Annotated in this window: 39 protein-coding genes; 4 read left to right on the top strand and 35 right to left on the bottom strand. The window is 71.9% G+C overall.

From position 1 onward, the window contains the following. Positions 1 to 36: 36 nt before the first annotated feature. The 28 genes from ACFWEP_RS04685 to ACFWEP_RS04550 form a co-directional block, all read right to left on the bottom strand. Positions 37 to 423 (bottom strand): TIGR03618 family F420-dependent PPOX class oxidoreductase, encoded by a 387-nt coding sequence (locus ACFWEP_RS04685; protein WP_328718532.1) that lies wholly within the window; start codon positions 421 to 423, stop codon positions 37 to 39. Then, positions 416 to 1,468, bottom strand: coding sequence for an LLM class flavin-dependent oxidoreductase (locus ACFWEP_RS04680; RefSeq protein WP_387365525.1), 1,053 nt, complete (start codon positions 1,466 to 1,468; stop codon positions 416 to 418). Before ACFWEP_RS04680 ends, ACFWEP_RS04685 begins: the two co-directional genes overlap by 8 nt. Continuing rightward, positions 1,459 to 3,264 (bottom strand): dipeptide ABC transporter ATP-binding protein, encoded by a 1,806-nt coding sequence (locus ACFWEP_RS04675; RefSeq protein ID WP_387365522.1) that lies wholly within the window; start codon positions 3,262 to 3,264, stop codon positions 1,459 to 1,461. The genes ACFWEP_RS04680 and ACFWEP_RS04675 overlap by 10 nt, the downstream gene beginning before the upstream one ends. Then, positions 3,261 to 4,184 carry an ABC transporter permease gene (locus ACFWEP_RS04670; RefSeq protein WP_387365519.1) on the bottom strand — a complete coding sequence of 308 codons (924 nt, stop codon included), beginning with the start codon at positions 4,182 to 4,184 and terminating at the stop codon, positions 3,261 to 3,263. Before ACFWEP_RS04670 ends, ACFWEP_RS04675 begins: the two co-directional genes overlap by 4 nt. Further along, complete coding sequence (locus tag ACFWEP_RS04665) at positions 4,181 to 5,140, bottom strand: ABC transporter permease (protein ID WP_328718536.1); 960 nt, start codon at positions 5,138 to 5,140, stop codon at positions 4,181 to 4,183. The genes ACFWEP_RS04670 and ACFWEP_RS04665 overlap by 4 nt, the downstream gene beginning before the upstream one ends. Before the next feature lie 14 nt (positions 5,141 to 5,154). Further along, positions 5,155 to 6,765: an ABC transporter substrate-binding protein gene (locus ACFWEP_RS04660; RefSeq protein WP_387365516.1), complete on the bottom strand. Its 1,611-nt coding sequence runs from the start codon at positions 6,763 to 6,765 to the stop codon at positions 5,155 to 5,157. Positions 6,766 to 6,906: 141 nt separating this feature from the next. Continuing rightward, positions 6,907 to 8,997 (bottom strand): xanthine dehydrogenase family protein molybdopterin-binding subunit, encoded by a 2,091-nt coding sequence (locus tag ACFWEP_RS04655; protein ID WP_387365513.1) that lies wholly within the window; start codon positions 8,995 to 8,997, stop codon positions 6,907 to 6,909. Further along, on the bottom strand, positions 8,994 to 9,974 hold the full coding sequence (locus tag ACFWEP_RS04650) for an FAD binding domain-containing protein (RefSeq protein WP_387365510.1): 981 nt from the start codon (positions 9,972 to 9,974) through the stop codon (positions 8,994 to 8,996). The genes ACFWEP_RS04655 and ACFWEP_RS04650 overlap by 4 nt, the downstream gene beginning before the upstream one ends. Further along, the gene (locus ACFWEP_RS04645) at positions 9,967 to 10,461 is read right to left on the bottom strand and encodes a (2Fe-2S)-binding protein (protein WP_387365507.1); all 495 of its coding nucleotides are present in this window, start codon (positions 10,459 to 10,461) and stop codon (positions 9,967 to 9,969) included. The genes ACFWEP_RS04650 and ACFWEP_RS04645 overlap by 8 nt, the downstream gene beginning before the upstream one ends. Before the next feature lie 51 nt (positions 10,462 to 10,512). After that, complete coding sequence (locus ACFWEP_RS04640; RefSeq protein ID WP_387365504.1) at positions 10,513 to 11,427, bottom strand: LLM class flavin-dependent oxidoreductase; 915 nt, start codon at positions 11,425 to 11,427, stop codon at positions 10,513 to 10,515. Between the two features lie 83 nt (positions 11,428 to 11,510). Continuing rightward, the gene (locus tag ACFWEP_RS04635) at positions 11,511 to 12,533 is read right to left on the bottom strand and encodes a methyltransferase (RefSeq protein ID WP_387365501.1); all 1,023 of its coding nucleotides are present in this window, start codon (positions 12,531 to 12,533) and stop codon (positions 11,511 to 11,513) included. A gap of 156 nt (positions 12,534 to 12,689) precedes the next feature. Next, positions 12,690 to 13,235: a nuclear transport factor 2 family protein gene (locus tag ACFWEP_RS04630; protein ID WP_387365498.1), complete on the bottom strand. Its 546-nt coding sequence runs from the start codon at positions 13,233 to 13,235 to the stop codon at positions 12,690 to 12,692. Between the two features lie 143 nt (positions 13,236 to 13,378). Then, complete coding sequence (locus ACFWEP_RS04625; protein WP_387365495.1) at positions 13,379 to 14,278, bottom strand: alpha/beta fold hydrolase; 900 nt, start codon at positions 14,276 to 14,278, stop codon at positions 13,379 to 13,381. After that, positions 14,275 to 15,492: a methionine adenosyltransferase gene (gene metK / locus ACFWEP_RS04620; protein ID WP_387365492.1), complete on the bottom strand. Its 1,218-nt coding sequence runs from the start codon at positions 15,490 to 15,492 to the stop codon at positions 14,275 to 14,277. The genes ACFWEP_RS04625 and metK overlap by 4 nt, the downstream gene beginning before the upstream one ends. Beyond that, on the bottom strand, positions 15,492 to 17,030 hold the full coding sequence (locus ACFWEP_RS04615) for an FAD-dependent monooxygenase (protein ID WP_387365529.1): 1,539 nt from the start codon (positions 17,028 to 17,030) through the stop codon (positions 15,492 to 15,494). The genes metK and ACFWEP_RS04615 overlap by 1 nt, the downstream gene beginning before the upstream one ends. 164 nt (positions 17,031 to 17,194) lie before the next feature. After that, the gene (locus tag ACFWEP_RS04610) at positions 17,195 to 17,878 is read right to left on the bottom strand and encodes an antibiotic biosynthesis monooxygenase family protein (RefSeq protein WP_387365489.1); all 684 of its coding nucleotides are present in this window, start codon (positions 17,876 to 17,878) and stop codon (positions 17,195 to 17,197) included. Positions 17,879 to 18,002: 124 nt separating this feature from the next. Then, positions 18,003 to 19,457 (bottom strand): FAD-dependent monooxygenase, encoded by a 1,455-nt coding sequence (locus tag ACFWEP_RS04605; RefSeq protein WP_387365485.1) that lies wholly within the window; start codon positions 19,455 to 19,457, stop codon positions 18,003 to 18,005. Position 19,458: 1 nt separating this feature from the next. Next, positions 19,459 to 20,412 carry an aromatase/cyclase gene (locus ACFWEP_RS04600; RefSeq protein ID WP_387365482.1) on the bottom strand — a complete coding sequence of 318 codons (954 nt, stop codon included), beginning with the start codon at positions 20,410 to 20,412 and terminating at the stop codon, positions 19,459 to 19,461. 150 nt (positions 20,413 to 20,562) lie between these two features. Further along, positions 20,563 to 21,357, bottom strand: coding sequence for a 3-oxoacyl-ACP reductase FabG (gene fabG / locus ACFWEP_RS04595; RefSeq protein ID WP_387365479.1), 795 nt, complete (start codon positions 21,355 to 21,357; stop codon positions 20,563 to 20,565). A gap of 79 nt (positions 21,358 to 21,436) precedes the next feature. Next, complete coding sequence (locus ACFWEP_RS04590) at positions 21,437 to 21,706, bottom strand: phosphopantetheine-binding protein (protein ID WP_387365476.1); 270 nt, start codon at positions 21,704 to 21,706, stop codon at positions 21,437 to 21,439. A 22-nt stretch (positions 21,707 to 21,728) separates the two neighbouring features. Then, a complete protein-coding gene (locus ACFWEP_RS04585) occupies positions 21,729 to 22,967 on the bottom strand; it encodes a ketosynthase chain-length factor (RefSeq protein WP_387365473.1) in 1,239 nt (412 codons plus the stop codon). After that, positions 22,964 to 24,235, bottom strand: coding sequence for a beta-ketoacyl-[acyl-carrier-protein] synthase family protein (locus ACFWEP_RS04580; RefSeq protein ID WP_387365470.1), 1,272 nt, complete (start codon positions 24,233 to 24,235; stop codon positions 22,964 to 22,966). The genes ACFWEP_RS04585 and ACFWEP_RS04580 overlap by 4 nt, the downstream gene beginning before the upstream one ends. Further along, on the bottom strand, positions 24,232 to 24,561 hold the full coding sequence (locus ACFWEP_RS04575) for a TcmI family type II polyketide cyclase (RefSeq protein WP_387365467.1): 330 nt from the start codon (positions 24,559 to 24,561) through the stop codon (positions 24,232 to 24,234). Before ACFWEP_RS04575 ends, ACFWEP_RS04580 begins: the two co-directional genes overlap by 4 nt. Positions 24,562 to 25,572: 1,011 nt before the next feature. Continuing rightward, on the bottom strand, positions 25,573 to 26,436 hold the full coding sequence (locus tag ACFWEP_RS04570) for an amino acid ABC transporter permease (RefSeq protein ID WP_387365464.1): 864 nt from the start codon (positions 26,434 to 26,436) through the stop codon (positions 25,573 to 25,575). After that, entirely contained in the window at positions 26,433 to 27,077 is a 645-nt protein-coding gene (locus ACFWEP_RS04565; protein ID WP_387365461.1) for an amino acid ABC transporter permease, read from the bottom strand. The genes ACFWEP_RS04570 and ACFWEP_RS04565 overlap by 4 nt, the downstream gene beginning before the upstream one ends. 13 nt (positions 27,078 to 27,090) lie before the next feature. After that, complete coding sequence (locus tag ACFWEP_RS04560; protein WP_387365458.1) at positions 27,091 to 28,002, bottom strand: glutamate ABC transporter substrate-binding protein; 912 nt, start codon at positions 28,000 to 28,002, stop codon at positions 27,091 to 27,093. 14 nt (positions 28,003 to 28,016) lie between these two features. Continuing rightward, on the bottom strand, positions 28,017 to 28,760 hold the full coding sequence (locus tag ACFWEP_RS04555) for an amino acid ABC transporter ATP-binding protein (RefSeq protein WP_387365455.1): 744 nt from the start codon (positions 28,758 to 28,760) through the stop codon (positions 28,017 to 28,019). Between the two features lie 166 nt (positions 28,761 to 28,926). Then, entirely contained in the window at positions 28,927 to 29,367 is a 441-nt protein-coding gene (locus ACFWEP_RS04550) for a DUF6278 family protein (RefSeq protein ID WP_387365452.1), read from the bottom strand. 109 nt (positions 29,368 to 29,476) lie between these two features. Here ACFWEP_RS04550 and ACFWEP_RS04545 point away from each other — a divergent pair, with 109 nt between their 5' ends. Beyond that, the gene (locus ACFWEP_RS04545; RefSeq protein WP_387365449.1) at positions 29,477 to 30,256 is read left to right on the top strand and encodes an SDR family NAD(P)-dependent oxidoreductase; all 780 of its coding nucleotides are present in this window, start codon (positions 29,477 to 29,479) and stop codon (positions 30,254 to 30,256) included. Between the two features lie 57 nt (positions 30,257 to 30,313). On the opposite strand, the gene ACFWEP_RS04540 is transcribed toward ACFWEP_RS04545, so the two are convergent. The 4 genes from ACFWEP_RS04540 to ACFWEP_RS04525 form a co-directional block, all read right to left on the bottom strand. Further along, entirely contained in the window at positions 30,314 to 31,063 is a 750-nt protein-coding gene (locus tag ACFWEP_RS04540) for a Clp protease N-terminal domain-containing protein (RefSeq protein WP_387365446.1), read from the bottom strand. Between the two features lie 114 nt (positions 31,064 to 31,177). Next, positions 31,178 to 31,957: an exodeoxyribonuclease III gene (locus ACFWEP_RS04535; protein ID WP_387365443.1), complete on the bottom strand. Its 780-nt coding sequence runs from the start codon at positions 31,955 to 31,957 to the stop codon at positions 31,178 to 31,180. Positions 31,958 to 32,050: 93 nt separating this feature from the next. Beyond that, positions 32,051 to 32,698 carry an MBL fold metallo-hydrolase gene (locus ACFWEP_RS04530; RefSeq protein WP_387365440.1) on the bottom strand — a complete coding sequence of 216 codons (648 nt, stop codon included), beginning with the start codon at positions 32,696 to 32,698 and terminating at the stop codon, positions 32,051 to 32,053. Positions 32,699 to 32,711: 13 nt separating this feature from the next. Beyond that, positions 32,712 to 34,001 (bottom strand): alpha/beta fold hydrolase, encoded by a 1,290-nt coding sequence (locus ACFWEP_RS04525; protein ID WP_387365438.1) that lies wholly within the window; start codon positions 33,999 to 34,001, stop codon positions 32,712 to 32,714. Positions 34,002 to 34,071: 70 nt separating this feature from the next. On the opposite strand from ACFWEP_RS04525, the gene ACFWEP_RS04520 reads away from it, so the two are divergent. Further along, positions 34,072 to 34,584 carry a hypothetical protein gene (locus ACFWEP_RS04520; RefSeq protein WP_387365435.1) on the top strand — a complete coding sequence of 171 codons (513 nt, stop codon included), beginning with the start codon at positions 34,072 to 34,074 and terminating at the stop codon, positions 34,582 to 34,584. Positions 34,585 to 34,675: 91 nt separating this feature from the next. Here the strand turns inward: ACFWEP_RS04520 and ACFWEP_RS04515 are convergent, their stop codons facing one another. Both ACFWEP_RS04515 and ACFWEP_RS04510 read right to left on the bottom strand, forming a co-directional pair. After that, entirely contained in the window at positions 34,676 to 35,689 is a 1,014-nt protein-coding gene (locus ACFWEP_RS04515; protein ID WP_387365432.1) for a 3-oxoacyl-ACP synthase III family protein, read from the bottom strand. Next, entirely contained in the window at positions 35,686 to 36,447 is a 762-nt protein-coding gene (locus ACFWEP_RS04510; RefSeq protein ID WP_387365429.1) for a thioesterase II family protein, read from the bottom strand. Before ACFWEP_RS04510 ends, ACFWEP_RS04515 begins: the two co-directional genes overlap by 4 nt. A gap of 241 nt (positions 36,448 to 36,688) precedes the next feature. Between ACFWEP_RS04510 and ccrA the strand changes: the two genes are divergently transcribed. Beyond that, positions 36,689 to 38,032 carry a crotonyl-CoA carboxylase/reductase gene (gene ccrA, locus ACFWEP_RS04505; RefSeq protein WP_387365426.1) on the top strand — a complete coding sequence of 448 codons (1,344 nt, stop codon included), beginning with the start codon at positions 36,689 to 36,691 and terminating at the stop codon, positions 38,030 to 38,032. Between the two features lie 32 nt (positions 38,033 to 38,064). Continuing rightward, positions 38,065 to 39,807 carry a 3-hydroxyacyl-CoA dehydrogenase family protein gene (locus ACFWEP_RS04500; RefSeq protein WP_387365423.1) on the top strand — a complete coding sequence of 581 codons (1,743 nt, stop codon included), beginning with the start codon at positions 38,065 to 38,067 and terminating at the stop codon, positions 39,805 to 39,807. Positions 39,808 to 39,835: 28 nt separating this feature from the next. On the opposite strand, the gene ACFWEP_RS04495 is transcribed toward ACFWEP_RS04500, so the two are convergent. Beyond that, positions 39,836 to 41,950, bottom strand: a 2,115-nt coding sequence (locus tag ACFWEP_RS04495) for a LuxR C-terminal-related transcriptional regulator (protein WP_387365420.1), incomplete at its 5' end; no start/stop codon positions are given.

Genomic DNA, 41,950 nt, shown 5'->3' with positions numbered 1-41,950 from the left:
CCCGGGCGGCGCTGCCCGGGACCGGCCCCCGGTCGGTCATTCCTTGCGGTGGACGCGGTCGGGGAGGATCCGCAGCAGGACCCGCTCCCCCTCGGCGACCCTGAGCCGGTCGCTGCCGGTCCACTTGGTGAAGGTGGTGCGGGCCAGGGCGAGGGCGGCCTCGCCGGGCTCGACGGCCACGACCCGGCCGCGGATCTCGATGTAGCGGCGGCTGTTGACCGAGTCCATCAGCAGGATGTTCACGCGCGGATCGGCCACCACGTTGCGGTACTTCTGCCGGGAGTCGTTGGTGCCGACGAGAACGTGCTCGTCGTCGGCGTGCGGCCAGACGAGGCTGGTCTGCGGGGTGCCGTCGGGCATCAGGGTGGTGAACGCCCCGAGGGTGCGGGCGGCGGCCAGCTCGCGGACGTCGGCGTCAAGCACCGGCGGTCACCGTCCCGGTGCCGAGGCCGGCGACCTGCGGCAGCACCTGGGACGCCGTCAGTTCGGTGGCGGCCCGGACCTCGGCGTACGGGATGCCGCCCACGTCGATGGCGAGCAGGTGCAGATCGTGGCCCCACGCCTCGTGCAGCCTGCCGAGCTTGTCGACGACTTCGGCGGGGCTGCCGCAGATCGCCGGTCCCTGGTCGCCGATGTAGGTGTCGAAGTCGGGCGGGGTGGTGTGGTGGGTGGTGCCGGGCTTCCTCACGGTGAGGTAGTTGTTCATGTACTGCTCCCAGACGGTCCGGGCGCGCTGGGAGGACTCGGCGACGAACACATGGCTGGCGGCGCCGAGCCGGCCGGGCGGACCGGCGTGCCCGCGCTCGCGCCACAGGTTCCGGTAGGCGTCGAAGACCGGGACGAACAGGCCGGGTTCGCGGGCGGTGGTACCGACCACCAGGGGGAGCTGGTGGTCGACGGCGAGGTGGACCGAGTCGAGGCCGATGCCACCGCTGATCCACAGCGGGGCGCGCTCCTGCACGGGCCTGGGCTGCACGGTCACGCCCGTCAGAGGGGGGCGGAACTCCCCCTGCCAGGTGACGTTCTCCTCGGACCACAGGCGCAGCAGCAGTTCGGTGTTCTCTCGTTTGCGCGCGGCCTTGGTGGCGGGGTCCTGGCCGAAGACGGTGTACGGGTCGGGGAAGAAGGAGGCCCCCGCCATCAGTTCGAGGCGGCCGTCGGAGAGCAGGTCGACCAGGGCGTAGTCCTCGGCGACGAGGACCGGGTCGCGGTTGGCGACCAGAGTGGTGCCGGTGGCGAGCCGGATGGTCGAGGTGTGTTCGGCGATGGCCGCCAGGACCGGTGCGGGGGAAGGGATCACGTCGCGTTCCCCGAAGTGGTGTTCGCCGATGGTGTACCAGGCGAAGCCTGCCTGCTCCGCCTCCGCGGCGGCCCGGACCACGTCGCGCAGTCGCTGCCGCCGGGTGAGCGTCTCGCCGGTGAGCGGGTCGGGGAGAAGGCTGCCGAACGTGATGAGCCCTAGCTCCATGTGAGGTCCTCCGTCGTGCCGTGGGTGCGCCGGTCGCCGGGGACGGCGGCCAGCAGTTCTTCGGTGTAGGGGTGGGTGGGGTCCCGCAGGACCTGCTCGGCGGGGCCGCTCTCCACGATCCGGCCGTGCCGCATGACGGCGATCCGGTCGCTGACCTGCGCGACCACCGCGAGGTCGTGGGAGATGAAGAGGTAGCTGAGGCCGTGCCGCTCCTGGAGGCCGGTGAGGAGTTCGAGGATGCGGGCCTGGACGGTGACGTCGAGCGCGGAGACGGGCTCGTCGCAGACCAGGAGTTCGGGACCGAGCGCCAGTGCGCGGGCGATGGCGACACGCTGCCGCTGCCCGCCGGAGAGCTCGGCCGCCTTGCGGTCCTCGGTCCCCGGCGCCAGGGCCACGTCGTCCAGCAGCCGGCGTACGGTCGCCGCCCGCTCGGCCCGGTCCCCGACGCCGTGGTTGCGCAGTGGTTCGGTGAGGATCTCGCCCACGGTGAAGCGCGGATTCAGCGAGGCGTACGGGTTCTGGTAGACGAGCTGCATCCGGCGGTGGACCGCGCGCCGGGCGGAGCCCCTCAGTCCGGTGACCTCGCGGCCGTCGAGCAGCACGCTGCCGCTGTCGGCGCTCTCCAGGCCGAGGATCATGCGGGCGGTGGTGGACTTGCCGGAACCGGACTCCCCGACGAGTCCCAGGGTCTCGCCGCGGGCGAGGTCGAGGCTGACCCCGTCCACGGCGGTCCGCGTGCGGCGACGGGCGAGGCCGGTACCGCGGACGGGGAAGGACCGGGTCAGCCCGGTGACCCGGAGCAGCGGTCCGGGCGGCGGATCCTGGGCCCGTACGGAGTTCCGGCCCGGGCCGGAACCCGCCGCGGGCCCGGGGCCTTCGCCGGTGCGGGGTTCCCGTGCCCCGGGGGCCGGCGGCCGGGGCCGCCCGGGGCGCGCGGCCACCGTGGGGACGTCGGCCAGCAGCCGGCGGGTGTACGGGTCGCGGGGGTCGGTGAGCACCTGTTCGGTGGGGCCCGCTTCGACCACACGGGCCCGTGACATCACCACGACGTGCTGGGCGCGGTCCGCGACCACCGCCAGGTCGTGGGTGACCAGGAGCATCGCGGTGCCGGTGGTGGTGACGACTTCCTGCAGGTGGTCGAGGATCTGCCGCTGCACCGTGACGTCCAGCGCGGAGGTGGGTTCGTCGGCCACCAGGAGGCGGGGGCGGGCGGCGGTGGCCATGGCGATCAGGACGCGCTGGCGCATGCCGCCGGAGAGTTCGTGCGGGTACTGGCGGGCGCGCAGCGCGGGGTCGGGCAGCCCGGCCCCGGCGAGCAGGTCGACGGCGCGGCCTCCCGCTTCCCGGCGGGTCGCCAGTCCGTGCACCAGCAGCACTTCGGCGACCTGGCGGCCGACGGGTTTGACGGGGTCGAGGGAGACACCGGGGTCCTGCGGGACGAGGCCGACGTGTCGGCCCCGGACGTCCCGCCAGGCGCGTTCGCCGAGTCCGGTGAGTTCCTCGCCGCGGAGCCGGATCGATCCGGCCTCGACGGTTCCGCCGGCCGGCAGCAGTCCGACGAGGGCGTGGGCGGTACTGCTCTTGCCGGACCCGGACTCGCCCACCACGGCGGTGATCTGTCCGGCCGCCGCGGTGAGGTGGAGTCCTTCGACGGCGACCCGGCGGCCCGCGCCGGTGCCGTAGGCGACCCGCAGTCCCTCGACGACGAGCAAGGGGGGATCGGCGGTCTTGGCGGCCGCCGGGTCGGGCGGGCTCTCCCGGTGCGGGCTGTCCGTCGGGGTGCGCGGGGCGTTCATCGGCGTCCTCTTTCCGCTTCCAGGACCCGCGAGAGCCGGTTGGCGGCGAGCACGACGGCGGTCACGATGAGGCTGGGCAGGGTGGTGAGCCACCAGGCGGTGGCGAGGTAGTTGCGTCCGTCGGCGACCAGCGAGCCCCATTCGGGGGCGGGCGGGGGCTCCCCGTAGCCGAGGAAGCTGAGTCCGGCGATGGCGAGGACGACGAGACCGAAGTCGAGTGCGGCCAGGGCGAGTACGGGGCCGATGGCGGCGGGCAGGACGTAGCGCGGCAGTATCCGCCACCAGCGCGCGCCGCAGAGGATCGCCGCTTCGACGTACGGGGCGGTCCGCACCCGCAGCACCTCGGCGCGCATGAGCCGGGTGAAGGCCGCGACGCTGGTGACGCCGATGGCGAAGGCGACCTGGGCGGTGCCGAAACCGAGGGCGGTGATGACGGTGAGCGAGAGCAGCACCGGCGGCACCGACAGCATGACTTCGACGAGCCGCATGATGACGGAGTCGGCCCAGCGGCCGAAGAAGCCGGCGATCAACCCGAGCACGACTCCGCCGGCCAGGGCGATCGCGAGGGCGGCGACCGTGGCGCGCAGCGAGAGGGAGGCACCATGCACCACGCGTGCGTACACATCGCGCCCCAACTGGTCGGTCCCGAAGGGGTGTTCCGCGCTGGGGGCCCGGAACTGCTCGGCCGGCACGCCGATCAGCGGGTTGCGGCCGGTGAACCACTCGGGCACGACGGCCCAGCCGAGCACCAGCAGCAGGACCAGTACGGACAGGGTGACGCCGGGCGACCTCAGGGGCAGCGACAGGGCTCGCCGCAGCCGGCCGGGCCGGCCCGACGCGGGCTTCGCGTCGTCCTCGCGGTCCGCCGGCTCCGGCGGGCCGGACAGGGGCGGGGCAGCGGCCGGGGCGGTACGCGTCATGCCGCCACCAGCCGTCCGGTCGAGCGGATCCGCGGATCGAGCACCGGGTAGACCAGGTCGATCAGCAGGTTCACCACGGCGAACGCCACGGCGGCGACGACCACCACGCCCTGCACCACCGGCAGGTCCTGGGTGGCGACGGCCGACTGGGTGATGCGGCCCATGCCTGGCCGGGAGAAGACGGTCTCCACGATCACCGCGCCGCCGATCAGATAGCCGACCAGGAGTCCGACGACGGTGACGGCGGGGATGGCCGCGTTGCGCAGCCCGTGGCCGAACAGCAGCCGGACCCGGCCCGCTCCGGTGGAGCGGACCGTGTCGGCGTACGGTTCCTGCAGGGTGGTGTGCAGGCTCTTGCCCAGGACCTGGGCCACCAGCGCGGCCCCCGGGATCGCCAGGGTGCAGGCCGGCAAGACCAGGCTCTCGGCACCGGTGTCCCCGAGGGAGGGGAACACGTGCCATTGGAAGGACAGCAGTTGGATGAGGAGCAGTCCCACCCAGAAGGACGGCAGGGAGGCGGCGAGCGACGGCACGGAGCGCAGGAACTGCCGCAGCGGTGAACTCCGGGTGAGGTTCGCGGACACCCCGAGCAGGGTGCCGAGGACCAGCGCGAGACCGAGCGCGATGAGCCCCACCCGGAGGGTCGGCGGCATCGCGTCGGCGATCATCCTGGAGACCGGCTGACCGGTCTGGAGCGAGGCGCCGAAGTCCCCGTGCAGCGCGTCGACGAGCGCGGAGCCGTACTGGGTGAGCAGCGGGCGGTCGAAGCCGAGCTCCGCCCGGGCCTCGGCGATCTGCTGGGGCGTCAGTTCCTCGAAGCCGCCGCGTCCGCTGAGCATCAGCGCGACGGGGTCGCCGGGCAGCAGCCGCAGCGCGACGAAGGTGAGGGTGAACGCGGCCCAGACGACGAACAGCGCGCGTGATGCCCGGGTGGCCGCGTACAGGGCCGTGGTCACGGGTTCTCCTCCCCTCAGCCGAGCCAGGCGTCGTGCAGGTCGAGCCGGTTGGAGGCGTCGAGTTCGAGGCCGCCGACCTTGTCGGACACGCCGTGGACCTGGGCGCCCTCGTACAGGGGAACCGTGTCGGCGTGGTCGAGGAGCCAGTCGACGGCGGAGGTCACGGCTTCCTGCCGGCTCTTCTCGTCGGGGGCCGCGGCCTGCTTCTCCAGGAAGCCGTCGAGATCGCTCGGCGGCAGGTGCCAGAGGTTGGAGCCCTTGCTGTAGAAGAGGTTGCGCAGCACGTCCGGGTCGGCCCGGCTGACGCCGACGGCCGTGAGGTCGAACTGGCCCTTGCCCTGCTGCTCGACGTACGCGGCCGGCGGGACCGCCTTGAGCTTCACGTCGACGCCGATCTTGCGCAGCTGGGCCTGGACCGCCTCGTCGGCGGGCGGCATGGGCGCCGGGATCAGCCAGGTGAGGCTGAGGGGCTTGCCGTTCTTGGCCCGGATGCCGCCGGCGCCCTTCTTCCAGCCGGCTTCGTCGAGCAGGGCTCCGGCTCCTTCGGGGTCGTACCGGAGCTTGTCACCCGCGCTCTTGTAGAACGGGGTGGCCGAGGACAGCACACTGGTGGCGGGCTTGTACGCGGAGCTGAAGACGGTCTGTACCAGTTCCTGCCGGTCGACGCCGATGAGCAGCGCCCGGCGCACCTTCTGGTCGGCCAGGATTCCCTTGTGGTTGAGGGAGAGCGGGGGCACGACGCCGGGGGCGGGCGAGGAGAGGATCCGGAAGCCGTTGCCCTTGAAGCGGACCTCGTCGGTGGGCTGCAATGCCTTGGCGATCTGGACCTGCCCGGAGCCGAGGGCGCCGGAGCGGGCCCCGCCCTCGGGGATGAACGAGAACGTCACGCTGTCGAGGTGGGCCGCGCCCTTCGTGGTGGCCAGGGACGAGGGCCAGGCGTAGTCCGCGCGCTTCTTCAGCACGGCTTCCTGATTGGCGGTGTAGTGGTCGAGGACGTACGGGCCGGAGCCGATGAACGAGCCGCGGCAGCGTTCGGCGGCGGAGGCGGAGAAGGTGGCCGGCGACAGGATGCCGAGCCCGGTGGTCGAGGTCGCCTGCAGGAACTGGGCGTTGGGCGCGTCGAATTTCACCGTCAGCCGCTGGGCCCCGTCCACGGTGGTTCCCTCGTAGCCGCGCAGATAGCTGGGCGCCCCGTTGGCGGGAAGCTTCACCAGGTTGTCGAACGTGGCCTTGACCGCGGCGGCGTCGACGGGTTTGCCGTCGCTGAAGGTGGCGCCCTCGCGCAGTACGAAGGTGAAGGCGCGGCCGTCGGCGCTGGTCTCGAAGGACGTGGCGAGCCAGGGGACGATGCGACCGGTCTTCGGGTCCTGGTCGGTGAGGGTGTCGACGACGGAGCGCGAGATGTCCAGGGCCGCTATCTGGCCGGTCTGCTGCGGGTCCAGGCAGGAGGGGTCCGCCTCGGAGCCGATGAGCAGGGTGCCGCCGTCGCGGGGCGTGCCACCGCTCGCCCCGGCGTTCTCCGTACCGCCGCCGGAGCAGGCGGCGACGGGGAGGGTGACGGCCAGCAGCGCGAGGGCGAGGCGGAGCCGTGGGCGGTGGTCCGGCCCGGTGGTTCTTGGGGACATCGGGGTGCCTCTCTGAGGTGCGGGGTGCGGGTGGTGCGGACGTGCGGGGGGTTCGGGTGAGGCGAGGGGGTCGGGTGAGGCGAGGGGGGTTCGGGTGAGGCGAGGGTTCGGGTGAGAGGGGGCGGCCCGGGGCGCGGCGCTTCAGTCGGCGGTGAGGGCTTCGACGGTGCGCAGCGGCAGGTCGCGCAGGCGCAGTCCGGTGGCGTGGTGGACGGCGTTCGCCACGGCGGCGCCCACCCCGATGGGGGCGAGTTCGCCGATGCCGCGTCCGCCGAGCGCCCCGGCGTGCGGGTCGTACTCGTCGACGAAGGACACGTCGAGATCGGGGACGTCGGCGTTCACGGGGAGGAGGTAACCGGCGAAGTTCTTGTGGACGAACCGGCCGAGGACCGGGTCGACGGCGGACTCCTCCAGAAGGGCCTGCCCGATGCCCCACACCGCGCCACCCGTGAGCTGGCTGTGCGCCGTGAGCGGGTTGATGACCCGGCCGGCGCTGTAGACGCCGGTCAGCCGCCGGACCCGGGTGGTGCCCAGGTCGGCGTCGACACCGACCTCGACGAAGACGGCGCCGAAGCTGTGCACGGAGTGGTCGGAAGGGCGCGGCAGCCAGGTCTCGGTGACGGTGACGGTCTCGGCGGGGGGCCGGGCGTCGCCGCCGAGCCGCTCCAGCAGGGCCAGTGCGGCGGCCCGGACGGCGGAGCCGAGGCTGTTGGCGGTGGAGGATCCGACCGAGTAGAGATTGGCCGGCAGGGCGGTGTCGCCCATCTTGAAGGTGACCAGGTCGCGGTCGATGCCGAGTGTCTCGGCGGCGATCTGCGGCATGATCGTCCGGGTGCCGCCGCCGATCTCCTGGGTGCCCGCCGACAGGGTGACGTGCCCGTCGGGGTCCATCGAGATGCGGGCGGTCGCGGGCAGCCGGACCGAGTGGAGGATCACGCTGGCCATGCCCTGCCCCACCAGCTCGTCGCCGTCGCGGAGGCTGCGCGGCCGCATCGGGCGGCTCTGCCAGCCGAAGCGCCGGGCGCCCTCCTCGTAGCAGGCGCGCAGTTCCTTGGAGGAGAAGGGGCGCTTCTCGGTGGGGTCCTCCTCCGCGTAGTTGCGCAGCCGCAGTTCCAGCGGGTCGATGTCGAGGGCGTAGGCGAGTTCGTCCATGGCCGATTCCAGGGCGAACATGCCGGTGCCCTCGTGCGGGGCGCGCATCGGGGTGGGCAGGTTCAGGTCGGCGGGCAGCACCGAGGTCCGCGTCTCGATGGCGTCGGCGGCGTACAGGGTACGGGTGCCGACGGTGGAGAACTCGGGGTATTCGGCGTAGCGGGCGGTGGTGTTGACCGAGTGGTGGCGTACGGCGGTCAGGGTGCCGTCCGCGCGCGCGGCGAGCAGCACGTGCTGGCGGGTCCCGGGCTGGTAGCCGTGCGCGGTGAAGCTCTGGGCGCGGGTGAGGGCCAGCGAGACGGTTCCGCCGACCAGGCGGGCGGCGACGGCGGCGATCAGGACGTGCGGCCAGACGTAGCCCTTGGCGCCGAAGCCGCCGCCGACGTGTTCGGCGACGACCCGTACGGCGTCCTCGGGGAGTCCGAGCACGGCGGCGACGGTGGCGCGGACGGCGAACAGCGACTGGGTGGCGTCGTGCAGGGTGAGGGCGGAGCCGTCCCAGGAGGCGACCGTCGCGGCGGGTTCGATGGGGCTGTGGTGGCGTGCGGCGGTGGTGAAGTCGCGGGAGAGCACGAGGTCGGCGGCGGCGACGGCGGTGTCGATGTCGCCGGTGTCCGAGGAGGAGGGCACCAGCCAGTCGCGGGCGGGCCGGGCATCGGCCGGGTCCGCGTCCGCCGGGACGACGGACGGTTCGGTGGCGTAGTCGATCCGGACGGCGGCCGCCGCCTCCCGGGCGAGGTCGAGACGGTCGGCGAGGACCACCGCGACGGGCTGGCCCTCGTAGTGCACCCGGTCGTCCTGCAGCGGCAGCAGCCGCTGGACGTAGACGGCGACCTTGCCCTCGGCGATCTGGCCGCCCTCGTCGAGCGGGCCGAGGCGGGGGGCGTTCTCGTGGGTGAGCAGGCGCACGCCGGGGAAGTCCCGGTCCAGGGTGATGCGGGTGATCCGGCCGCGTGCCACGGTGGAGTTGACGAGGACGGCGTGGGTGGAGGCCGGCCGGTCGGTGGCGAAACGGGCGGCGCCGGTGAGCTTCTCCCGGGCGTCGGTGCGGGTGTACCGGTCGGCGGTGGGCGCGGTCATGGGCTCTCTCCCGTCAGGGCGCGGACCACGGTCCTGCGGACCAGCGGGACCTTGAAGGCGTTTCCGGGCAGGGTGCGGGCGCCGTCCAGTTCGGACGCGAGGGCGTCGGAGACCGACTCGGGGGTCAACGGCCCACCTCTGAGGGCCTGTTCGGCTCCGCGCAGCCGCCAGGGCCGGGGGGCCACTCCGCCGAGCGCGATCCGGACGTCGCTCACCGTGCCCCCCTCGACGGTGACGGCGACCGCCGCGGAGACGAGGGCGAACTCGTACGACGCCCGCTCGCGGACCTTGAGGTAGCGCGAGAGGGCGGCGAGCGGTGTGGCGGGAACCCGGATCGCGGTGATCATCTCCGCGTGCTCCAGGCGGTGTTCGACGTGCGGAGGGCTGTCCGTGGGGGCGTACAGCGCCTCGATGCCGAGTACGCGTTCCCCCCGGGCACCCCGGACCAGGACGGTCGCGTCCAGCGCGGCCAGGGCGACCGCGAGGTCCGAAGGGTGGGTGGCGACGCAGGCGTCGCTCGTCCCGAAGAGACCGGCGGCCCGCTGGTGCCCGGTGAGGGCGGCGCAGCCGGAGCCGGGGGTCCGCTTGTTGCAGGGCAGGTCGGTCTCGGCACGGAAGTACGGGCACCGGGTGCGCTGGAGCACGTTCCCGCCGAGCGTGGCGAGGTTGCGCAACTGGGGCGAGGCGGACTTCTCCAACGCCGTCGCCAGCGCGGGGAAGGCGGCCCGTACGAGGGGGTGCGCCGCGGCGTCGGAGAGCCGGGTGAGTGCGCCGAGGACCAGCCCGTCGGGGCCGGCCGAGACGCCGGTCAGGGCGGTCCGTGAGATGTCGACGAGCAGGCCGGGGTGTTCGATGTCCTCCTTGAGCAGACCCAGCAGGTCGGTGCCGCCGGCGATCAGCCGGGCGTCCGGGCGGTCGGCGAGCAGGGTCACGGCGGCATCGGCGTCGGCCGCCCTGGCGTACCCGAAGTCACGCATCGCGGGCCGCCGTTTCGCCGGTGCGGCGCGCCGCGTCGCGTACGGCGGCGACGATCTGCGGGTAGGCGGCGCAGCGGCAGAGGTTGCCGCTCATCCACTCCCGGATCTCGTCGTCGTCGCCGGTGTGGCCCTCCGCGATGCAGGCGACGGCGGACATCAGCTGGCCGGGGGTGCAGTAGCCGCACTGGAAGGCGTCGTGCCGGACGAACGCCTCCTGCACCGGGTGCAGGGTGCCGTCCTCGGCCGCCAGCCCTTCCACGGTGGTGAGTTCGCGCCCGTCCTGCATCACCGCGAGGGCGGTGCACGCGTTGATCCGGCGTCCGTCGGCGAGCACGGTGCAGGCACCGCACTCGCCCCGGTCGCAGCCGATCTTGGTTCCGGTCAGACCCAGTTCGTCGCGGAGGGCGCCGGCCAGGGTGAGCCGGGCCTCTATGTCGATGGTGTGCTGGACACCGTTGACCGTCAGGGTCACTTTCGCCTCGGGCATGTCCGCCTCTTCCTCTCCTGCTCCGTCGCCGCCGGCCCACTCGTCCTGTCGTCAGCCCTTGGCGACCGCCTCACGGACGGCCGGGACGATCTCCTCGGCCCAGCGCTCGATGCCCGTGCGGCCCGAGGGGTCGCCCGAGGCGAAGTACACGAATCCGGAGGCGCCGTGTTCGAGCACCGCCTCGGTGAGTTCCTCGGTCCACTGACCGGTGGAGCCGCCGAGCCAGCGCCCCGTGGCGTCCCGGGTCGACGGCAGCGGGGCGTCGGTGACACGGCCGGGCAGGTTGAACACGGTCACGATGTCGGCGGGGTCGCGGCCGGCCTCGCGGGCGGCCTCGTCGACCAGCGGGCGAGAGGTGCGGTAGCGCTCGCTGCGCCAGTCGGCCGCGTTTCCCGGTATCCAGCCGTCCGCAGTCCGGCCGGTCACGGCCAGGGACTTCGGGCCGACCGACCCCGTCCACACCAGAGGTGCGGGGACCGCCGCCGGGTCCAGTGCGTCGACCCGGGTGAACTCGCCGTCCAGGGTGACCGGCGCGCCGCCGCCGTGCAGCGCCCGGACGAGGCCGATGGCCTCCTCCATGGCGCGTACGGCGGCGGCGGAGCCGAGCCGGTCCACCCCGAAGCGCACGATGTCGTCCCAGTACCCGCCGGCGCCGACGCCGTAGACGACCCGGCCGCCGGAGAGCACGGAGAGGGTCGCCAGCGTACGGGCGAGCAGCGGTACCGGCCGGGTCGGCGTGTTGGTGACGGTGGCGACCCCCGTGATGTTCCGGGTGCGGCCGAGGAGCAGCGCGAGGGAGGAGTAGGCCTCCAGCCGGTCGCCGAAGTACGGGTGGTCGGAGACGGTGAAGAAGTCGAGCCCCGCCCTGTCCGCGTACTCGACGGTGCGCACGATCTCCGAGGCGTCGGCGACTCCGATCCCCGGTCCTACGCCGAACCACAGTGTGCGTGCGAGCCGTTCTGGCATGGCTGGTGGCCACCTTCTTCCTGGTGCGGGCCGTGCGGACGCACGGAGCGTTGCTCGATGGGTGGGGCGGGGCCGGGCGGCCGTCAGGCGCGCACGGCCTCGACGATGCTGCAGTGGCCGCCGGGGACGACGCGGGTGAGCCGGAGGCCGGCGGAAGCGAGCAGGGCGGCGAACTCGTCGGCGGTACGCTGCTGTCCGCCGGCCACCACGAGCATGTCGAGGTCCATCAGGGAGACCGTGGGCGAGGGGCGCGGCCGGTCCGGCAGCACCGCTTCCACCAGCAGGACGCGGCCTTGGTCGGCGAGGGCGTCGCGGGCGTTGACGAGGATGCGGCGGGACTGCTCGTCGTCCCAGTCGTGGATGATGTTGGACAGGACGACCGCGTCGGCGCCGCCCGGCACCGAGGCGAAGAAGTCTCCGGCCACGAGTTCCGCACGGTCCCGCACTCCGGCGTCGTCCAGCGGCGCTCCGGCGCCGGCGATGACCTCGGGGCGGTCGTAGAGGATGCCGCGGGTGTGCGGCGACGAGGCGAGGACGGCGGCCAGCAGGGCGCCGCGCCCGCCGCCCGCGTCCACCACGGTGCCGAAGGGCGAGAAGTCGTAGGCGTCGACGACGGGCGCGATGATCTGCCGGGACGCCTCCGTCATGGCCCGGTCGAACACGCCGAGCACCTCGGGGTGTTCGTGCATGTAGTCCCAGACCGGCTTGCCGAGCACCTGGGCGAAGGCGGTCTGCCCGGTGCGCACGGCGTCGGCGAGTCCGGCCCAGGCGTGACGTTCCGCGGGCAGGCCGGTCCAGATCGCGAAGTTCCGCAGACTGACGGGGCTGTCGACGCGCAGGGCGTCGCCCAGGGGTGTCAGTTCGAAGACCTGGTCGTCGTTCTCGGCGAACAGCCCGATGTCGGCGCAGGCCCGCAGCAGCCGGTAGAGGCTGGGGGCGTGCGTGTCGGTGGCGGCGGCGATCTCGGCCAGGGGCCGGGGCCCGTCGGCGAGCGCGTCGGCGACGCCGAGTTCGGCGGCGGCGCTCACCGCCTGGGCGAGCCAGCCGGCCGTGAGGATCTGCAGCACCTGTGCGGGCAGGGGCGGTTCGTTGCTGGCTGTGGGCATGGCGGAGCTTCCTCCTTGATGAGGGGTGGTGGCCGGGGACTTCGGATCGGGGCGCACCGACAGGCCCGGATGAAGCCTGTTCCGAGTGACCGGCAGATTCAAGGCACGTTGTGTCAGGTCTTTGTGCAGTACGTCAGATCCCCGCAGATGCGCAGGTCAGTGGCCCGGAGCGCCCTGCGGCCCCTGGCCGGTGCTCCACACCAGGTCGAAGGAGAACCGGTTGACGCGCCACCCTTCGGGGGTGCGCACGGCGGTCGCCTCGTAGTGGCCGCCGATGTCGAAGTGGGTGGCCGGTTCGCCGGCGGTGCGGACGTGTACGGCGGTCAGGTGGGCCCGCACGGTGGCGCGGTCGCCCTCCACGGCGACGGCGTGCGCGGAGGCGTGGTGGTGCGTGCGCTCGAAGGTGGTGCGGGCCATTTTCTGGAACGCGGCGAGCCCGGCGAAGCCCTCGTACGTCCCCATGGGGAATGTGAGTTCGGCGTCCTCGGTGAAGACGTCGGCGAACCAGTCGTCGCGGTGGCGGTCGCGGTCGAGGTGGTTGACGTAGCGGTCGAGGAGGTCCACGAGGTCGGCCCGGTCGGTGAGCCGGCGGACCTCGGCGCGCAGGGCGCTCACGGTCTCCGCGGTGGTGTCGGGCTCCGCGTCGTCCTTCTCCGCGCGGGGCTCGGTCCGGTTCTGCGGTGCGGTGCTGGTGGCGGTCATGTCGACTCGGCCTCTCCTTCTGGGATGCGGGTGGTGCGGGGGCGGGGTGGTGGGGTCAGTGGGTGTGGGGCGGGGCGGTCGGTGCGGGGTGGCGGGGTCAGTGGGTGTGGGGCGGGCAGTCGGGGCGGGGTGGCGGGCGGTTCTCAGGGTGTCTCCGGGCCGGCGAGGCACCCGCCCAGGAAGTCCAGCGCTCCCCGGTGGTAGGCGCGCGCGGTCAGCCCCAGGCTGATGTTGTGGCCGGTTTCCGGGAGCCGTTCGGTGTGCACCCGGGGCGCGTGCACGAACCGTGCGGCGAGGTCGGCGAGGTCGTCGTCACCGTGCCGCCACCAGGGTTCGTGCGCGGCGAAGGTGAACCGCAGCGGCACCCGGACGCGGGGCGCGATCTCTTCGAAGTCGGCTTCCCAGGAGGCGAGTTCAGTGGCCTCCGCAGCCGGAACCGGGGCGGCGGGCACCCGGCCGGGCCGGAAGGCGCCGGCCGGGTAGAGACGGGCGGGACCCCAGTGCCGCACCGCCCGGCGGACTCCGGCGCGGGGCAGCGGCTCGTCGGCACGGACCGTACTGCGGTGGCCGCAGCCCGAGATGTCGATGCCGCGCAGACCGGGCAGCCCTTCGTCGGCGGCCAGCCGCAGGGCCAGCTTGCCGCCGAAGGAGTGCGCGAGCAGCAGCAGACGTCCGGCGTCGCCGGGGCGCCGCTCCGCGAATCCCGCCAGCGCGGCGCGCACCACCACCGCCTGCTCGGCGAGCGGCAGCCCGGCGGGCAGGCGGGCGGCGGAGTCCCCGTAGCCGGGGCGGTCGACCGCAAGCACCGTGTATCCGAGGCTCGCGCCGAGGGTCAGCAGCGAGAGCGACGGATGGGCCTGCCCGTCGAAGTACCCGGAGGTGACCCCGCCGCCGTGCACCGCGACCACGACCGCACGGGGGGCACGGCCCGCGGCGGGTTCGGCGAGCAGCGCGGAGAGCTGGACGCCCGCGCCGTCGAGGACGACGCGGCGCACCCCGGCGGAGAGCGGCGGGGCGACGGCGGACGGGGTCACGGCGGTCACGCGGGATCCGCTCCGGCCGCCGTGCGCAGCGCCGCCGCCCGGTCGGTCCGCTCCCAGGTGAACTCCGGCAACTCGCGCCCGAAGTGGCCGTACGCGGCGGTCAGCGCGTAGATCGGCCTCAGCAGGTCGAGGTCCCGGATGATCGCCGCGGGGCGCAGGTCGAAGACCTCGCCGATCGCCCGCTCGATGGCGGCCGGGTCCACCGTGGCGGTACCGAAGGTCTCGACGAAGAGACCGACCGGGGCCGCCTTCCCTATGGCGTAGGCCACCTGGATCTCGCAGCGGGTGGCGAGCCCGGCGGCCACCACGTTCTTGGCCACCCAGCGGGTCGCGTAGGCGGCCGAACGGTCCACCTTGGAAGGGTCCTTGCCGGAGAACGCGCCGCCGCCGTGCCGGGAGTAGCCGCCGTACGTGTCGATGATGATCTTGCGGCCGGTCAGTCCGGCGTCCCCCATCGGGCCGCCGATCTCGAACCGGCCGGTGGGATTGACCAGCAGGCGGTGGTTCTCGGTGTCCAGTTTGAGACCGGCGTCCAGCAGCTCCGCGAGCACGTGCCCGACGACGTGGCGGCGGATGTCGGGGATCAGCAGGCCGTCCAGGTCCACGTCGCCCGCGTGCTGCGAGGAGACGACGACCGTGTCGAGGCGCACCGGGCGGTCGCCGTCGTACTCGATGGTGACCTGGGTCTTGCCGTCGGGCCGCAGGTAGGGCACGGTCCCGTCCTTGCGGACCTCGGCGAGCCTGCGGGCCAGCCGGTGGGCCAGCTGGATCGGCAGCGGCATCAGTTCGGGCGTCTCGTCGCAGGCGTAGCCGAACATCAGGCCCTGGTCGCCGGCCCCCTGCCGGTCGAGGTCGTCCTCCTGCCCGGCCACCCTGCTCTCGTAGGCGGTGTCCACGCCCTGGGCGATGTCGGGCGACTGGGCGCCGATGGACACCGAGACCCCGCAGGACGCGCCGTCGAAGCCCTTGCGCGAGGAGTCGTAGCCGATGGAGAGGATGCGGTCGCGGACCAGTTGGGCGATGGGGACGTAGGCGGTGGTGGTCACCTCGCCCGCGACCTGCACCAGGCCCGTGGTGATCAGCGTCTCCACGGCGACCCGGGCGGTGGGGTCGGCGCGCAGCAGGGCGTCGAGGACGGTGTCGCTGATCTGGTCGGCGATCTTGTCCGGGTGTCCCTCGGTCACCGATTCCGAGGTGAACAGGCGTACTGCCATCACACGTCCTTCGTCTGCGGGGCGGGCGCGCCGGCCGGGACGCCCGCCGGGGGCGGGCCGAACCAGCGGAGCAGTGCCTCGGTGAGCCCGTGGGCCCCCGAGGTGGTGGAGACCCAGGCGGCATATCCGTCGGGTCGTATCAACAGGGCTGCCACGGAAGCGAGTTCGTCGTCCGCCCCGTCGGCCGGCTTGGGGGCGGCGGTGGTGACCGCCACCCGGCCGCGCCAGGGGGCGGCGGCCTCGCGCACCGCCGGGTCGTCGGCCAGGTCGAGCAGGACTCCGCGGGCGGAGTGCAGGAGGCGGGTGGTGGTGGTCTCCCCGCCGGGCCCGACCAGCACCCGTCGTGCGACGCGGCGGCCGGCCAGCGGGTGCCCGCCGCCGGTGTCGTAGCGCACGTCGAGGCCGCTCACCGCTCCGGCGAGATGGCGCTTGACGTCGTCGTACGCGATGAGTTCGGCGAACAGGGCGCGCAGCGGATCCGATTCGCGCCCACCGAGGAAGACGGTGCCCTGGGCGCGGGTGTTCGTCAGCAGCCGGGCACCGGCCGGATGGCGCTCAAAGTGGTACGTGTCGAGCAGCGGGTCGGGGGCCGTCCCCCGGGCGACCGCGGCCAGTTTCCAGCCGAGGTTGACCGCGTCGAGTATGCCGGTGCTCATGCCCTGGCCGCCGGCCGGCAGGTGGATGTGGGCGGCGTCGCCCGCGAGCAGCACGCGCCCGCTGCGGTAGTCGGCGGCCTGGCGGGTGGCGTCGGTGAAGGAGCTCACCCACTCGGTGTCGGCGTCGGCGATGTCCTCACCGGTGAGGCGCTGCCACGCGGCGGCGACCTCGGCGAAGCCGGCGGGCGCGTCGTCGTCGCGGGGCGGGCTGCCGTCCGGGCAGACGATGATGCGGTCCACCCCGTCGGTCAGCGGAGCGGCCATCACCATGCCGTGCTCCAGGCGTTCGCCCAGCGGCCGGGGGCGCAGCGACCGGCCGACGACGTCGGCCAGGTACATCACCCGGGAGGCGGGGGTACCGGGGAAGGCGATGCCGGCCGCCTCGCGGACCGGACTGCGACCGCCGTCGCAGCCCACCAGGTAAGCGGCGCGCAGCCTGCGTTCGCCCTCCGGGGTGCGTGCGGTGATCTCCACCGAACCGTCGTCGGGCCCGGCGCCCCGGTGCAGTTCGGCGAATTCCCATCCGCGGTGCACATGGGCCCCGCGTTCGACGGCCCAGCTCTCCAGGACGGCCTCGGTCCGGGACTGGGGTATGCCGCGGGCGCCGAAGTGGGCGCCCGGCAGCACGGTGTAGTCGAACCGGACGCCGCCGAAGTGGCCCACCGGGCTGGTCTCGGGGGTGCCGCACGGCTCGAACCGGGACAGCAGCCCGCGCTGGTCGAACGTCTCCATCGCCCGCGCGGTGAAGCCCAGGCCCCGGGACTGCCCGGTGGGGGCGGTGAGGCGTTCCAGGACCTCGACGCGTACGCCGCCGAGGCGGAGTTCGCCCGCGAGGGTGAGGCCGGTGGGGCCGGCGCCGACAATGATCACGTCGGTGTCCAGCGCTTCGGCGGCCGGTGCTTCGGTCTCAAGCGCTTCGGTCTCAAGCGCTTCGGTCTCAAGCGCTGCGGCGGCCGGTGCCCCGCTGTCCGGCCTTTCGGTGTCCGGCGTTCCGTCGGTCACGTGCCGGGAGTCCGGCGCGGCCCTGTGCTCCGTCGCCATGGCCGTCAGCCCGTCGCCGCGGAGCGCGAGCGGGTCACCCGGTAGGTGTTGGCCTGCCGTCCGGTGACGAGGGCGCGGGCGCGGTCGCGGCCGGCGCGGACGTCGGCGGGCCGCTGCTCCTCGGGCAACGTGTGGAAGGCGTCGTAGTGCTCCTTGCTCTCCCACTGGGCGTAGTTGACGACGAAGGTGCCGTCCAGGCCGCGGAAGTAGGTGTGCGAGCGGTATCCGGGCACCGTCTTGATCCACTCGTCGGGCACGGCCAAGGTGTCGAGGAGTTCTCGCTGGTCCTCCGGTCGGGTGTCGAGCACGATGAGCACGGTGTGGTCGTCCCGGTCGGGCGAGAACTCGATGGGATCCTCCAGCGCGGGGTGATGCTGGGTGAAGGCGAGCTCCGTCTTCAACTGCCGCACGGTGCGGGAGAGTTTGTGGAAGAGGGGCACGGTCTTCTGCTGGAACTTCTGGCCTTCGTAGCGGACCTGGAGATCGGCGGCGCTGCGCCACTGGATGAAGTTGGCGGTGCCCGGGAAGTCCACACCGGCGTGCAGCGTCGAGGAGATCCAGCCGGGGTAATCGGCGTTGTCGACGATGTCCCGCATGGCTTCGAGGACCTCGTCCTGGAGCTCGGGGGTCTCCGTCTCGAAGACGTTGAAGAGGGTCAGGTAATGGTCGTCGGGCGTGATGAGGGGCATGGTCTTTCCTCCGTGAGAAAGGTGATCGGGTGTGCGGTGGATGCGGAGTCCGGCCGCCGTGGGACGGTCGGCGTCGTCCGGTGAACCTGGGTGGAGAGGGTCGGCGGGGTCGGGATACGGGGCGTCACCCGGCCGGGAACCACCGGGTGAGCGCGTCGTGGAATTCCTTCCGGTGCGTGTCGGCGCGGGCGCCGGCCAGGACGACGTGGCCGTCGGGGCGCACCAGGGTCCAGCCGCCGTCGGCTCCCTCACCGGCTTCTCCCGGCGCGAAGACGGGGACGGCCCTGCCCCCGAGGCCGGGGGGCGTGCCCCGGCCGAGGAGGAGACCCCGCCCGGCCCGCAGCGCCTGGGTGCTGGTGGCGGGGGCGCCTCCTACGGCGGCCAGCGGCACGGCCGGCAGCCTGGTGCCGAGCAGCGGGTGCGGCGGACCGCCGACCGGGTAGCGGACATCGAGTCCGCCGACGGCGGCGGCCAGATGCGCGCGGACGGGTGCGTGGGCGACGAGTTCACGGATCAGGGTGCGCACCGCGTCGACCTCGGGTCCGCCCAGCAGCAGGAGTGCCTGTGCCTCGATGGAGGCGAGGGTCCGCGCGCCCACGGCGTGGCGTTCGTCGTGGTAGGTGTCGAGCAGGCCGGGGTGGGCGCGGCCGGTGACCTCGGCGGCCAGTTTCCAGCCGAGGTTGAAGGCGTCCTGGAGGCCCAGATTGAGTGCCTGGCCCCCGATCGGCATCTGTCGGTGGGCCGCGTCCCCAGCGAACAGCACCCGCCCGTGCCGGTAGCGGGCGAGCTGCCGGGACGCGTCGCCGAAGGCGTTCACCCACAACGGCACGCCCGTGCTCACGTCCTCGCCGGTGACCCGTTTCCACGCCTCGGACACCTCGGCGAACGCCGGTACGCCGGTGCGCGTCCGGGCGGGCGTGCCGTGCGGGTGGACCATCAGCCGGGTCACGCCGTCGGGCCGCCGGGCGGCGATGGCCAGGCCGTCCGGCAGCCGCTCGAACCGGCGGTCGGGCACGTCGATGCCGTCGACGTCGGCGCGCACCATCTCGCGCCGCGCGTCGTGGCCGGGGAATTCTGCCCCCACGAGCCGTCTGACCGTGCTGTCCTCGCCGTCGCAGGCGACGAGGTGGTCGGCCCGGATCCGCACGGGGCCGCGGGGTCCGAGCGCCTCGGCCTCCACGTACCCGGCGTTCCGGGTGACGGCCCGTACCTCGTGGCCGCGCCTGATGTCGGCGCCGAGTCCGGCGGCCCAGTCGCCCAGCAGCCGCTCGGTGGCGGCCTGCGGAACCTTCCACTGACCCGGGTGGCTGCCGGGCAGGCCGAGGTCGAGCGGGATGCCGGCGAAATGGCCGCGGAGGTCGTTCGGCGGGGCGGGGATCGTCTCCAGCAGTCCACGGCTGTCCAGGATCTCCATGGTGCGGGCGTGCAGCGTCGTGGCCCGCGACTCGGTGAGAGGTCCGGTGCGCCGTTCCAGTACGACGACCCGCGCCCCGCCGAGGCGCAGTTCCCCGGCGAGCAGCAGCCCGACGGGACCGGCTCCGACGACCACCACCTGGGTGTCCGGACGGTCGTGGACCATGTCAGCCCTGCTCCCCTGCGAGGTTCTCGGCGTACGTCCTGGCGTGCCCGAGGGTGGCGAGGCTGTTGGTGGACAGGGCGGAGTGCACATAGGCGCGGGCGTCGGACACGCCGGCGTCGGGGCCGAGCACCGCGGGGATGTTCTCGGTGTTCAGGGTGACGGTGTGCTGGGAGGAGGCGACCGTGCCGTCGGGCCCCTCGTCGAAGGTCCAGACGCCGGTGTGCAGGGTCAGCAGGGCGGGCAGGGTGACCTGCTTGTAGACGATGCGCCGGTGCGGGAACGTCACCCGGTACGACTTCGTGGTGTGGGTGGAGCCGTCCTTGGCGCGGGTGTCCATCTCCAGCGTCTGGAGCCCGGGGGCGTCTTCGGTGAGCCGCACGGTGGCCACGTGCGGCAGCCGCTCCTCCCAACGGTCGGCCTGGTCGACGAAGTCGAAGAGGTCCTTCGCGGCCCCCGCGACCTGGACGCTGTCGGTGAACGAGAACGTCAGCTCCTCGGCCGCGTGGGCCGCCTCGACGTTGGTCTTGAGGGCGGCGAGCTCGGAGCGGCTGTTGCGGTCGACGGCGTCGTCGATCCAGGCGAGCCCGGCGGGATCGTCGTCGACGGCGCGGTAGTCGTGGAGCAGCCGCACCCGTGCCCTGTCCCCGTCGAGCGGTTCGACGATCCAGGTGCCGCCCATGGCGGCGACCGGCGGGGCGCTGATCTCCTGCCGGAAGGTGATGCGCAGGCCTTCCGGGTCCAGGGTGCGGCGCGAGGTCCAGTTCTTGGCCTCTCCGCCTACGCCGGCGGTGGCCCAGATCCGGATGCGTTCCTCACCCTCGCTCCGCTCCACCTGGTCGACGTGGATCGTCGGCGGGAAGATGCGCGGCCAGTTCACCACCTCGGCCAACAGGCGGTATACCGCCGGTGCGGGGGCGTCGACGGCGATCTCGTGCTCGACCTCACGGGTCGTCATGGTCACTGCTCCTCAGGTTCGGGGGCTGGGCTTCACGGACGGGTCATGCGGTCGGCCCGGGGCTGGGTTACGCGGACGGGCCTGGCGGTCGGCCCGGGGCCGACATCGCGGGTGGGCTGGCCGTCGCCCCGGGGCCGGGTTACGCGGCGGTCAGAAGTTGCCGAGGCCGCCGCAGACGTTCAGCGCCTGGGCCGTGATGGAACCGGCGGGGTCGGAGGCGAGGTAGCCGACCAGACCGGCGACCTCCTCGGGGGTGGAGTACCGGCCGAGCGGGATCTTGGCCTGGAACTTCTCCAGGATCGCGTCCTCGGTGGTGTCCCACGCCTCGGCGTATCCCTGCCGGACCCGCTGGGCCATCGGCGTCTCGACGTATCCGGGGCAGACGGCGTTGACGGTGATCCCGGTGGGCGCCAGTTCGTTGCCGAGGGCTTTGGTGAAGCCGACGACACCGTGTTTGGAGGCGGAGTAGGGGGCTCCTAGGACCACGCCCTGCTTTCCGGCGGTGGAGGCGATGTTGATGATGCGACCGCGGTCCTTGTGGCGGAGGCCGCCGGTGGTGAGAACCTCGCGGGTGACCCGGAAGACGCTGGTCAGATTGGTCTCGATGACGTCCTCCCAGAGTTCGTCGGCGATGTCGGCGGTGACGCCGCCGCCGGACCGGCCGGCGTTGTTGACCAGCACGTCGACGGTGCCGAACCGGTCGACGGCGGCCTGTACGAACTCCCGTACGGCGTCGGCGTCCCGGACGTCGACGACGGCTCCGGCGACGGTCAGCCCGTCGGCGGCGAGTTCCTTGACGGTGGACTCGACGTTCACGGCGTCGCGGGCGCCGATGAAGACCCGGTGGCCCTGCGCGCCGAGCAGTCGGGCGACGGCGAGTCCGATGCCGCTGGTGGCTCCCGTGACGAGGGCGATGCGGCCTGCCTCGCTGGTGGTGGCGGTCATGGTGGATGGTCCTCTCAGCAGGTGGCGGACGTCAGGAGGTGGCGTCAGGAGGTGGCGAACGTCAGGAGGGTGGCGGACGTCAGGAGGTGGCGGACGCGGACAGCAGTTCGTTGACGACCTTGATGAGCGCGCGCGGCGTGGTGGTGTCGGTCAGCGCGTCGTCGTCGAGAGTGACGCCGTACTCGCGTTCGATACTTCCGCCGGTCTCCAGGAGCGCCAGCGACTCGTAACCGAGGGACCCGAAATCGGTGTCCAGGACGGCGTCGTGGAAGTCGGTGCTCTCTTCGGCACCGGCGGCCTCCCGGAGGATCCGTTCGAGGTCGGCGAGGGTGAACTCTGCGGCAGGCATGGGGAGTCCTCAACTGGTCGGGTCAGTGGGCGGGGCGGGGCTCGGCGGGGGCGCGCAGCACGACGGCGGAGTTGAATCCACCGTGGCCACGGGCGAGCACGAGCGCGGTGCGCAGAGCGGCCGGGCGGGGCCGGTCGACGACGAGGTCGAGCGGGTGGCCGGGCGAAGGCCGCACGTTCACGGCGGCGGGGATCAACCCGTCGCGCAGCGCCAGCAGGGCGGCGGCCACGTCGAGCGGGGCACCGCCCGAGTAGAGTCGGCCGGTCATGGTCTTGGGCACGCTGACCGGCACGCGGCGCTCCCCGAAGACGGCGGTGATCGCCTCGGCCTCGGCCTGGTCGAGTCCGGGGTCGGCCGCACCGTCGGCGAAGACGACGTCGATGCCCTCCGGGTCCGACGAGGCGTCCTCCAGCGCGAGTTCGATGGCCTTGCGCAGGCCGGGCGGGCGTCCGGAGCCGGGTTTGGGGTCGAAGGTGGAGCCGTATCCGGCGATCTCCCCGTAGTCGCGGGCGCCGCGTTCCCTGGCGGCTTCCGCGTCCTCCAGGATGAGGATCGCGCCGCCCTCGCCGGGCACGTGCCCCCGGGCGTCAGGGTCGAAGGGCAGATAGGCGCGGCTCGGTTCCTCGCTGGTGCTGAGCCGGCCGCTCGCGAGCTGCGCGACCCAGCCCCAGGGGCAGAGGGAGGCGTCGATTCCGCCGGAGACGACGAGCCGGGTGCCCTTGCGGATCTGGCGGCGGGCCTGGGCCACGGCGTCGAGTCCGCCGGCCTGGTCCCCGACGACGACCCCGCTCGGCCCCTTCATGCCGTTGCGGATGGAGATCTGTCCGCTGTTGACGGCGTAGAACCAGGCGAAGGACTGGTAGGCGGAGACGAACTTGCTGCCCTGGCTCCACAGTTTGCGCAGCTCGTTCTGACCGAACTCGAAGCCTCCGGAGGCGCTGGCGGTGACCACGCCCATGTCGAACGCGTCGAGCTCCTCGGGGCGCACCCCGGCGTCGGCGAGCGCCCAGTCAGCGGCGGCGAGGGCGATCCTGGTCATCCGGTCGGTCTGCGGGATGAGGCGGCTCGGCAGATGGTCCTCGGCGGTGAAGCCGGGTACCTCGCCGGCGAGTCTGGCCGGGTAGGGGGACGGGTCGAAGCGGGTGAGCCGGCCGATGCCGCTCTTCCCACCGCGGGTGGCCGCCCAGTAGTCCTTGGTACCGAGGCCGTTGGGCGAGGCGACACCGAGGCCGGTGACGACGACGGAGGAAGGGGTGGTCACGCCGCCCTCCTCTCCGGGTCGGCCAGCACCATCGCGCTCTGGAACCCGCCGAACCCGCTGCCGACGGTGAGCACCGCGTCGGTGAGCTGGTCCCGGGCGTGCAGCGGCACGTAGTCGAGGTCGCACTCGGGGTCGGGGGTGTGCAGGTTCGCGGTGGGCGGGACCACGTCGTGCTCCATGGCGAGGACGGACGCCGCGATCTCGATGGAACCGATCGCCCCCAACGAGTGGCCCACCATCGACTTGATCGAGCTGACCGGCGTCCGGTAGGCGTGGTCGCCGAGGCTCTTCTTGAACGCGGCCGTCTCGTGCCGGTCGTTCTGCTTGGTGCCCGAGCCGTGCGCGTTGATGTAGTCGATCGACTCCACGGGCAGCCGCGCCTCGTCCAGCGCGACCCGGATCGCCTCGGCCATCTCGGCGCCGTCGGGACGCAGTCCGGTCATGTGGTAGGCGTTCGAGCGCGTGGCGTAGCCGGCGATCTCGGCGTAGATGTGCGCCCCTCGGCGGCGGGCGCTCTCCAGCTCCTCGATCACGAACACGGCGGCGCCCTCCCCCAGAACGAATCCGTTGCGGGTTCCGTCGAACGGGCGGGAGGCGTGCGCGGGGTCGTCGTGGCGAGGTGTGGTGGCCTTGATGGCGTCGAAGCAGGCCATGGTGATCGGGGAGATCGGTGCGTCCGACGAACCCGCGACCATCACGTCCGCGCTGCCCTCGCGGATCAGTTCGGCGGCGTAGCCGACGGAGTCGATGCCGGAGGTGCAGCCGGTGGAGACCACGGTGCTGGGGCCTTCCGCGCCGACCGCCCAGGCCACCTCGGCGGCGAACGAGCTGGGGACGAGGTGACCGTAGAGATGGGGCGCGGCGTACCGGTGGTCGACGAGGTCGAGCCGCCCGCCGTCGCTGACGACGCGGTACTCCTCGTCCAGTCCCATGGTGGCGCCGACGGCGCTGCCGACGGAGACGCCGATCCGGTACGGGTCGAGTGCACCGGTGGCGATGCCGCTGTCGGCGACCGCGCCGCGCGCGGCGACGACCGCGAACTGCGCGGCACGGTCCATCCGCCGGACCTCCTGGGGCGTCAGCCCGTGCTCGTACGGGTCGAAGTCGATCTCGGCGGCGACGCGGGAGCGGAACGGCGCGGGGTCGAAGAAGGTGATGCCCCGGGTCGCGGTGCGGCCCTCGCTGAGCAGGCTCCAGAAGTCCTTGACGCCCACCCCGCCGGGTGCGAGCACCTCGACGCCGGTGATGACGACGCGGCGCTCGCTCACGCGGACGCCTCCCACGTGTAGAAGCGCTTGGCCATCGCGTCGGCCGGGGAGCGCCAGGTCGCGGGGTCGTACGCCTCGATGAACGGCTTGAGGTCCTCACTGATGCCGATGAAGCGGGGGTCGGTCTTGGCCTCCTCGATCAGGGCGCCGCCGTTGTCCTCGTCGAAGTCCTGGAGGTGGAAGTACAGGCCTCGGTAGGAGAACAACTGGCGTCGGCGGGTGCCCATCCGGTGCGGCATCGCGGTGGCGTCGAACCCGGTGAACAGCCGGGCGACGTCACCGCTCGCGCCCGGTTCCATCCGTGCCACGATCAGCGTGCTGTGCATGACTCACTCCTGATTATGTTGCGTTCATGACATGACTGCGGCGTCGCGCGCCCGCTGCGGGACCTTCCGGCGCTGCCTGCGTGGACGTTGCGCACGGACGGACGCTCCCGGACGGGCGCGTTCAGAGGGGCGCGCTCGGAGGGGCGCGAAGGGGCGCGGCCCGGAGAACGGGCCGCTCGGGTCAGCCGGTGGGCCGACAGTGCGCGACGACGGGAACACGGACGCCGGCTTCGGCGGCGGCGGCCGGTGCCCCGGGCGCGGGGTCGACGGACGAAGAGGCCCTCACGGCGGCGTGCACGCCACGAACCACGCGAACAGCGGCTGTCGGCGCCTCGTGGACGGGGCCGGCCGGCCGGACGGGCGGCCGTGCGGCGCGGCCGGGCCGCGGCGTGCGCCCGACGGCCGAGCCGTCCGCGCACCCCGTTCCCGCCCACTCCCACGAACCGCCCGTCACAGGTTCCACCGGACTTCGCCCACCTCTCCAGGACACGCCACCAGGCCGTGACCTCAAGGTTCGACGGTCGCGGAGACGCGGACAAGGCGGTTCGGTTCAGGGAATCGTCAGCTATGTCAGAGGCAGCGCACCGACGTCAGATCCCAGCGGACCAATGACAGGAAAGGGTCCGGGGAGGGATGCGAAACGCGGGACGGACGGGAGACACGCCACAGTGCGGCAGGCTCGGGACGCCGGGTCGCGGGCGCGTTCCGGGCGCGGTGGGGGGCGGGCGGGCGCACCCCGAGGAGCAGCCGCGACAGCGCCGACGCAGCCGCACACGGAGAACGGGCCTTCGTCGTGCATCCCCACGACGACGGCCCGTTCTCCGTCAACGGCACCTTCCGGTACTTCGGTTGGGCAACGCCCCCTCTGCCTTTCGGCGGGTTCACCGGCATGCAGCTGACCTTCTCCCCGCGCGGGCCGGGTCCGGGAAAACGTCCGGGTTCCGGGCGCGCGGGAGGTGATCACCGGCTGCTGGCCGGCCGGGGTGTCCGGGGTTGATCCGCCGGGCCCCCTCAGGGCAACAGGGGTCCAGGTCCGGCCGGTGAGACTTCCACGGCCTCCGTCTTCGGGTTGCGGCGCTGGCGCTTGGCCATCCAGGTGGCGAACCACGAGAGGAGCATGCACATCCCGATGTAGATGGGGGAGATCACCATCACGACCGGGATGAACGGCAGGTCGTAGTCGAGGTTCGAGGCGATGAGCTTCCCCGCGTGGAGGAACTCCTCGTAGGTGATCAGATAGCCCAGCGAGGTGTCCTTCAGGGCCACCACGAGCTGGCTGATGATGGTCGGCATCATGGCGCGTACCGCCTGGGGCGCGAGCACGGAAGCCGTGACCTGCGTTTTGCGCATCCCCAGTGCGTACGCGGCCTCCCGCTGGCCGCGCTCCACCGAGTTGATGCCGGTACGAAACACCTCGGCCAGCACCGAACCGTTGTAGAGGGTCAGCCCGGCGACCAGGGCGGGCAGCGGCTGGACCTTCAGCGCCACGAAGATGAAGAAGATCATCACCAGCACGGGCATGGCCCGGAAGAACTCGACCAGCAGGGTGGCGATCCAGCGGACCGGCCGATGTACGGAGAGCCGGCCGACGGCCAGGACCGCGCCGAGTGCCAGCGAGAGCACCGCCGCGTACCCGAACGCCTTGAGGGTGTTACCCAGGCCCCGCAGCAGCAGTTCCTGGATTCCCTTGTAGGTGAAGGGATTCCACTTGGCTGCGGCGAACTGGCCGGTGTCGATGAGGAGATAGATGATCCAGCCGACGAGAGCGGCGACCAGGATCGTGGCGGCGATCCCGTAGAGGAGGTGCCGCTTGCGGGCTTCGGGCCCCGGGATGTCGTAGAGCGCGGTGGCGGCGGGTGCGGCGTGGGTGGTCATCGGGTCACTCCCCAGCGCTTCTCCAGCACGGTGAAGAGCGCGCTGATGGACAGGGTGATGATGAGGTAGCCGACGGCGATCCAGACGAAGGTCCAGATGATGCTGTAGCCGAGCTCGTTGAGGGTCTTGTAGGTGCCGAGCAGCTCCGTGACGCTGAAGGCGCCGGCGATCGCCGAGTTCTTGGCGAGCGCGATGAGCGTCGAGCCGACCGGCGGGATCACGGAACGGAACGCCTGCGGCAGCACCACCGTGTTCAGGGTCTGCCCGAAGGACATCCCGAGGCTCCGGGCCGCCTCTCCCTGGCCGGTGGGCACGGTGTTGATGCCGGAGCGCAGCACCTCGCAGATGAACGCCGAGGTGTAGCAGCCGAGCGCCAGGACGGCGAAGACGTTGAACGGCAGGACGAGGCCGAAGCGCGGCAGGCCGAGGAGGACGGCGAAGAACAGCAGGGTGAGCGGGGTGTTGCGCAGCACCGTCACCCAGACGGTGCCGACGAGCCGGAGCGAGCCGACCGGGGCCACCCGGAAGGAGGCCATGACGAAGCCGAGCACCAGGGCGAGGAGCGAGGCGAAGACCGTGAGTTCGAGGGTGCCGAGGAACCCTTTGCCGTAGAGCGAGAAGTTCTCTGTCAGTACGTCCATGGTGGCCGGTCCCTCAGTTCGCCGGGTAGCGGTCGATGGGCGGCGGCGTCGGTGCGGGCACTCCGGAGAGCCCCAGCGTCGCTTCGAACGCCTTCTTCCAGTTGCCGTTCTTCTCGTTCTCCTCCAGCGCGTCGTTGATCGCGGCCCGCAGGGCGTTGTCACTGCGCGGCACTCCGATGCCGTACGGCTCCTCGGAGAAGGGCTTGCCGACGACCTTCATCTCGTCCGGCGCCTTCGCCGCGAAGCCCAGCAGGATCGCGTCGTCCGTCGTGACGACGTCGACCTGATAGGTCAGCAGGTTGTCGACGCAGATGGAGTACGTGTCGTAGGCGACCAGGTCCGCCTTCGGGTAGTCGGCGGCGATGCGCTGGTAGGGGGTGGACCCGGCGGCCGAGCAGACCGTCTTGCCGGCCAGGTCCTGGGGGCCGTGGATGTCGTTCTCGTCGGTGCGCACCAGGAGTCCCTGTCCGGCCATGAAGTACGGGCCGGCGAACCCGACGAGCTTCTTGCGCATGTCGTTGATGGTGTAGGTGCCGACGTAGTAGTCGATCTGGCCGTTCTGCAGGGCGGTCTCGCGGTTGGCCGAGGCGATGGTCTTGAACTCGATGTCCTTCGGACCGAATCCGAGGTAGGCCGCCACCATCGTGGCGATCTCGATGTCGAATCCGGAGTAGACCCCGGTGGCCGGGTCCTTCTCGCCGAGGTAGGGCTGGTCCTCCTTGGCCCCGATCACCAGGCGGCCCCGCCGCTCGGCACTGGTCCAGGTCTTCGACGCGGGGAGCCGGAAGCCGGTGTTCACCGTGTAGTGCGGCAGCGCGTCGGCCTTGGGTCCCTTGACCGGCGGGCTGCCCTCTTTGCCGCACCCGGCGGCGAGTACCGCCAGCAGCAGGGCGGCCAGCAGTGCGGTGGTCTTCTTCGTACGCAAGGCGGAGCCTCCCGTCAGTGCTTGAGGATCTTGGACAGGAAGTCCTTGGCGCGGTCGCTCTCCGGGGCGGTGAAGAACTCCTCCGGCGTGCGGTCCTCGACGATGAGTCCGTCCGCCATGAACACCACCCGGTTCGCGGCGGAACGGGCGAAGCCCATCTCATGGGTGACGACGACCATGGTCATTCCGTCCCGCGCCAGCTGCTGCATGACCTCCAGCACCTCGTTGATCATCTCCGGGTCGAGTGCCGAGGTGGGCTCGTCGAAGAGGAGGGCCTTGGGGTCCATGGCGAGGGCACGGGCGATGGCCACGCGCTGCTGCTGTCCTCCGGAGAGCTGCGCGGGGAACTTGTCGGCGTGCGCGGCGAGCCCCACGCGCTCCAGGAGCTCCCTGGAACGGGCGTCGGCCACCGGCTTCTTCCGCCCGCGCACCTTCATCTGCGCGAGCGAGACGTTGGCCAGCACGGTCTTGTGCGCGAACAGGTTGAACGACTGGAAGACCATGCCGACTTCGGCCCTGAGCCGCGCCAGCCCCTTGCCCTCCTCGGGGAGCGGCTTCCCGTCGATCGTGATCCGGCCCGACTCGATCGTCTCCAGTCGGTTGATCGCACGGCAGAGCGTGGACTTTCCGGAGCCGGAGGGGCCGATGACCACGACCACCTCCCCGCGGCCGACGGTGAGATTGATGTCCCGCAGAACGTGCAACTCTCCGAAGTGCTTGTTGACGTCCCGCAGATCGATCAACGGATCGACGGCCATACGCTGCCCTGCCCATGTGTCGCTGTGTGTCGGCTCAGCGGAAACTATCCGCATGGGTAAGGGACTTCACGCCCGACACGCAAACAGGGCAAAAGGCTGTTTATCTAGGTGGTGTCCGGTGAGCCGGGGCCGGATGCCCCGGACGTACGGGCCGGACACCCGGGTGTCACTCCTCGGCCGCCTCCGCGTACACCTGGGACAGCTCGGGGCTGCCGTAGACCGCCCAGTCCAGGCCCGCCCCGACGACGTCGATCTCCCGTCCGGAGGCCAGCAGCACGACGGGCTGCCCGCTCGGCCAGATGTCCCACCGGGCGCCGGGCACGGTCCGCACGAGCACGGTGCCGAGGTACAGGCCCGCGTCGTTCCCCATCCACGGCACCTCCTCCGGATCGTCGCGCCAGCGCGGCGGCAGTTGGTCGAGCGCGGTCAACGAGCCTGGCGTGTCGTCCAGTTCGAGTCCACTGCTCCCCGCGCGGACGCGCAACAGCTCGCACTCCGCGAGAACTTCCGCGAGGCCGGCGGGGTCGGTCGCGGCGGTCTCCGCCAGCGTCACCGCGCGCGTACCGCCTTGACGCTTGCGCCAGTTGTCCAAGAAGGGGATGTTCACCCCGCAAGAGTCGCACTTTCGTCCCCCCGTACGCCACAGGGCGCGCTCCACGCACCTGGGCGTGGTACCCGGAACGGAAGGGGCACCGGCCGCTCCGTAAGCTGCCGGGATGAGCACACAGGACTATCTCTCCGGACTCTTCTCCCTGGAAGGCAGGACCGCCCTCGTCACCGGCGGCAGCTCCGGCATCGGCCGGGCGATCACGGAGGCGCTCGCCCGCGCGGGCGCCGAGGTGACCGTCGTGGCCCGCCGCGAGGCGGAACTGAAGTCGACCGTGGACGAGTTGACCGAGGCAGGCTGCCGCGTCGGCTGGGTGAGCGCGGACCTCGCCACGACCGACGGGGTCCGGCGGGCGGCCGACGCCGTGGTCGCCCGGTCCGGGGAGCCGGACATCGTGGTGAACTGCGCCGGAATCAACCTGCGTCCGCCGATGGGTGAGCTGGACGAGGACGTCTGGGACACCACGATGTCGATCAATCTCAAGGCCCCCTATCTGCTCGGCGAGCGGTTCGGGCCGGGGATGGCGGAGCGCGGGTACGGGCGGCTCATCCACATCACCTCGCAGCAGGCGCACCGGGCCTTCGTGAACAGCGGGGCGTACGGCGTTTCCAAGGGCGGGCTGGAGTCGCTGGCCCGGTCCCAGGCGGAGGCGTGGTCGCGGCACGGGGTCACGGCGAACACCCTGGTCCCCGGCTTCGTGATGACCCCGCTGAACGCCCGGCTCTCCTCGGACCCGGAGAAGGTGGCGGCACTGGCCGCCCGCACCATGGTGGGGCGCAACGGGCTGGCCGAGGACTTCGCCGCCGCCGCGGTGTTCCTGGCCGGTCCCGGCTCGGCGTACGTGACCGGGCAGTCGCTCTTCGTGGACGGCGGGCTCTCCGTCCACTGAGGCGGGCGCTCGGGTGCTCGCGGGGGCGTCCACGGTGCGGACGCCCCCGCGCGCGGGTCAGGCGCCGGGCGGGTTCCGGGTCGCCCCGGTGGCGGCCGCGACCAGGGCTTCAGCGGCTGCGGACGCGTGCTGCTTGTCGATCCCGAGGCCGGTGAGCACCCCGTCGCCGCCCTCGTGCTCCAGCAGGGCCAGCAGGATGTGCTCGGTTCCCACGTAGGCGTGGCCGAGCCTGAGGGCCTCGCGGAAGGTGAGTTCCAGGACCTTGCGGGAGCCGGCGTCGTACGGGATCAGCTCGGGAACCTCGTCGGCGGCGGGCGGGAGCGCGGCGAGGGCCGCGGCGCGCACGGCTTCCGGGGTGACGCCCCGCGCCGCGATCACCCGGGCGCCGACACCTTCGGTATCGGCGACGAGGCCGAGCACCAGGTGCGCGGGAAGAACCTCGGTGTTCCCGGCGAGGTGGGCCTCGTTGTGGGCGGCGACCGCGACGTTCCGGGCGCGCGGGGTGAACCGGGCGAAGCCCTCGTTGGGGTCCAGGTCCGCGGAATCGTCCGGCTTCTTCGGGACGAAACGCTTCTGTGCGGCCTGCCGGGTCACCCCCATACTCCTGCCGATGTCGGTCCAGGAGGCGCCCGAGCGGCGGGCCTGGTCCACGAAGTGGCCGATGAGGTGGTCCGCGATGTCACCGAGGTGGTCGGCCGCGACGACCGCGCCGGAGAGCTGCTCCAGGGTGTCCGAGTGGGACTTCTTGATGGCCTCGATGAGGTCGTCGAGGCGCACGGGCGGGTTCACTGATGCCGGTTGCGTCATGTGTCAACCTTAAGTTGACACTCGGGAGGGTGTCAACCTTCGGTTGTCAGTCGGTGACGTGTCGGCGAGGCCGCGGGTACCCGGGTATCGGCCTCCGCCCTCCGGACCCGGTCCTCAGAACTCCAGGTCCACCACGACCGGGGCGTGGTCCGAGGCGCCCTTGCCCTTGCGCGCCTCGCGGTCGACGTAGGCGTCCTTCACGGCGGCGGTGAACGGGGCGTTGCCGTAGGCGAGGTCGATCCGCATGCCCCTGTTCTTCGGGAAGCGCAGCTCGCGGTAGTCCCAGAAGGTGAACGGGTGGTCGTACTTCAGGGGGCGCGGCACCACGTCGCTCAGCCCCTGCTCGCGCAGTGCGGCGAGGGCGTCCCGCTCGGCGGGGGTGACGTGGGTGGCGCCCTCGAAGAGCGCCGGGTCCCACACGTCCTCGTCGGTGGGTGCGACGTTGTAGTCGCCCAGCACCGCGAAGGGCCGGGGCCCCGTCGCGTCCGCGGCGACGGCGCCGCGCAGCGCCTCCAGCCAGCGCAGCTTGTACGCGTAGTGCTCGTGCGTGACCTCGCGGCCGTTGGGTACGTAGACGGACCAGAGCCGGACGGGCCCGCAGGTCGCGGAGATCGCCCGGGGCTCCTCCGTACCGTCGTACGCGGGGCCGCCCGGCAGGCCCGTGACCACGTCGTCGAGGCCCACCCGGGAGATCAGCGCCACGCCGTTCCACCGGCCGGTGGCGTTCACGGCGGATTCGTACCCCAACTCCCGCAGTTCGTCGGCGGGGAACTGCTCGGCCGTGCACTTGGTCTCCTGGACGCACAGCACATCGGTGCCGGTGCTCTCCAGCCAGGCCAGCAGCCTCGGCAGCCGGGCGGTGATCGAGTTGACGTTCCACGTGGCGATGCGCATGGAACCCAACCTAACCGCTGCCACCGACAGTCGCGGACCTGGCACGGACCTTGCCCGCCTGCTGCGGGAGAGCCTCGGGAACGGGGCGGGACCTCAGAGCCCGGTGCGCTCCCCCGGCGCCATCCGGCCGTGGTCGCTGCCGCCGAGTGCGCCGATCTGGCCGTCGTAGATCGGCCGGGCCAGGTCGGTGAGCAGGGCGTCGTGGATGTCGATGGCCCGGCGCGGCCCGACCTCGCGGACGTAGTCGATGACCTCCGAGATCTTGCTCCACGGGGCCATCACCGGCAGCAGCAGGGTGTCGACCGGCTGCTCGGGAACAGTGAGCGCGTCGCCCGGGTGGAAGACCGCGCCGTCGACGAGGAAGCCCACGTTGGTGATGCGCGGGATGTCGGGGTGGATCACCGCGTGGAGCTCGCCGTGGACCTGGACGTCGAACCCGGCGGCGCTGAAGGTGTCGCCGTGGCCGACGGTGTGCACCCGCCCGGGGAAGGCCGCCGCCAACTGCTCGGCGACACTGCGCAGCGTCCAGATCTCCGCCGCCGGGTCGGCCTCCAGGGCCGCCCTCAGCCGGCCCTCGTCGAAGTGGTCCGGGTGCTCGTGGGTCACCAGGATGGCGTCGGCGCCGACGGCCTCGTCCTCCCCGGAGAAACCACCCGGGTCGATGACGAGGGCCCGCCCGTCCTTGTCCAGGCGGACGCAGGAATGCCGCTTCTTGGTGAGCGTGAGAGGCGATGCGTTCATGGTCTCCATCCTGCTACGCGGGCGGTGTCGTTTCTTCCTGAATCACGGACTGGGCCACGGCGAACGCGGCCCCGGCGGCGGGAATCCCGCAGTACACGGCGGTCTGGAGCAGCACTTCCTTGATCTCGGCGGGGGTGAGGCCGTTGCGCAGCGCCGCCCGCAGGTGTGCGGCGAGGCCCTCCAGCCGGCCGGACGCGATCAGCGCGGTGAGGGTGACGCAGCTGCGGGTACGGCGGTCGAGACCCTCGCGGTTCCAGACCTCGCCCCACGCGTAGCGGGTGACGAGATCCTCGAAGTCCTCGGTGAACGGGTCGGTGGCGTCGCCGGCCCGGTCCACGTGGGCGTCGCCGAGCACCTCCCTGCGGACCTTCGTACCTACCGCGTGGCGGTCCGTACGCTCCGCGTCGACCGCGCGCGGGGCCGGCGGCGCGATCTCCGCGACGGGCGCGTACGGAGCGGAGAGCGGCGGGACGGCCGCGGGAGGGGCGGAGGACACGACGACCGGAACGGCACCGAGGGTGTCCTGCCAGGTGGTCGAGAAATGGGTGAACAGCAGGTCCATCACCGCGGCCGGCTGCTCCACCGGCGCGAGGTGCGAGGCCCCCGGCACCAGGGCGAGGCGGGCGTCGGGGATGCCCGCGACCAGGGTGCGCGCCTCGGCGGGGCCGGTGACCCGGTCCTCGGCGCCCACCACGACGAGCGTGGGCACACCGATGCGGCCCAGCTCGCCGCGGATGTCGAAGGACGCGAGCGCCTCGCACGCGGCGATGTAGCACCCGGGGTCGGTGGTACGCACCATCTGCACGGCCCACTCGACGATGGCGGACTGCGCGGCGGCGAACCCGGGCGTGAACCAGCGCTCGGGAGAGCTGCGGGCGATGGGCTCCAGGCCGTTGGTACGGACGATCACCCCGCGCTGGCGGAACTCGTCGGCGCTGCCGAATCTGGGCGAGACCGCCACGAGAGCGAGCGAGGCCACCCGGTGGGGGTGGCGCAGCGCCAGATCGGCACCGACGGCGCCGCCGATGGAGCACCCCGCGTACCCGAAGCGCTGGACGCCGAGGGAGTCGAGGGTGGCGATCAGCCGGTCGCCGAGTTCGGCGACGGAGACCGCCGGACGGGCCGGTGCGCCGCCGTGGCCCGGCAGGTCGTACCGCAGCACCCGGTAGTGCTGGGAGAGGTCCGGTATCTGGCGGTCCCACATGTGCCAAGTGGTACCCAGGGAGGGGCCGATCACCAGGACCGGGGCGTCTTCTGGCCCGTCAAAGCGGTATTGGAGGGTGTTCGATGATGTCTCGCTCACCCGCCCGACCCTCTCATCTCTTACAATCTCTCACGGAACCGGGTCGGCCGTCGAAAGCGGCAGAGAGGCTGTGGACCGGACAGTCGGCGGCAGCCGCTACCCGTGTCAGGGCGAAGGCTCCAGGCCCATCGTCGCTCAGACGCTTCGCTCCGGCCACGACGGCCCGCTCGCGGACCGGCTCCTGACCGCCGGGGTCGATGCCCGTAGCGCGGACGGCCTCGTCCCGCGCGTGCCGGAGCCCGCCGAGGCGGCGCAGGAGCGTACTGCGGGACAGACCTGCTTCCCGAGCGACGGCCTGTACCGATACGTCCGCGACCGAGGTGTTGCGTACCTCGGCGGCACGGAGGACGGCCTGCACGAGATCGCCGGGCACCGGAGGGAGAGGGAGGATCCGATCGCTCGACGCCTTGATCACCACGCCCTGGCCGTATCGGTGCCGAGTGAGCGCATTGTCGAGGCTGCCCGCCGCCCGGAGGGTAAGCGCACCATCACCGCGCCACTGCCCGGCCTGCCTGTCGACATCAGCGCCCGGCGAAAGGCCGCCTACCGGACCACTCGCTCAGGGCGGCTGCGACGCGACTGAGACCGTTTCCCCGGTCCAGTGCCGCGTCAGCCAGGGTTTGCCCCGTCGCGATGGTCGTCGTCCGGGGCGGGGCATCCCGCGCGGGCCGCTGTCAACCGACCCAGCTGAGCAAACCGGTGCCGAGGGTCATCCCACCGCCGAACCCGGCGAGCAGCACCAACTCGCCGTCGCACAACTTCCCGGCGCGGTGTGCGTCGTCGAGCGCGAGCGGGATCGATGCCGCACCGGTGTTTCCGTGCAGGGAGACCGGCAGGTGCGCTCGGGCGCGGGGCAAGCCGAGTACCTCCCAGGCATCCCGGAGCATGGCGCCGTTGGCCTGGTGCGGCACGAAATGGTCGATCTCGTCGGGCTTGACGCCCAAGTGGTCGAGGAGACCCGCGACGGCCGGGGGCAACTCCCTCATCACGTACTCGCGAACGTCACGGCCCCGCATCCGAAAGGAGTGCTCGTGACGGGCGAGCGTCTCAGCAGACGCCGGGGTCCTGCTTCCTCCGGCCGCCACCCCGATGAGGTCGTGCAGATGCCCCTCGGTGACCAGACCGGTGCCGAGGATCCCGTGCCGCTCCCCGACCGGGCCGAGCACGACGGCACCCGCTCCGTCGCCGAACAGGGGCGCCGTGCGGCGGTCGGAGCGATCGATGATCCGGGAGTACACCTCGGTCCCCACGACCAGCGCCCGGCTCTGTCCGGTGGGGTCACCGGCGAGCAGGGACGCGGCGGTCTGGAGCGCCACGACGAACCCGGCGCACACGGCGTTCACGTCGAACCCGGCCGCGTTCACCGCGCCGATCCGGTACTGCACGAGGGCGGCTGTGGCGGGCTGCGGGTGGTCGGGCGTGGAGGTGGCGACGATGGTCCAGGCCACATCCTCGGCGCGGACCCCCGCGTCCTCCAGGGCCCGTGCCGCAGCGTGCGCCGCCAGGTCGGACGCGGCCTCGTCGTCGGCGGCGTAACGCCGCTCGACCACGCCCGTTTTGCGCTCGATCCACTCCGCCGTCACGCCGGCGAGTGCCGCCACCTCGTCGTTCGGGACAGTTCGCGCGGGCAGGTAGGAACCCGTCCCGAGGACACCGACGGGGGTCACGGGAAGCGAGTACGCGGTCATGTGCGGACGCCCTCGAAGAGTCGGGTGCGGATGAGTTCCAGGATCACTTCGAGCTGTTCCGCCAGGTAGAAGTGGCCGCCGGAGAACACCGTCAGGTCGAAGCCGGCCTCGGTGTGCTCCTTCCAGTGATGCAACTCGCCCACGTCGACCCGCGCGTCGGAGAATCCCGTCAGGGCATGCACGGGGTTGGTCAGGACCGGCCCGGGGACGTACCGGTAGGTCTCCGCCGCCTGGTAGTCGCTGCGGATCGCGGGCAGCACCAGTTCCATGAGCTCCGCGTCGCCGAAGACACGCGCACCCGTGCCGTCCAGGGCCCCGATATCGGCGACGATCTCATCGTCGGAGAGCAGGTGCAGCCCGTCGTCCAGATTGCGGTGCGGGGCCCGCCGTCCGGACACGAAGAGCGCATGGGCGGGCCGCCCGGCGTCCTGGAGCCTGCGCGCGACCTCGTAGGCGAGCGTGGCCCCCATGCTGTGCCCGAACAGAGCGAACGGCTTGTCGGTCCAGGGAAGCAGCGACTCGGCTGCCCGGTCGGCCATGTGGGCCATGTCGGGGACGTTGGGCTCCGAGCGGCGATCCTGGCGCCCCGGGTACTGCATCGCCAGCACTTCCACGCGCGGCGCCAGCCCCTTCGACACCGGGAAGAAGAAACTGGCCGAACCGCCCGCGTGCGGGAAGCACATCAGTCGCACATCCGCGTCGGGAGACGTATGGAACCGTCGTATCCACGCCGCGCCGTCAATGTTGCTGTTGGTCATTCCTGCCCTTGCCTGCTTGCCTGCTTGCCTGCCATAGCTGCTCGCCACGACAGTGCAGGAGGCCGCGAGCGACCAGCAACCCCCTAGTTCCCCGGACACCTCCCCGAGTCGAGGCCCCGTAGGGGGTACGAACTTCACGGGTGCGCAATTTAGGGGTACTTCCCATTCGCGGCGGACTCTACAGTCGTGGAAAGATTCCCGCGAAATTCTCGCCCTCTCTTTCTTCTTTGAGGTATTCCACGTGAAAGACATAGTGAGCACCATCCTTTCCGGTGAGGCGACGTCCGAAGATTTCGCGAACCTGAGGGTTCCGGCGAGCTATCGGGGCGTCGTCATCCGAAAGGAGGACGAAGGGATGTTCGCGGGCATGCGGTCCGAGGAGAAGGACCCCAGGAAGTCGCTTCACGTCGAGGAGGTCCCGGTACCGGAACTCGGACCCGGCGAGGCCCTGGTGGCCGTCATGGCGTCGTCCGTGAACTACAACTCGGTGTGGAGCTCGATCTTCGAGCCTCTGTCGGCCTTCAAGTTCCTGGAGCGCTACGGCAAGCTCAGCGACCTCGCCAAACGGCATGACCTGCCGTATCACGTGATCGGTTCGGACCTCGCGGGCGTGGTCCTGCGGACCGGCCCGGGCGTCAACTCCTGGAAGCCCGGCGACGAAGTGGTCGCGCACTGCCTGTCCGTGGAACTGGAGAGCTCGGACGGGCACAACGACACCATGCTCGACCCCGAGCAGCGGATCTGGGGCTTCGAGACCAACTTCGGCGGCCTGGCGGAGATCGCGCTGGTCAAGTCCAATCAGCTGATGCCCAAGCCCGGCCATCTCAGCTGGGAGGAGGCAGCCGCCCCCGGCCTGGTCAACTCCACCGCCTACCGCCAGCTCGTCTCGCGCAACGGTGCCGGCATGAAGCAGGGCGACAACGTGCTCGTCTGGGGCGCCTCCGGCGGCCTGGGCTCCTACGCCACCCAGCTCGCGCTCGCCGGCGGCGCCAACCCGATCTGTGTCGTCTCCAGCCCCGAGAAGGCCGACATCTGCCGGTCCATGGGCGCCGAAGCCGTCATCGACCGTAACGCCGAGGGTTACAAATTCTGGAAGGACGAACACACGCAGGACCCGCGTGAATGGAAGCGCTTCGGCCGGCGCATCCGCGAGTTCACCGGGGGCGAGGACATCGATATCGTTTTTGAACACCCCGGCCGCGAAACCTTCGGCGCATCCGTTTACGTCACCCGCAAGGGCGGCACCATCACCACCTGCGCCTCCACTTCCGGTTACATGCACGAATACGACAATCGCTACCTGTGGATGTCTCTCAAGCGCATCATCGGCTCCCATTTCGCCAACTACCGCGAGGCATGGGAAGCCAACCGCCTCGTCGCCAAGGGCAAGATCCATCCCACTCTTTCCAAGGTCTACTCCCTCGAAGAGGCCGGACAGGCCGCGTACGACGTCCACCGCAACCTCCACCAGGGCAAGGTCGGCGTTCTCGCCCTCGCCCCCCGAGAGGGCCTCGGCGTCCGCGATCACGACAAGCGCGAACAGCACATCGACGCCATCAACCGCTTCCGCGTCACGGCGCGCTGACTCCATACAGACACAGACAAGGAACGCGAGAAATGGCCCGGAAATCCCCCTTGGTGGGAGTCGTCGGTCTCGGCTCCGTCGGGGAACCTCTGCTCCGCCTTCTGAACGCCGCGGGATACGACGTCGTCGGAGTGGACCGCGAACTCGACGTGGTGGCGGCAGTGGAGCAGCGCATGAAGACAGCGCCTACCGGAGAGGAGGGCGGTCCCGTCGCCCCAGGCGCCTACACGCTGACGAACGACACCGCGGCTCTCGGATCGGCCGACGTGGTGATCGAGGCGGTGCCCGAGGACCTGGCGGTCAAGTCCCAGGTGTTGCGACGCCTCAACAGCGTCTGCCCGGATCCCACGGTCCTGGTCAGCGTCACCGCCGCGCTGCCGCCGGCCCGCCTCGCCATCGCCTCGGGGCGCCCTGGCCGGACCCTGGGGCTGCGGATGCTGCGGCCTGTGCGCGTCGGCGGAGCCGTCGAGGCGGTGCCCACCTCCATGAGTGAGGGCACCGCCCTGGCCGCCCTGGAGGAGCTGCTCGTGGAGGTCGGCCTGACGCCGAGCGCCCTGGGCGCGCGTCCGAGCCGTGCGGCGACCGGCCTCGTGTACGCGTTCCTCAACCGTGCCGTCGCCATGGTCGAACAGGGCTACGCCGGGCAGGACGACATCGACACCGCCATGCGCCTGGGCTGCGGTCTGCCTCTGGGACCGCTGGAACTCCTCGACGAGGTCGGCCTGGACACGGTGCACGCGGTCCTGTCCGACCTGCATGCCCGTACCGGAGAATCCAGGTTCCGGCCCGCGAAGCTGCTCACGTCGATGGTCCGGGACGGCGTTCTCGGCCGGAAGAGCGGGCAGGGCTTCCACCGTTACGGTGAGGACGGCGGCCGGGTCGAAGCGCGGGTCGCAGCCGCCGAGGCTGGACCGGAGATGACGGTCGGACGGGTGGGCGTGCTCGGGTCCGGGACAATGGCCAGGGGGATCGTCGAGTGCGCCGTGCTCGCCGGGGTGCCCGCCGTCCTCGTGGCCCGCTCCCCCGAAAAGGCGCGGCTCGCCGTGGACGCCGTCGAGGCATCCCTGACCAGATCCGTACGCCGGGGCAGGGTCCACCCCGACGACAGGGCCCGCGGCCTCTCACTGCTCGAAGCCACCGACTCCGTAACAGCGTTGAGCGACTGCCACCTGGTGATCGAGGCCGCCGCCGAGGACCTCGTGGTCAAACGGTCCCTGTTCGCCTCGCTCGGCTCGGTGTGCAGCCCCGGCACCCTGCTCGCCACCACCACGTCCAGCCTGTCCGTGCGGAGCTGCACCGAGGCGTCCGGCCGCAGCGCCGACGGTCTGGGCCTGCACTTCTTCAATCCGGCTCCGGTCATGAAGCTGGTCGAACTCGTCCGGACCCCGGCGACCAGCGATCACAGCATGGCGGTGGCCCGCGCCTTCTGCGACCGGCTCGGCAAGACGGTGGTGGAGTGCGCGGACCGGTCGGGCTTCATCGTCAACCACCTGCTGTTCCCTTATCTCGCCGACGCCGTCGAGCTGTTGGACCAAGAGGACATCGGCATCGAGGAACTCGACGCGGCGGTGCGGCGCGGCTTCGACTACCCCATGGGGCCTTTCACGCTGCTCGACAGCATCGGCCTGGACGTCTCGCTGGCCATCCTGAGGAGGCTGCACCAGGAGTTCCCGGAGGGCGGTTTCGAACCGCCCCTGGCACTCGCGCAGTTGGTGGCACAGGGCTGTCTCGGTCGCAAGACCGGAACCGGGTTCACCCGGTCGACCAGGGCTTGACCCGGGCCGGCAGCCCACCGCAGGTCGCTCAAGGCCTGGCCCCGGCCTGGTCCGCGAGCGCCTGCGGCAGAGCGCGTCGCCCCCGTACGCCCAACTTGTGGTAAATGCGGGTGAGGTGCTGCTCGACCGTGCTGGGCGTGACGAAAAGCCGCTCGGCGATCTCGCGGTTGGTCAGCCCCTCCGAGGCCATGAGGGCGACCCGGTGTTCGGCCCGGGTGAGCCCTTCGCCGGTGGCGCGCTCGGGCTCGGCGGACGGTGACGGGACCAGCGACGCGGCTGGGGACGGGATCGTGGGCCGGGCCGGAGTTCGGGCCGAAGGGCCGAAAGGTACCGAGGGCGAGTTCCGGGTCTGCGGTGTGACCCGCTCGAAAAGCGCGAGCGCGCGCGAGCGGAGCCAGCCGCTGCCCGGGTCCGGCTCGGCCAGCTCAGCGGTGAGGAGCTCACGGGCCTGGCCGGTACTGTCGACCTCGATCAGCGCCTCGGCCGCGTACACGCGCCACGCCGTGAACACAGAGACGTCGAGCTTCCAGGCGGCCATCAGGTCCCTGCAGGCGTAGAAATCCCCGAGCGCCGCCTGGTACCGGCCGACGGAAAGGTGGTGGCGGCCCCTAGCCTGCAGGTAGTGCAGGCCGGGCAGGGTCTGGAACATCACGGGCGGAACGGGAATGCGGAAGCACTCGGCTGATGCCTCGATGTCGCCGAGTTCGGCGCACGCCAGCACCTTGGCGGACAAGGGCAGACCGATCGCGACGCCCCACGCCTGGGCCGGGATCAGAGTCAGCGCCTCGTCCGCCCGCTGTCGGGCGAGTGCGAAGTTGCCCAGCCAGCTCTCGACCGTCGCACTCGCCGCAGCGAAGATCGCGCGGGCCTGCGGGGTGCGCGGACCGGCGCCGCGTACGAGCACTTCGCACCACTCGGCGGCGCGGTCGAGCCGGGCGGCCCGGATGAGCGAGACAAGCGCGGCCATGGCGGGCGCCACCGGCGGATCGTGCAGCACCACGCCTTCAAGGAGTCGCTCGGCGGCATCGAGCGCTCCACCGGTCGGCCCTTGGGAGAGCAGCGACGACAGCACGAGGGCGCCGTCCGAGTGCGGGTCCACGGCGATGACGCCGCTGCCGAGACCCGATCCTTCGGTGGGTGCCGTTCCGTGCTCGTGTGCCCCGAGCGCCGGGTAGAAGTAGGCGAACCAGACGTGCATGGTGTCCAGCCGCACCCGCAGCTCGCCGGACAACTCGTCCCGTACGCCGTCCAGATCGGCGAAGAGAGCAGCGGCTTCCTCAGGACGGCCGAGCCAGAGCAGATAGGTAATCAGAGTCAAGCTCTGCCCGCAGCTCAGATAGCCGTTGTCGTGATCCTCCAGGAGCCTGTCGACATGGCGCCGGACCGCGCCGGGGGCGGTCTCCCATTCCGCCTGGGCGAGTTCGACGCGGACCATGGCTCGTTGTCGCGCGCTCGTACACGCGTCGTACGCCAGCCGCAGGCAGGTCACGGCCCCCTTCTCGTCGTGGTGGGCGAGTGCCTGGGCGGCGGCCTCCCGCAGCACCGGGATGGCCCAGGGTTCCTCGCAGGAGCCGGCGCCGACGAGGTGCTGGGCCACCTGGGCCGGCGCAGCGCCGCCTTCGTGGAGCACCCGGGCGGCCGTTCGGTGCAGGGCCGTGCGCTCCTCGGGCGCCGTTCCCTCCAGGACGGCGGTGCGGGCCCCCTCGGTCCGGTACCACCGGCCCCCTTCGGTGAGGCCCACCGCGTCGAGCGCGGACATCGCGAGACCGGCGCGGAGCTGGAGGACCCGGTCGAGACAGTCGAGCGTGGCCGACGTGCCGAGGACTGCCAGGGCGTTGGCGACCCGCAGCTCGTCGGGGCCGAGCTGGTCGAGGACGTAACGGACCGCGAGCCGGAAGAACTCGCCGCCCGCCGGGGTCCCGGTCTCGGTGACCTGCCCGGCGGAGCAGTCCCACAGCAGCGCCTGCAGAAGCAGGGGGCTCCCCCCTGAAGCGCGGTGCAGGGCGGGAGCCACCAGCACCGCTCGGTCCTGGCCGAGGTGCTCGGCTATCAGGCTCTCGGTGCACTCCGTGGACAGGGGGGAAAGGCGGATCAGGGTGAACTCCGGGTTGCGCAGACAGTCGGCGGTCAGGGCGGAGCCGCC

It is taken from the genome of Streptomyces sp. NPDC060198, from assembly GCF_042728415.1.
Taxonomy (GTDB): Bacteria; Actinomycetota; Actinomycetes; order Streptomycetales; family Streptomycetaceae; genus Streptomyces.
This window is presented reverse-complemented; position numbering and strand designations above follow the sequence as displayed.

Bases quoted from the DNA above. Each gene is read 5' to 3' on its own strand.
- ACFWEP_RS04510 (WP_387365429.1), bottom strand. From the start codon at position 36,447: ATGACCAACAGCAACATTGACGGCGCGGCGTGGATACGACGGTTCCAT.
- ACFWEP_RS04645 (WP_387365507.1), bottom strand. From the start codon at position 10,461: ATGCCCGAGGCGAAAGTGACCCTGACGGTCAACGGTGTCCAGCACACC.
- ACFWEP_RS04500 (WP_387365423.1), top strand. From the start codon at position 38,065: ATGGCCCGGAAATCCCCCTTGGTGGGAGTCGTCGGTCTCGGCTCCGTC.
- ACFWEP_RS04635 (WP_387365501.1), bottom strand. From the start codon at position 12,533: ATGCCCACAGCCAGCAACGAACCGCCCCTGCCCGCACAGGTGCTGCAG.
- ACFWEP_RS04680 (WP_387365525.1), bottom strand. From the start codon at position 1,468: ATGGAGCTAGGGCTCATCACGTTCGGCAGCCTTCTCCCCGACCCGCTC.
- ACFWEP_RS04605 (WP_387365485.1), bottom strand. From the start codon at position 19,457: ATGGTCCACGACCGTCCGGACACCCAGGTGGTGGTCGTCGGAGCCGGT.
- ACFWEP_RS04565 (WP_387365461.1), bottom strand. From the start codon at position 27,077: ATGGACGTACTGACAGAGAACTTCTCGCTCTACGGCAAAGGGTTCCTC.
- ACFWEP_RS04540 (WP_387365446.1), bottom strand. From the start codon at position 31,063: ATGACGCAACCGGCATCAGTGAACCCGCCCGTGCGCCTCGACGACCTC.
- ACFWEP_RS04545 (WP_387365449.1), top strand. From the start codon at position 29,477: ATGAGCACACAGGACTATCTCTCCGGACTCTTCTCCCTGGAAGGCAGG.
- fabG (WP_387365479.1), bottom strand. From the start codon at position 21,357: ATGACCGCCACCACCAGCGAGGCAGGCCGCATCGCCCTCGTCACGGGA.
- ACFWEP_RS04575 (WP_387365467.1), bottom strand. From the start codon at position 24,561: ATGCACAGCACGCTGATCGTGGCACGGATGGAACCGGGCGCGAGCGGT.
- ACFWEP_RS04610 (WP_387365489.1), bottom strand. From the start codon at position 17,878: ATGCCCCTCATCACGCCCGACGACCATTACCTGACCCTCTTCAACGTC.
- ACFWEP_RS04655 (WP_387365513.1), bottom strand. From the start codon at position 8,997: ATGACCGCGCCCACCGCCGACCGGTACACCCGCACCGACGCCCGGGAG.
- ACFWEP_RS04630 (WP_387365498.1), bottom strand. From the start codon at position 13,235: ATGACCGCCACCAGCACCGCACCGCAGAACCGGACCGAGCCCCGCGCG.
- ACFWEP_RS04590 (WP_387365476.1), bottom strand. From the start codon at position 21,706: ATGCCTGCCGCAGAGTTCACCCTCGCCGACCTCGAACGGATCCTCCGG.
- ACFWEP_RS04660 (WP_387365516.1), bottom strand. From the start codon at position 6,765: ATGTCCCCAAGAACCACCGGGCCGGACCACCGCCCACGGCTCCGCCTC.
- ACFWEP_RS04640 (WP_387365504.1), bottom strand. From the start codon at position 11,427: ATGCCAGAACGGCTCGCACGCACACTGTGGTTCGGCGTAGGACCGGGG.
- ACFWEP_RS04515 (WP_387365432.1), bottom strand. From the start codon at position 35,689: ATGACCGCGTACTCGCTTCCCGTGACCCCCGTCGGTGTCCTCGGGACG.
- ACFWEP_RS04570 (WP_387365464.1), bottom strand. From the start codon at position 26,436: ATGACCACCCACGCCGCACCCGCCGCCACCGCGCTCTACGACATCCCG.
- ACFWEP_RS04670 (WP_387365519.1), bottom strand. From the start codon at position 4,184: ATGACGCGTACCGCCCCGGCCGCTGCCCCGCCCCTGTCCGGCCCGCCG.
- ACFWEP_RS04530 (WP_387365440.1), bottom strand. From the start codon at position 32,698: ATGAACGCATCGCCTCTCACGCTCACCAAGAAGCGGCATTCCTGCGTC.
- ACFWEP_RS04650 (WP_387365510.1), bottom strand. From the start codon at position 9,974: ATGCGTGACTTCGGGTACGCCAGGGCGGCCGACGCCGATGCCGCCGTG.
- ACFWEP_RS04555 (WP_387365455.1), bottom strand. From the start codon at position 28,760: ATGGCCGTCGATCCGTTGATCGATCTGCGGGACGTCAACAAGCACTTC.
- metK (WP_387365492.1), bottom strand. From the start codon at position 15,492: ATGGCAGTACGCCTGTTCACCTCGGAATCGGTGACCGAGGGACACCCG.
- ACFWEP_RS04535 (WP_387365443.1), bottom strand. From the start codon at position 31,957: ATGCGCATCGCCACGTGGAACGTCAACTCGATCACCGCCCGGCTGCCG.
- ACFWEP_RS04675 (WP_387365522.1), bottom strand. From the start codon at position 3,264: ATGAACGCCCCGCGCACCCCGACGGACAGCCCGCACCGGGAGAGCCCG.
- ACFWEP_RS04600 (WP_387365482.1), bottom strand. From the start codon at position 20,412: ATGACGACCCGTGAGGTCGAGCACGAGATCGCCGTCGACGCCCCCGCA.